The 57,671-nt window shown below is 42.1% G+C and carries 66 protein-coding genes and 1 riboswitch (1 of these 67 running past the window's edge); of the genes, 9 read left to right on the top strand and 57 right to left on the bottom strand.

Annotation, left to right across the window (positions count from 1 at the left end):
• The 8 genes from spoIVA to SLH55_RS18755 all read right to left on the bottom strand — a co-directional run.
• A protein-coding gene (gene spoIVA / locus SLH55_RS18790) for a stage IV sporulation protein A (protein ID WP_034758333.1) crosses the window boundary here: on the bottom strand, window positions 1–1,271 show its 5' portion. 208 nt of this gene lie to the left of the window's left edge; the window shows 1,271 of its 1,479 coding nt (coding positions 1–1,271); it begins with the start codon at window positions 1,269–1,271; the stop codon falls past the left edge of the window.
• A gap of 254 nt (window positions 1,272–1,525) precedes the next feature.
• Window positions 1,526–2,236 carry a hypothetical protein gene (locus tag SLH55_RS18785; RefSeq protein WP_257475078.1) on the bottom strand — a complete coding sequence of 237 codons (711 nt, stop codon included), beginning with the start codon at window positions 2,234–2,236 and terminating at the stop codon, window positions 1,526–1,528.
• Window positions 2,237–2,265: 29 nt separating this feature from the next.
• Window positions 2,266–2,454: a DUF2768 domain-containing protein gene (locus tag SLH55_RS18780; protein WP_219168616.1), complete on the bottom strand. Its 189-nt coding sequence runs from the start codon at window positions 2,452–2,454 to the stop codon at window positions 2,266–2,268.
• Window positions 2,455–2,797: 343 nt separating this feature from the next.
• Window positions 2,798–3,844: an NAD(P)H-dependent glycerol-3-phosphate dehydrogenase gene (locus tag SLH55_RS18775; RefSeq protein WP_219168348.1), complete on the bottom strand. Its 1,047-nt coding sequence runs from the start codon at window positions 3,842–3,844 to the stop codon at window positions 2,798–2,800.
• A 17-nt stretch (window positions 3,845–3,861) separates the two neighbouring features.
• Window positions 3,862–5,172, bottom strand: a complete 1,311-nt coding sequence (der, locus tag SLH55_RS18770; protein WP_219168349.1) for a ribosome biogenesis GTPase Der — start codon at window positions 5,170–5,172, stop codon at window positions 3,862–3,864.
• A 169-nt stretch (window positions 5,173–5,341) separates the two neighbouring features.
• A complete protein-coding gene (locus tag SLH55_RS18765; protein ID WP_219168350.1) occupies window positions 5,342–5,533 on the bottom strand; it encodes a capping complex subunit for YIEGIA in 192 nt (63 codons plus the stop codon).
• Window positions 5,530–6,426, bottom strand: coding sequence for a YIEGIA family protein (locus SLH55_RS18760; RefSeq protein ID WP_219168351.1), 897 nt, complete (start codon window positions 6,424–6,426; stop codon window positions 5,530–5,532). The genes SLH55_RS18765 and SLH55_RS18760 overlap by 4 nt, the downstream gene beginning before the upstream one ends.
• A complete protein-coding gene (locus tag SLH55_RS18755) occupies window positions 6,423–6,821 on the bottom strand; it encodes a hypothetical protein (RefSeq protein WP_320324232.1) in 399 nt (132 codons plus the stop codon). The genes SLH55_RS18760 and SLH55_RS18755 overlap by 4 nt, the downstream gene beginning before the upstream one ends.
• Before the next feature lie 322 nt (window positions 6,822–7,143).
• Between SLH55_RS18755 and SLH55_RS18750 the strand changes: the two genes are divergently transcribed.
• Window positions 7,144–7,275 carry a YpzI family protein gene (locus tag SLH55_RS18750; RefSeq protein WP_219168353.1) on the top strand — a complete coding sequence of 44 codons (132 nt, stop codon included), beginning with the start codon at window positions 7,144–7,146 and terminating at the stop codon, window positions 7,273–7,275.
• Window positions 7,276–7,492: 217 nt separating this feature from the next.
• Window positions 7,493–7,678 (top strand): hypothetical protein, encoded by a 186-nt coding sequence (locus SLH55_RS18745; RefSeq protein WP_320324231.1) that lies wholly within the window; start codon window positions 7,493–7,495, stop codon window positions 7,676–7,678.
• 90 nt (window positions 7,679–7,768) lie between these two features.
• Here the strand turns inward: SLH55_RS18745 and fni are convergent, their stop codons facing one another.
• The 8 genes from fni to sleB all read right to left on the bottom strand — a co-directional run bounded on the left by fni (window position 7,769) and on the right by sleB (window position 14,682).
• Window positions 7,769–8,827 (bottom strand): type 2 isopentenyl-diphosphate Delta-isomerase, encoded by a 1,059-nt coding sequence (gene fni / locus SLH55_RS18740; RefSeq protein WP_219168354.1) that lies wholly within the window; start codon window positions 8,825–8,827, stop codon window positions 7,769–7,771.
• Window positions 8,828–8,840: 13 nt separating this feature from the next.
• Complete coding sequence (rpsA, locus tag SLH55_RS18735) at window positions 8,841–9,974, bottom strand: 30S ribosomal protein S1 (RefSeq protein WP_219168617.1); 1,134 nt, start codon at window positions 9,972–9,974, stop codon at window positions 8,841–8,843.
• Window positions 9,975–10,093: 119 nt separating this feature from the next.
• Window positions 10,094–10,675: a lysophospholipid acyltransferase family protein gene (locus SLH55_RS18730; protein ID WP_219168355.1), complete on the bottom strand. Its 582-nt coding sequence runs from the start codon at window positions 10,673–10,675 to the stop codon at window positions 10,094–10,096.
• 1 nt (window position 10,676) lies between these two features.
• Complete coding sequence (gene cmk, locus SLH55_RS18725) at window positions 10,677–11,345, bottom strand: (d)CMP kinase (RefSeq protein ID WP_257475081.1); 669 nt, start codon at window positions 11,343–11,345, stop codon at window positions 10,677–10,679.
• 131 nt (window positions 11,346–11,476) lie between these two features.
• On the bottom strand, window positions 11,477–11,665 hold the full coding sequence (locus tag SLH55_RS18720) for a YpfB family protein (protein WP_219168357.1): 189 nt from the start codon (window positions 11,663–11,665) through the stop codon (window positions 11,477–11,479).
• Between the two features lie 52 nt (window positions 11,666–11,717).
• On the bottom strand, window positions 11,718–12,365 hold the full coding sequence (locus SLH55_RS18715; protein ID WP_219168358.1) for a flagellar brake protein: 648 nt from the start codon (window positions 12,363–12,365) through the stop codon (window positions 11,718–11,720).
• A 134-nt stretch (window positions 12,366–12,499) separates the two neighbouring features.
• Window positions 12,500–13,846, bottom strand: coding sequence for a germination protein YpeB (gene ypeB / locus SLH55_RS18710; protein ID WP_219168359.1), 1,347 nt, complete (start codon window positions 13,844–13,846; stop codon window positions 12,500–12,502).
• Window positions 13,847–13,860: 14 nt separating this feature from the next.
• Window positions 13,861–14,682 carry a spore cortex-lytic enzyme gene (sleB, locus tag SLH55_RS18705; protein WP_374939773.1) on the bottom strand — a complete coding sequence of 274 codons (822 nt, stop codon included), beginning with the start codon at window positions 14,680–14,682 and terminating at the stop codon, window positions 13,861–13,863.
• Window positions 14,683–14,939: 257 nt separating this feature from the next.
• Between sleB and SLH55_RS18700 the strand changes: the two genes are divergently transcribed.
• Window positions 14,940–15,284, top strand: a complete 345-nt coding sequence (locus SLH55_RS18700; protein WP_219168361.1) for a hypothetical protein — start codon at window positions 14,940–14,942, stop codon at window positions 15,282–15,284.
• Window positions 15,285–15,354: 70 nt separating this feature from the next.
• Here SLH55_RS18700 and prsW read toward each other — a convergent pair whose 3' ends face one another.
• Entirely contained in the window at window positions 15,355–16,038 is a 684-nt protein-coding gene (gene prsW / locus SLH55_RS18695; RefSeq protein WP_219168362.1) for a glutamic-type intramembrane protease PrsW, read from the bottom strand.
• Window positions 16,039–16,128: 90 nt separating this feature from the next.
• Here prsW and SLH55_RS18690 point away from each other — a divergent pair, with 90 nt between their 5' ends.
• Window positions 16,129–17,103, top strand: a complete 975-nt coding sequence (locus SLH55_RS18690) for an asparaginase (RefSeq protein ID WP_219168363.1) — start codon at window positions 16,129–16,131, stop codon at window positions 17,101–17,103.
• Between the two features lie 567 nt (window positions 17,104–17,670).
• Here the strand turns inward: SLH55_RS18690 and SLH55_RS18685 are convergent.
• From SLH55_RS18685 to SLH55_RS18655, 7 genes are all read right to left on the bottom strand, one after another.
• The gene (locus tag SLH55_RS18685; RefSeq protein WP_219168364.1) at window positions 17,671–18,639 is read right to left on the bottom strand and encodes a YpdA family putative bacillithiol disulfide reductase; all 969 of its coding nucleotides are present in this window, start codon (window positions 18,637–18,639) and stop codon (window positions 17,671–17,673) included.
• A 505-nt stretch (window positions 18,640–19,144) separates the two neighbouring features.
• Window positions 19,145–20,422: a Glu/Leu/Phe/Val family dehydrogenase gene (locus tag SLH55_RS18680; RefSeq protein WP_219168365.1), complete on the bottom strand. Its 1,278-nt coding sequence runs from the start codon at window positions 20,420–20,422 to the stop codon at window positions 19,145–19,147.
• 311 nt (window positions 20,423–20,733) lie between these two features.
• Window positions 20,734–21,318 carry an adaptor protein MecA gene (locus tag SLH55_RS18675; RefSeq protein WP_219168366.1) on the bottom strand — a complete coding sequence of 195 codons (585 nt, stop codon included), beginning with the start codon at window positions 21,316–21,318 and terminating at the stop codon, window positions 20,734–20,736.
• Window positions 21,319–21,389: 71 nt separating this feature from the next.
• Complete coding sequence (locus SLH55_RS18670; protein WP_219168367.1) at window positions 21,390–22,301, bottom strand: MerR family transcriptional regulator; 912 nt, start codon at window positions 22,299–22,301, stop codon at window positions 21,390–21,392.
• 98 nt (window positions 22,302–22,399) lie between these two features.
• Entirely contained in the window at window positions 22,400–23,161 is a 762-nt protein-coding gene (locus SLH55_RS18665; RefSeq protein ID WP_219168368.1) for a metallophosphoesterase, read from the bottom strand.
• The gene (locus tag SLH55_RS18660; RefSeq protein WP_219168369.1) at window positions 23,154–23,537 is read right to left on the bottom strand and encodes a hypothetical protein; all 384 of its coding nucleotides are present in this window, start codon (window positions 23,535–23,537) and stop codon (window positions 23,154–23,156) included. The genes SLH55_RS18665 and SLH55_RS18660 overlap by 8 nt, the downstream gene beginning before the upstream one ends.
• A gap of 62 nt (window positions 23,538–23,599) precedes the next feature.
• Window positions 23,600–24,235: an HPP family protein gene (locus SLH55_RS18655; protein ID WP_219168370.1), complete on the bottom strand. Its 636-nt coding sequence runs from the start codon at window positions 24,233–24,235 to the stop codon at window positions 23,600–23,602.
• A 151-nt stretch (window positions 24,236–24,386) separates the two neighbouring features.
• Here SLH55_RS18655 and SLH55_RS18650 point away from each other — a divergent pair, with 151 nt between their 5' ends.
• The 3 genes from SLH55_RS18650 to SLH55_RS18640 are packed head-to-tail and all read left to right on the top strand — an operon-like array spanning window position 24,387 to window position 25,468.
• Window positions 24,387–24,608 carry a spore coat associated protein CotJA gene (locus tag SLH55_RS18650; protein ID WP_219168371.1) on the top strand — a complete coding sequence of 74 codons (222 nt, stop codon included), beginning with the start codon at window positions 24,387–24,389 and terminating at the stop codon, window positions 24,606–24,608.
• Window positions 24,609–24,614: 6 nt separating this feature from the next.
• Window positions 24,615–24,875, top strand: a complete 261-nt coding sequence (locus SLH55_RS18645) for a spore coat protein CotJB (protein ID WP_219168372.1) — start codon at window positions 24,615–24,617, stop codon at window positions 24,873–24,875.
• 23 nt (window positions 24,876–24,898) lie between these two features.
• Window positions 24,899–25,468 (top strand): manganese catalase family protein, encoded by a 570-nt coding sequence (locus SLH55_RS18640; protein ID WP_219168373.1) that lies wholly within the window; start codon window positions 24,899–24,901, stop codon window positions 25,466–25,468.
• Between the two features lie 80 nt (window positions 25,469–25,548).
• On the opposite strand, the gene SLH55_RS18635 is transcribed toward SLH55_RS18640, so the two are convergent.
• The 7 genes from SLH55_RS18635 to SLH55_RS18605 form a co-directional block, all read right to left on the bottom strand.
• Window positions 25,549–26,004, bottom strand: a complete 456-nt coding sequence (locus SLH55_RS18635; protein WP_219168374.1) for a DUF2663 family protein — start codon at window positions 26,002–26,004, stop codon at window positions 25,549–25,551.
• A gap of 107 nt (window positions 26,005–26,111) precedes the next feature.
• On the bottom strand, window positions 26,112–27,257 hold the full coding sequence (locus SLH55_RS18630; RefSeq protein WP_219168375.1) for a glycosyltransferase family 4 protein: 1,146 nt from the start codon (window positions 27,255–27,257) through the stop codon (window positions 26,112–26,114).
• Between the two features lie 50 nt (window positions 27,258–27,307).
• On the bottom strand, window positions 27,308–27,823 hold the full coding sequence (locus tag SLH55_RS18625) for a phosphatase PAP2 family protein (RefSeq protein ID WP_320324244.1): 516 nt from the start codon (window positions 27,821–27,823) through the stop codon (window positions 27,308–27,310).
• A gap of 162 nt (window positions 27,824–27,985) precedes the next feature.
• On the bottom strand, window positions 27,986–28,657 hold the full coding sequence (locus tag SLH55_RS18620) for a LysM domain-containing protein (protein ID WP_320324230.1): 672 nt from the start codon (window positions 28,655–28,657) through the stop codon (window positions 27,986–27,988).
• A complete protein-coding gene (locus SLH55_RS18615; protein WP_219168378.1) occupies window positions 28,650–29,249 on the bottom strand; it encodes a CPBP family intramembrane glutamic endopeptidase in 600 nt (199 codons plus the stop codon). The genes SLH55_RS18620 and SLH55_RS18615 overlap by 8 nt, the downstream gene beginning before the upstream one ends.
• A 9-nt stretch (window positions 29,250–29,258) precedes the next feature.
• Window positions 29,259–30,731, bottom strand: a complete 1,473-nt coding sequence (locus tag SLH55_RS18610; protein WP_219168379.1) for a RecQ family ATP-dependent DNA helicase — start codon at window positions 30,729–30,731, stop codon at window positions 29,259–29,261.
• On the bottom strand, window positions 30,709–31,773 hold the full coding sequence (locus SLH55_RS18605; RefSeq protein WP_219168380.1) for a helix-turn-helix domain-containing protein: 1,065 nt from the start codon (window positions 31,771–31,773) through the stop codon (window positions 30,709–30,711). Before SLH55_RS18605 ends, SLH55_RS18610 begins: the two co-directional genes overlap by 23 nt.
• A gap of 223 nt (window positions 31,774–31,996) precedes the next feature.
• Here SLH55_RS18605 and SLH55_RS18600 point away from each other — a divergent pair, with 223 nt between their 5' ends.
• Window positions 31,997–32,245 (top strand): ferredoxin, encoded by a 249-nt coding sequence (locus tag SLH55_RS18600; RefSeq protein ID WP_138775684.1) that lies wholly within the window; start codon window positions 31,997–31,999, stop codon window positions 32,243–32,245.
• Between the two features lie 104 nt (window positions 32,246–32,349).
• Here SLH55_RS18600 and SLH55_RS18595 read toward each other — a convergent pair whose 3' ends face one another.
• The 16 genes from SLH55_RS18595 to SLH55_RS18520 all read right to left on the bottom strand — a co-directional run bounded on the left by SLH55_RS18595 (window position 32,350) and on the right by SLH55_RS18520 (window position 48,328).
• Window positions 32,350–32,919, bottom strand: a complete 570-nt coding sequence (locus SLH55_RS18595; RefSeq protein WP_320324229.1) for an ECF transporter S component — start codon at window positions 32,917–32,919, stop codon at window positions 32,350–32,352.
• A 154-nt stretch (window positions 32,920–33,073) separates the two neighbouring features.
• Window positions 33,074–33,207: riboswitch (FMN riboswitch) on the bottom strand.
• Window positions 33,208–33,319: 112 nt separating this feature from the next.
• Entirely contained in the window at window positions 33,320–34,207 is an 888-nt protein-coding gene (locus SLH55_RS18590) for a peptidoglycan DD-metalloendopeptidase family protein (protein WP_257475083.1), read from the bottom strand.
• Window positions 34,208–34,436: 229 nt separating this feature from the next.
• Window positions 34,437–35,657, bottom strand: a complete 1,221-nt coding sequence (locus SLH55_RS18585; protein WP_219168382.1) for a hypothetical protein — start codon at window positions 35,655–35,657, stop codon at window positions 34,437–34,439.
• Window positions 35,629–36,183, bottom strand: a complete 555-nt coding sequence (sigX, locus tag SLH55_RS18580) for an RNA polymerase sigma factor SigX (RefSeq protein WP_219168383.1) — start codon at window positions 36,181–36,183, stop codon at window positions 35,629–35,631. Before sigX ends, SLH55_RS18585 begins: the two co-directional genes overlap by 29 nt.
• Window positions 36,184–36,682: 499 nt before the next feature.
• Window positions 36,683–38,446 (bottom strand): ATP-binding protein, encoded by a 1,764-nt coding sequence (locus SLH55_RS18575; protein ID WP_219168384.1) that lies wholly within the window; start codon window positions 38,444–38,446, stop codon window positions 36,683–36,685.
• Window positions 38,443–39,159 (bottom strand): response regulator transcription factor, encoded by a 717-nt coding sequence (locus SLH55_RS18570; protein WP_219168385.1) that lies wholly within the window; start codon window positions 39,157–39,159, stop codon window positions 38,443–38,445. Before SLH55_RS18570 ends, SLH55_RS18575 begins: the two co-directional genes overlap by 4 nt.
• A 120-nt stretch (window positions 39,160–39,279) precedes the next feature.
• The gene (ccsB, locus tag SLH55_RS18565) at window positions 39,280–40,455 is read right to left on the bottom strand and encodes a c-type cytochrome biogenesis protein CcsB (RefSeq protein ID WP_219168619.1); all 1,176 of its coding nucleotides are present in this window, start codon (window positions 40,453–40,455) and stop codon (window positions 39,280–39,282) included.
• Complete coding sequence (locus SLH55_RS18560; RefSeq protein ID WP_219168386.1) at window positions 40,436–42,106, bottom strand: cytochrome c biogenesis protein ResB; 1,671 nt, start codon at window positions 42,104–42,106, stop codon at window positions 40,436–40,438. Before SLH55_RS18560 ends, ccsB begins: the two co-directional genes overlap by 20 nt.
• A 31-nt stretch (window positions 42,107–42,137) precedes the next feature.
• Window positions 42,138–42,668 carry a thiol-disulfide oxidoreductase ResA gene (gene resA / locus SLH55_RS18555; protein ID WP_219168387.1) on the bottom strand — a complete coding sequence of 177 codons (531 nt, stop codon included), beginning with the start codon at window positions 42,666–42,668 and terminating at the stop codon, window positions 42,138–42,140.
• A gap of 248 nt (window positions 42,669–42,916) precedes the next feature.
• Window positions 42,917–43,648 (bottom strand): pseudouridine synthase, encoded by a 732-nt coding sequence (locus tag SLH55_RS18550; protein ID WP_219168388.1) that lies wholly within the window; start codon window positions 43,646–43,648, stop codon window positions 42,917–42,919.
• Between the two features lie 261 nt (window positions 43,649–43,909).
• Complete coding sequence (locus SLH55_RS18545; protein ID WP_219168389.1) at window positions 43,910–44,437, bottom strand: spore maturation protein; 528 nt, start codon at window positions 44,435–44,437, stop codon at window positions 43,910–43,912.
• A complete protein-coding gene (locus tag SLH55_RS18540) occupies window positions 44,438–45,031 on the bottom strand; it encodes a nucleoside recognition domain-containing protein (RefSeq protein ID WP_219168390.1) in 594 nt (197 codons plus the stop codon). It abuts the gene before it with no gap.
• Complete coding sequence (locus SLH55_RS18535) at window positions 45,024–46,190, bottom strand: D-alanyl-D-alanine carboxypeptidase family protein (RefSeq protein ID WP_320324228.1); 1,167 nt, start codon at window positions 46,188–46,190, stop codon at window positions 45,024–45,026. Before SLH55_RS18535 ends, SLH55_RS18540 begins: the two co-directional genes overlap by 8 nt.
• A 155-nt stretch (window positions 46,191–46,345) precedes the next feature.
• A complete protein-coding gene (locus SLH55_RS18530) occupies window positions 46,346–46,837 on the bottom strand; it encodes a DUF3907 family protein (protein ID WP_320324227.1) in 492 nt (163 codons plus the stop codon).
• Between the two features lie 113 nt (window positions 46,838–46,950).
• On the bottom strand, window positions 46,951–47,544 hold the full coding sequence (gene scpB, locus SLH55_RS18525; protein ID WP_219168393.1) for an SMC-Scp complex subunit ScpB: 594 nt from the start codon (window positions 47,542–47,544) through the stop codon (window positions 46,951–46,953).
• A complete protein-coding gene (locus SLH55_RS18520) occupies window positions 47,531–48,328 on the bottom strand; it encodes a segregation/condensation protein A (RefSeq protein ID WP_219168394.1) in 798 nt (265 codons plus the stop codon). Before SLH55_RS18520 ends, scpB begins: the two co-directional genes overlap by 14 nt.
• Window positions 48,329–48,460: 132 nt before the next feature.
• On the opposite strand from SLH55_RS18520, the gene SLH55_RS18515 reads away from it, so the two are divergent.
• Window positions 48,461–48,991, top strand: coding sequence for a DUF309 domain-containing protein (locus SLH55_RS18515; RefSeq protein ID WP_219168395.1), 531 nt, complete (start codon window positions 48,461–48,463; stop codon window positions 48,989–48,991).
• A 16-nt stretch (window positions 48,992–49,007) separates the two neighbouring features.
• On the opposite strand, the gene SLH55_RS18510 is transcribed toward SLH55_RS18515, so the two are convergent.
• From SLH55_RS18510 to SLH55_RS18465, 10 genes are all read right to left on the bottom strand, one after another.
• The gene (locus tag SLH55_RS18510) at window positions 49,008–49,379 is read right to left on the bottom strand and encodes a GNAT family N-acetyltransferase (RefSeq protein ID WP_320324226.1); all 372 of its coding nucleotides are present in this window, start codon (window positions 49,377–49,379) and stop codon (window positions 49,008–49,010) included.
• Between the two features lie 359 nt (window positions 49,380–49,738).
• Window positions 49,739–51,037, bottom strand: coding sequence for a diaminopimelate decarboxylase (gene lysA / locus SLH55_RS18505; RefSeq protein ID WP_320324225.1), 1,299 nt, complete (start codon window positions 51,035–51,037; stop codon window positions 49,739–49,741).
• A 76-nt stretch (window positions 51,038–51,113) separates the two neighbouring features.
• Window positions 51,114–52,592, bottom strand: a complete 1,479-nt coding sequence (locus tag SLH55_RS18500; RefSeq protein ID WP_219168398.1) for a spore germination protein — start codon at window positions 52,590–52,592, stop codon at window positions 51,114–51,116.
• Complete coding sequence (locus tag SLH55_RS18495; RefSeq protein WP_219168399.1) at window positions 52,558–53,154, bottom strand: stage V sporulation protein AE; 597 nt, start codon at window positions 53,152–53,154, stop codon at window positions 52,558–52,560. Before SLH55_RS18495 ends, SLH55_RS18500 begins: the two co-directional genes overlap by 35 nt.
• Before the next feature lie 22 nt (window positions 53,155–53,176).
• Window positions 53,177–53,599: a stage V sporulation protein AB gene (locus SLH55_RS18490; RefSeq protein WP_320324224.1), complete on the bottom strand. Its 423-nt coding sequence runs from the start codon at window positions 53,597–53,599 to the stop codon at window positions 53,177–53,179.
• Window positions 53,589–54,209 (bottom strand): stage V sporulation protein AA, encoded by a 621-nt coding sequence (locus SLH55_RS18485; RefSeq protein ID WP_219168401.1) that lies wholly within the window; start codon window positions 54,207–54,209, stop codon window positions 53,589–53,591. Before SLH55_RS18485 ends, SLH55_RS18490 begins: the two co-directional genes overlap by 11 nt.
• A 233-nt stretch (window positions 54,210–54,442) precedes the next feature.
• Window positions 54,443–55,207 carry an RNA polymerase sporulation sigma factor SigF gene (sigF, locus tag SLH55_RS18480; protein WP_206849514.1) on the bottom strand — a complete coding sequence of 255 codons (765 nt, stop codon included), beginning with the start codon at window positions 55,205–55,207 and terminating at the stop codon, window positions 54,443–54,445.
• A 12-nt stretch (window positions 55,208–55,219) separates the two neighbouring features.
• On the bottom strand, window positions 55,220–55,663 hold the full coding sequence (gene spoIIAB / locus SLH55_RS18475) for an anti-sigma F factor (protein WP_226673040.1): 444 nt from the start codon (window positions 55,661–55,663) through the stop codon (window positions 55,220–55,222).
• A 1-nt stretch (window position 55,664) separates the two neighbouring features.
• Complete coding sequence (spoIIAA, locus tag SLH55_RS18470) at window positions 55,665–56,015, bottom strand: anti-sigma F factor antagonist (protein WP_044340116.1); 351 nt, start codon at window positions 56,013–56,015, stop codon at window positions 55,665–55,667.
• A gap of 116 nt (window positions 56,016–56,131) precedes the next feature.
• Window positions 56,132–57,298: a D-alanyl-D-alanine carboxypeptidase family protein gene (locus tag SLH55_RS18465; RefSeq protein ID WP_219168404.1), complete on the bottom strand. Its 1,167-nt coding sequence runs from the start codon at window positions 57,296–57,298 to the stop codon at window positions 56,132–56,134.
• Window positions 57,299–57,671: the final 373 nt, after the last annotated feature.

The raw sequence follows: 57,671 nt of genomic DNA, 5'->3' as shown, positions 1-57,671 counted from the left end.
AGTTCTTCGCTTTGTTTTTCTGTCCCGATGATTGGTTCGAACTTTGACTGAACATCCACTTTAATCATGTGTATCGATGGAGCAACGGCTTTCAAGCTGACCCCGAATCTGGCACCTTGCCTGATGATTTCCGGTTCATCGAGGCTCATGTCATTCAATGAAGGAGCTGCTATACCGTATCCTGTCTGCTTAACCATTCTTAACGCGTCGGAGATTTGATCATACTCCGCTTTCGCATGGGCGAAATCCTGCATTAATTCCAGGAGATGATCTTTCCCTCGAATTTCAACCCCTACAATTTCCTTCAGGACTTCATCATACAGTTCATCAGGAGCGTACAAGTCAATTTCAGCAATCCCCTGACCCATATCGATACCGGCAAGTCCCGCCCGCTCGATATGATCGAATTCACTGAAGTAATGGACAACACGGTCCACATCACGGAGACGCTTAATATCCTTGACTGTTTCTTTCACGGCTTCCTGATAGTTCTGTCTTAACCAATGCTCTTCTTTCAGTACCATTACCCAGCTTGGAAGGTTGACATTCACCTCAAGAACCGGGAATTCAAATAGCGCTTCTCTCAGGACATTCAGTACATCCGAGTCCCTCATACTTTCTACACTCATGGCAAGGACCGGTATGTCATATTTATCTTGAAGTTTCACTCTGAGATCTTCTGTTTCAGGAGCATGAGGTCTTGCTGAGTTGATGACCATGATAAAAGGTTTACCTACTTCTTTCAGTTCCTCTATGACCCTTTCTTCTGCCTCAATGTAGTCTCCCCTGCCAATTTCTCCGATGGAGCCGTCCGTTGTCACAACCACACCGATCGTGGAGTGTTCCTGGATGACTTTCCGCGTGCCGATCTCAGCTGCTTCATGGAATGGAATAGGCTCTTCGTACCATGGTGTATTAATCATCCTAGGTCCATTCTCATCCTCATATCCCTTGGCACCAGGGACCGTATATCCTACACAATCTACCAATCTAATATTCACTTCGAGGCCTTCATCGACGTGAACAGAGATGGCTTGATTCGGAACAAATTTAGGTTCAGTCGTCATGATGGTCCTGCCTGCTGCACTTTGAGGCAACTCATCCTGCGCTCTTGCACGCTCTGATTCACTTGCGATGTTAGGAAGGACCACAAGTTCCATGAACTTCTTGATGAATGTTGATTTTCCTGTTCTTACTGCTCCTACAACACCTAAATAGATATCTCCGCCTGTTCTTTCGGCAATGTCTTTAAATAGATCGACTCTTTCCAAGAGATTCCCTCCCATCTTATATTCCAGGGATGTTTCATCCGTGTATTCTGTGTCTCACATTCTATAGTTATGATGTTGTCCCAATGACTTATGACTATTAATATGCTTTTTTTCCCCCCTTATGATAAAAAGTAAAAAATTTATTATGTCTTAAGCATTTATGATCATTTGTTTTGATGAAAAAACCCTATAAAGGATGACATAAAAATAATAACCCTTCCCTTACAATATATTTTGCAAGAAAAGGGTTATGCCTATTTTGTCATAAAGACAGGTTCGTTATTTTCATTGACCGTGTAAGGTAATGAGTACGCAGGTACAAAAAAGGAGCCTTCCACTAGTAAATTTCTGATATCGTCCCCATTTTTGAATGGATGATCATTGTTTTTGAGTTTTGCAAATAAGTCTATGGAGTAATCCACAAAAATGTCTCCATCCCCATTAATGACAAGGGGAAGATTTTTATTTGAAAAGGGGCTGTTTACGTACACTTCACCATCATATCCAAGCTCCTTATAATTCAATGTATAGACATTGTTTGCTACTTCCTCCTTGAATGGAGGATAATCTTGAGCCTGAATCCTGATTTTCAATTCCCTGATTTGTTCTGCCATTCGAAGATCGAAAATCTTAACCTTCGGATCTTCTTCCACATCTACGAGGACATATTGAAATATCCCGCCGTTTTCAAACGCATTCCCGGGGATTTCAGGTAAGTACTGTGGTGATAATTTCCTGAAATCAATCGGATATTTCTGATAAATCGGAGTCTCCTGATCCCTGGTCTTGATCGGAAGCAAGCCGCCTTGATCTTTCTGATAGGTGTCTACTGCATCTTGTACAGCCTTTACCTGGGTTTCATAAGGAATCTGATTCTGACTCAACTCTTCGTCCGGATACAAACAACCGGAAAGCATACTCATCGTTAAAATGAGAAGAATTGCTGTTATACTTATGCGCTTCAATCTAAAACGTCCTTTCAATCGGGCGGATCCTAATTGGTGGGTCCGCTGAATACTATATAAACCATCATGAGGCCACCAGCGATCATCAATATGTATGCCATGAAAGCTGTAATAAAACGCAGGAATTTCTGCTTGATCTTATACCTGCTGAAATAGATCGTTAATATGGCAAAAAACATGAACCCCATCGATGCAAATGAAATCCACATCTTCATCATTGAATCCAAAGTACATCCCTCCTGTTATCGAATGTATTATATCATAAGATTTTTACTAAAGAATAGAAAAGAATGGTTGTTCATGAATCTGCTACAAACCTTATGGTTCAACACTATATAAAAAAAACTCCTTGAGTGTTTAAACAGGATCGTCAAAACACTCAAGGAGCTCTTAATAAGGGAGACCTACCCATCCATAGGCAAAGCTAAAGCTGTAGCTGTATATATTCAAGACAGTGTATGCAACAGCAACAGCGTTCGCATCCTCGAATGCCCATAATCCGAGGATTTATTCTACTTTTATCATAAATCCCCTGTGGATGTCTTCCCTTTCATTTCAAAATCAGTTCAATCGCTCACCAAGAATATTCACCAGATCTTCCATTTCATTGGTTTTCACCCGGCCCATTAAATGGTCAACCGCTTCTTTAGCCTCCACTTTATTGAAAAGGACATCATATAGTGCATCTGTAATCGGCATTTTCACTTCGAACTTCTTTGCCAGCTGATGTGCCGCTTTCGTCGTCCGCACACCTTCTACGACCATGCCCATGTTGTCCAGAACCTCATCAAGGTTATGTCCCTTCCCGAGCATATTCCCGGCTCTCCAGTTTCTTGAGTGGACACTTGTACACGTAACGATAAGATCGCCGATACCGGTCAGACCCGAGAATGTTAATGGATTGGCCCCCATTTTTGTTCCGAGACGCGCAATTTCTGCAAGTCCGCGAGTGATCAAAGCGGCTTTCGCATTATCTCCATACCCCAGGCCGTCAGTGATACCTGCAGCGAGGGCGATGATGTTCTTCAACGCTCCACCAATTTCGACTCCTAGAATATCAGGATTCGTATACACACGGAAATTCATGTTCATGAACAGGTCCTGAACTTCCTCAGCAGCCTTCATATCCTTTGAAGACACAGTCACAGTAGTAGGATGCCTTAAGCTCACTTCTTCTGCATGACTCGGCCCTGACAATACCACTACAGTATGTAAATTCTCAGGCGCCATCTCATCCTCGATCAATTCCGAAATCCTGAGGAGGGAATCGGGTTCGATCCCCTTACTCACATGAACAACGGTCAAGGGTGCCCGCTGCACCTCCTGGATTTGTCCCAGGACTCCGCGGATAGCTTTCGTAGGGACAGCCAGAATGATCGTATCAACGCCATCCAAAGACTCACCAAGGTCGTGATACCCTATAATGGCTTCCGGGAGCTCGATCTCTTTCAAATACTTTTGATTGGTATGCTTAGAATTGATTTCATCGATTTGTTCTTTCTTGTGGCCCCAAAGCCTGACTTCCACTCCATTATCAGCAAGCACCATCGCAAGAGCCGTACCCCAGCTGCCTGCTCCAACTACCGTTACGTTTTTTGAACTTTCCATTTTTTACACCCACCTTATTATTTTCTAGCACGGGCAATAATACGAATAGGAGTTCCTTCAAATCCAAATGCATCGCGAATTCTATTTTCCAAGAATCGTTCGTAAGAGAAGTGCATCAATTCAGGATCATTTACAAACACGACGAATGTAGGAGGCTTTACAGCTACTTGTGTCGCATAATAAATTCTGAGTCTCTTACCATTATCCGTCGGTGTCGGATTCATTGCAACCGCATCCATGACCACTTCGTTCAACACGCTTGATTGAACACGCATGGCGTGATTTTCACTTGCCGTATTAATGATCGGCAGCAGTGTATGGATACGCTTCTTTGTTTTTGCAGAAAGAAATACGATAGGAGCATAGTCAAGGAATTGAAAATGTTCACGGATATTTTTTTCCCATTTGTTCATGGTTTTCTCGTCTTTATCCACGGCATCCCACTTATTCACGACAATCACCACAGCGCGGCCGGCATCGTGGGCATATCCTGCAATCTTCTTATCCTGCTCAATGATGCCCTCTTCACCGTCAATGACGGAAAGGACGACATCTGAACGCTCAATGGCTCTGAGGGCTCTCAACACACTATATTTTTCAGTGGTTTCATACACTTTCCCTTTTTTCCTCATACCTGCCGTGTCAATGATGACATAATCCTGTCCATCATACGTATAGGTAGAATCAATCGCATCCCTTGTGGTTCCCGCAACATTACTTACAATGACACGGTCTTCCCCCAATAAGGCGTTGACTAATGAAGATTTCCCTACATTCGGACGGCCGATCAAAGAAAATTTAATCACATCTTCCGCATAGTCCTCTTCTTCTTCATGCTTGAAGTTCTTAACAACTTCGTCTAGAAGATCTCCCAATCCAAGTCCATGTGAACCTGAAATTGGATATGGCTCTCCAAATCCCAGCGAATAAAAATCATATATCATTTCTCTCATTTCCGGGTTATCGATTTTATTTATCCCCAGAACGACCGGTTTTTTGGATCGATAAAGGATCTTGGCTACAATTTCATCCGCTGCCGTTACACCTTCACGACCATTTGTTAAAAATACGATGACGTCTGCTTCATCTATCGCAATTTCAGCCTGCTGTCTGATTTGATCCAGGAAAGGTTCATTCCCCAGTTCAATCCCGCCTGTATCGATGATATTAAATTCATGCGTAAGCCACTCTGCAGAACTATATATACGGTCTCTTGTTACACCAGGTACGTCTTCAACTATTGATATTCTTTCTCCAACAATTCTATTAAAGATCGTGGACTTCCCAACGTTCGGACGCCCTACGATTGCTACTACTGGTTTTGTCACGTTATTCACCCTTTCTGTAAGAAGTTGTCCTCTCTTACATTTCCTCTTTTTAAGCCTTTTCAGGTCCAGCATTGACTATGCATAAGAAGGACTGGCCCTTAAGGTATTGTTTCCTTATGGGACAGCCCCCTAACTTTACTATTTTATCAGTAAAAGAATAAACTGGCAATCAATGTTTTACAATGATGAAAAGTCCCTGATCAATTTCATGTGCAATACCATCGAGAATGGCTTCTAAGTTTGCACAGATCTTTTGTAATTCCTCGTCTGTCTTGCAATAAAAGACACTTGTTCCACTTGGCACTTTTTCAGGTGTGGTCGTCACGGTTGCCAGTATGAACTTCTGTAAGGTCGTACTCATTTTAACTGACTCCCCTCTTGATTCGCTTTCGACTCAGACGGCATCCTGATGGCATTCTCAAGGGTCGGAACCTGACCGAGAATGGCAATCGCTTTTTCTACGTCCTTTCTCTGTGGCAGGACAAATACACCGACACGTCCATCATCTAAATCTCTCTTGGCAAGAGGTGTTAATGCAGGAGTTCCCGAGTCTTTGAAGATCCCGAGGGAGGTGGACATATCATGGAGAATGGCCTGCCGTTGACCCAGGTTGGCAAGCGTCGATCTTGCATCGAACGATTTGGGTGAAAGGATAAATCCCATTCCATATCGTAAGATCTCCTCCTGCCTGACTTTAAGACCAATATTCATGATATAAATATTATCGACATATAGGCCCGCCCCATCAAAATGAGGCTTCACATATTCAATGTCAACAATGTCTTTCAACCGTCCGCCTGCCATCAATTTATGAGCAAGCACCATACAAATGGCACTGATTATTAAGGCTGCATAAATGTTAAAAACGATATACGCGATCGTTGCCAGAAGAGAGGTGAAAATCACTAAGTAATTTCTACTTTCAAACGCGATGGCAATTCCCTCGATGTAGGTGGCACCTCTTGGGACAAGCTCATAAGCATCCAGTTCCGTCAACGTGTTCCTTTCCATATTTCTTACATCGCGAAATTGAGAGGCTGCAACGGTAAGGAACGTAATCGCAGTGAAATTCTCTTCCAATAAAGCTGGAATTGCGATGGTGCCGAGGCCAGCTGCAATGAACCCAAGGGCTATATGTATAATCTTTCCGTGCAAATACGTTGGATATTGGCGATAGTCCGTACGGAGCATATAAATTCTCGTCAAGGTCCCTACAACGACACCAAAGATCACCGGATACACATAGACATTCATAGATTCTTCATTTCCCCCTTATTTGTTTGAGTCTTGATGTGAACGAATTGATTGAACTCTCCAATTGCCTTCAATGAAAGCATCAGTCCTATGGATAAGGCAAGTATATCCAGGTAAGGATGACCACCTATCGAATATGAAAATCCAACATTGTATAACGGGATTCCAAGAAAGAATTCACCAATCACACTGCTTCCCCCTATTGCGATGAACCTAAGGAAGTAAAGGGAAGAATGACTGTAAAAAAGAATACTTACCAACACAAATGTTAAGGAAATAAGATATTCCCGATCCATAAACATGAGGACAGGGTCATAAATAGAAAGTAAGCCAATGCCCGCATATAGCATTCCCATCGTCACGACCGCGACCAGCATGTATAGCTTCTGTTTCAAGCTTAAATTTCTTATGTAAAGGATACAAATGAGTGCAAGTGCAATAATAGGAAGAGTCACTTCGATAGGTCCAATCTTCATTCCAAATGGAAAAACACAGATAAGCAATAAACATATAAATGAAAACCGAAAACGATGAGGATGAGACTTTCTTAGCAAAAACGTAGTATAAATCCACATCCCCCAAAGTAACCACAAATACAAAACCCCATCCATAAACGTTCTCCCCCTCCTATTATCTACATTATGGAAAATCTTTATGTATCTCATTCATGCATGAATAAACTTTTCAAAGAAAAAATAAAAAGGGAGGTGTTTTCAATTGGGTAAAGATCGTCAAGAAAAGAAACTGAAACAAAGCAAACGAGTCGAATCAGACCGCGATCAAGGCTTACATTACAACGGAGCAACGAGCCTGGAAGGACCGGAAGAGTCTAAAAAAAGACAGAGGTAACACTAAAGGCGGAGGCGGCTTGGGCAGAGGCGACAAGCATAAGTAAAATTGACCGGAAAGGCGCTCTTTGCCTTTTTGGTCGATTTTACTTATGACCTCGAGCCTCTAGCCGCCGGAGCTGGACAACACTAAAAGCGCAAGGGGCTTGCTCTGGGGCGTAAAGCATAAGGCGAACCAACCGGAAAGGCGCTCTTTGCCTTTTTGGTTGGTTTGACTTATGACCTCGAGCCCCAAGCCCCTGGAGCTGGACAACACTAAAGGCGGAGGCGGCTTGGGCAGAGCCCACACTTCTGGTGATGTCAATCCAGCCGAAATCCGTAATAATCCGGCCGTTTTGGTTGAGAATCTGGCGGGAATGGATGGAAATCCGGCCGATCCGAAAAAAAATCCAGCTGTTTATTAAGATAATCCAGCCATTTTACAAAAAAAACCAAAACCAAACCTGATATTCCACGAAAAAAAGAAGGCATTCTCAATCTGAGAATGCCTTCTTTTACATATTAAACGCTCTGTTGCTATAACCCCCGGGATTCAATCCTCTCGATTCTAGCCAATGATATACGTGACCCGATAATACCATTGGCACATTATGAAGATCTTCAATCCGTCTGCAACCAAGAGCACACATTAGAAACTGAATATCAGTATGAATCTGATTCACTTCATGTATGGTATCCTCAAGACCCGATTCGAGAAGCTGCTTGAGAATGACGCCGGCCATTCCTACAGCAGATGCCCCTAACCCTAGAGACTTAACGATGTCTAAGCTATTTTGGATCCCACCTGAAGCAAGGATCGGCTTATCGGATGAAGAATAGCATTCAGCTAGGGATATAGCAGTAGGGATTCCCCAATCATCAAAAAAGCCCAACATCCGTTCCCGGCGTTGATTTTCGATTTTTGAGAAGTTTGTTCCACCAAAGCCGCCTACATCGATGGCTGAGATCCTTGAACGGGACAAGGATTCTGCAGCTTCTTTACTAATGCCAAATCCAGTCTCTTTTACAATGACCGGGACAGATATACTTTCAGAAATCTCCTGTATCCTATCCAAGGCACCCCTGAAGTCACGGTCACCTTCTGGCATGGTCAATTCCTGAATCACATTTAAATGAATCTGCAATGCATCAGCCCTAATCATCTCAACGGCATCTTTGGCCTGTTGGACGGAAGCCTCACTTCCTAAATTCCCAAACACCATTCCATCAGGGTTATGCTTCCTCACAATTTCATATGTCTTTCGTTCAGCAGGATCCTTAAGTGCTGACATTTGAGATCCGACTGCGATGGCCATACCCGTTTCCCTGGATAGTATCGACAGTTCTTCATTGATTTTTGAAGTGGTCTCACCGCCGCCACCCGTCATAGCATTTATGAAAATTGGCGAACTCCAGGAAAGTTCGCCAATTTGAGTCTGCAGATGAATTTCATCTACTGCTATATTCGGTAAGCTCTGGTGGACAAAAGCCACTTCATCGTAACCGGTCCTTCGCTGCTGACCGGTCGATAAAGCATAATTGATATGATCTTGCTTTCTTTGAGCTCTCGTCACAATTCATCACCATTTACTTAAGATCTTTTAGTTTGTCTCCAATCATTTCACCCAATTGGAAGCCGGTGCTTTCTTCCGGCATTTCATAGTCCGTCACTTCTTCCTCTTTTTCTTCAAGGGCCTTGATGCTTAATGACAGGCGTTGTTCGTTTTCGTTAACGTCAAGCACCTTCACTTTTACATCCTGATTCTCACCGAGTACTTCGTGTGGAGTACCGATATGCTTGTGGGAGATTTGAGAGATATGAACAAGACCTTCAACACCAGGTAGGACTTCAACAAATGCACCGTAAGATACCAGACGCTTTACGACTCCATCCAACACGCTTCCTTTAGGCGCCTTTTCAGAGATATCACTCCATGGTCCCGGCAGTGTTTCTTTGATGGATAAAGAGATGCGTTCGTTGTCCCGATCGACGCTCAGCACCTTCACCTGCACCTTTTGTCCTTCTGTTACAACGTCGGAAGGCTTTTCAACATGTTCATGGGATAGTTGTGAAATATGAACAAGCCCATCTACTCCCCCGATATCCACAAACGCACCAAAATCGGTGATGCGTTGCACCGTTCCTTCCAGTACGGCACCTGATTCAATATCTGTTAGAAGCTGTTTCTTTTGCTGTTGCTTTTCTGCCTCAACTACAGCACGATGGGAAAGGATTAAACGGTTCTTCTCCTGATCCAATTCAACAATCTTGAAGGTTAACGTTTTATCTTTATAGTCTGAGAAATCTTCGACATAATAATCTTCCACTAAAGATGCAGGTACGAATCCCCTGACACCAAGATCAACGACAAGGCCGCCTTTTACGACATCTTTGACCTCCGCTTCGAAGACATCGCCATTTTCAAAGCGGACCTTCATTTCTTCCCATGCCTTTTCAGCGTCCACTTTACGTTTGGAAAGAACCAGTAGTTCTTCTTCCACTTTTGTCACGATTAACTCAAGTACATCCCCTTCACTGACTACATCAGAAGCTTTTTCGATATGAAGGCTTGAGAGTTCACTGATTGGAATGATGCCATCCACTTTACTATCCTGAACGTCGACTAAGACTTGTTTCTCTTCCACCTTAGTGACTGTCCCTTTTACTTTTTCACCAATTTCAAGATTCTTCACTTCAATTCCATTCATGTCTTCCATTATGTACTCCTCCTTAATCCATGACTGCAAAGATTTTGATTATTGCAAGACTTCGCAATTTAAAATATTCTTTCTACTAACTTCTAATAAATAGTACTTTTTGTCAAGCGGGAAACCTTATATTATTGATGCTCGTGTATCAGTTTTTCAATATGCTTCATAATAATCTCCGTCGTTTTCTCCGCGTTCAATCTTTCTTCACGAATACTTCCCATTTCAATCGGTGGTCCGAATACAACCTTCAATTTCCTGAACGGCTTGTATGGTCCGATGATGGCACAGGGGACCACGTAAGCTTCAGAACGAAGAGCAAAGAAACCGGCACCTGCCAATCCCTTTCCAATTTCTCCTGTCTTACTTCTAGTACCCTCTGGAAACAGTCCTAAAACATCTCCCTCTTTCAGAACCTGCAATCCTTTTCGCAGTGCTTCCCTGTCACTCATACCCCTCTTCACCGGGAATGCCCGTAGACCAGGCAATAAACTCCCTAATACTGGTACATTGAACAGTTCTTCTTTCGCCATGAACGACACAGGTCTTGGAGCTGAAATCCCGACAACGGGGGGATCCAGATTATCGATGTGATTCGCACACAGTAAGACCCCTCCATCTTTAGGAAAATGCTCAGTGCCCTTCACTTCAATTCGGTACAACGGAGAAAGAATCGATTTAACAAGACCTCTAGCAAAGGTATATAGGTTCACTTTAACCTTTCCTTTCTACTAACATCATGATTTGATCCACGACTTCTGAAATGGAAAGAGAGGTGGTATCTATTTCTGTTGCATCCGCTGCTTTCTTTAGTGGAGCGATCTCCCTTTCAGAATCAATCTTGTCGCGGCGGGCAATTTCGTCTTTTAATTGTTCGAGATCAGATGGATAACCTTTGGAGATGTTCTCTTCGTGTCGCCTTTGTGCTCTTTCATCTACACTCGCAAGTAAGAATACCTTGATTTCCGCATCAGGAATGACATGAGTACCGATATCCCTGCCGTCCATTACGACAGCGCCTTCCCGGGCAAGATCCTGCTGCCTTTTCACCATTTCTTCCCTGACGCCTGAATGAATAGCCACATGGGAAACTGAATTGGTTACAGCAGACTGACGGATTTCATCAGTCACATTTTCCCCGTCCAGAAACACAAGCTGCCCCTCATCAGACGGTTCAAGTTCAATGATGGTTTCTGACAACAATTCATTTAATTCACTTTCATTATGCAAATCTACTTTCTTCGTCAAAGCTTTATATGTTAAAGAGCGGTACATCGCCCCGGTATCAATATAAAGATAAGATAATTTCCCTGCCACTATTTTGGCAACAGTGCTTTTACCTGCAGCTGCAGGTCCATCGATCGCAATTCTTAATTTCTTCAATTCATCCACCTACTTAAGTTCCTAATAATTTTCTTACTCATTTTAACATAAATCTTCGTTTTCGTTTAACGATTCTTTCTTTCAGAGTGTGTTTCCTCTAAAGAGCATTCAAGAAAAAAATAGAGCAGGCATCATTCTCCTGCTCTATTGGTTAGGGTTTCAACTATTTCACTGTATTCCATTTTCTCCACCCCTTCATAGAATACGATCTTATGAAGTTCGGGAAGGATATTCAGTTGATGTACCATGAATTGCACTGCAATAAGTAATATAAAGTGTACGATGGCTAATTTAATTAAAATTCGTTCTACTGTTTTCAAGTGAATCACCCTTTTTCCGTTCTAAGAAAAAGTATGTGTACTTATTAGAATTTTATTCAAGCAAGCCTTTTTTTCTTAAATCGAGCTGTTTTTCAAAGCAATACCTTAGAATGAGCTGTCTTTGATTTTCAGTTAAGTGAACAAACTCAATGCTTGCGATTTCCTTATGATCCTTCTCCCAAACGCGGATCACCTTACCTTCAATCTCCACATAATGGCACTCTCCGGTTTGCATTGGCAGAACAATGATGGTAGAGAGCTTTGCTCCACTTTTCACATCCATTCCCTTCCTCACCACCACAGCGCAGCCCCCGGCGCTGAGATCTTCTGTGAGTGTCGGATAAAACCGGTCATTGATTTTCAAAGAAATATCCGTATTGGCCTCTACCCGTACGAATTGTCGACGTTGGATCTTCACCAGACCATCGTCCCCTGGATAATGCAGGTGAATCATCGGAATTTTGGATAATTTACGGCCCATCACTTCCGTTTCAAACATCATGACCGTTTGTTCATTAATGGTGAAGCTTGCTTTAAGCTGTGTACCATCAATTAAGAAAATGGCCTTCTCTGTCTTGGTATGTATGGGATAATCAATATATATCCCTTCCTCAGAAAGCTCGACGACCCTGCATCTATATCGATCAAAATTATCATTATGTATAGGTTCCAATTGTAATGTGGTACCTGCTTTTATCATAGTCCAAAATTCCCACTTTCCGTTTTTTGTATCTATATTATGGCATGTCAGCCTACTCCTTTCCACATCTTTTTGAATTTTCCAACAAGAAAGAGGGACGGACCTCCGATTACGGAAGTCCGTCCCTCTCAGTGTTATACTACTTCTTCATAAATTGGTTCTGCGTTTTTGAGTCTTTCCACCTTTTCTTCTTCGCCTGTTTTTGCATTGACGAATATTCTGTAGGTATCTTTACCCAGCATCCCTAAGAATTCATAGCATAGTACTTCTTCGTTCAAATCGTTCACGATCACAGCTTGCCGTTCTTCCATGATCTTCAGGTTTGGATTCGTCGTTTCTTTCGCTTGAGCCTTGGTTATCGTAGCTTTGGGTATTTCTCTTACGTGATTGTTCTTTAAATATTCTTCTGCTGCAAATCCTACAATTTGTCCATTATCCAGGGCTACTTTGATTTTCAAAGAATCCGGATAGATCCTTACCCCGTCCAAAGCCGTAACGAAAGTGAAAATACCGATATTATCGTATTGGGCACTTTCAAACATTTCAAGCTTCTGGAAGTTGTTTTCTTCTAAGAACGCTGTCGCTTTTTCCGCAGCCTTGTTTAAGCTGATCTTTGGTTTCTTGATTTCACGATTGTTGATGTACCAGATCGGATAGCCGCCTTTTTGGGTGACATCCATGCTTGCTTCCGTATTTCCATTACCGATGGAAACACTAAAGAACTTGTAATCGGAGCCTTTTCCGCTCTTTGAAACCTTCGCATCCTTGGATTTAGGGATACCTGAATATTTTCTCAGAATTTTGACGGCTTCTTCTTTGGAAATCTCTTTTCCTTTTAACTTTTTAAAGTTCTGGTCTTTTTTCTCTGTATTTACGAATGTTGTCGATCCAAAGTTCGCTTCATCATATCCGGATACATTTTTTTCGACGGTTTTGAAACCATCGATAATGGTATTATCTGCTTGTTCATTCCCTGAAGCCAAAGCCATTTCAACATCCATCCACCGCAAATTGTTTTCGATGATAAGATGCTGGACCTTCCGTAACTGGTTCTGAATATCAGCACTTTGTTCATAGAGATTTTCCAATGACTTATATTCTTTATCTGTTAATGGATTCTTGTCTAGGTCCCTTACAGCTACGCGATAACTGAAGTCACCGATTTTACTTAAGAATTCTTCCGTTTTATTAAATGGAAGAAGTGTCAAAGGCAGCTGTCCCACATCACTGTGAGCTTGTGAGGTTAACCTCCACACATCTGCAAGGGCAGGGGATAATGATTTTCTGGAATTCATGGCAAGTGTAGACCCGATTTGATCATGAAGCAGGTCCACTTGGTAAGTCAATTCATGAAAAGCTCTTTGATAGTTGTTTTCTGCATTGATTAGTATCGCATTTTTCTCCTGATGTTCCTGATACCCCCAGAAAGCAGTACCAGCCACACCCAATACTAGAACCGTTATTAGAATGACACGCACCATTTCGCTTCACCTCTTTAGCTACAGAATATATGTTTTCCTATTTTCTTAATTTGTGGACGCGACCATATCCATTTGCTTGTTGCCGTCGCAGGATTAAAGTAATAGAGGGCACTTGAAGATGGATCCCAGCCATTGATTGCATCCAAAACCGCTTCTTTGGCTCTTTCATTAGGAGTTAACCAGATTTGACCATCAGCTACAGCAGTGAACGCACCAGGTTCAAAGATGACCCCTGCCACTGTATTAGGAAATGCTGAACTGTCAATTCGGTTTAGAATGACTGCCGCTACAGCTACTTGACCCTCGTATGGTTCACCACGTGACTCCCCGTATACTGCGTTGGCGATTAATTGAATGTCATTTTGAGAGTATCCATTTGGTGTATTCGCTGCAGTTGGTTTAGAAGGTGCCGGTTTTGGTGCTGGTTTATTTTGTTGAGTTGATGTACCTCCACCACTCTTACCTCCTCCATCGGGAGCTTTCTGCTTATTAAGGTCCGTTCCGCCATAATGGCTGAATTTTTTCCCTTTTTCAATTTGGTTTTTCACAAATTGTTTATTATACTTTGACGCCTTCAAAAGCTTTGCTTTTGTTGTCGGTCCTGCCAGTCCATCGATTTTCAGGCCAAATTCGTACTGAAAGTTTCTCAATGCCCAGTAGGTTCCCCATCCAAAAACCCCATCAATATCACCGTTATAATAACCGATATATTGAAGCCTGGATTGAAGTTCAATTACATCCTCACCCGTTGCGCCTTGTTGAATTACCTGATTTGTAAAAGCGTCTGCCTTCTCCCCCTCTGAAGAAATCATTAAGAGAGAACACATAAGCACCATGACGACTGAAGTAGAAACCCATTTGAAACGACTATTCATAATGCTTTAACCTCCATATCTTCAATTAACATTAACTCTAGTTTTTGTAGAGACTCCCATTTTATACAAGTGGAATGATAAAAATATGAAATGATATAAGGTATCCGAATAAATGAAACACTTTGATAAGACACTGTAATGTCTCAGCAACCCCCATGTAAACAAGCAAAGATATACTGTGAAAAGGGAAGTTTCAAATATAGAATGGGAGGGTCACGATGGAAGATTACTTAGCAAAGTCTTTGGAGGAATGGAAAGAGGATATTTCAGAGGTACTCGATCAAATCAATACGGACTATGAGGATGTTAAGAAGGAACTGAAAGTTTACTCCTATAAATACGGCATTACAAAGCAGGTCATACAGTCGACGGTGAATGAGGAAATCATTGAAAATATCCGGCAAATGTATCATAAACCATTTGAAGAGAAGTATAATGAACTGAAAGAATACATACGTGATCTTGAAGAAAAAAGAAAAGTATTTCAAATGTTTGTAAATAAAATAGATGAAGTGAAGCGAAAAGAAGCTCCTAAAACCGATCTTGCCGCTGCATATAAATGAAACAGCCCCCTTGATACGGGGGCTGTTTCATTGTGGTTTACAGGTAAAGGCGCTCCCACAGGAAGCGCCTTTACATGACTTCTTTCTTCAATTCCATTTTGTACTTTTTCTCAGTAAGCTGATGGGCACTCTTCACTTTCTTTAAACCCAGCCACCATAAGAACAACATAAATGGAACCATATAATAGATCCAGTTTTTCTCAGCCAGGAAGATATAGTTATAGGTTCCATGCAGCAGGATCGGTACCGATAGGGCAAGAAGGAGCCATTTACGCCGTTCTTCACTTGAGGAGAACTTGGCTTTGCCCAGATAATACCCCATAATGACACCGAACAGAGCGTGGCTGGACACGGGTAATACAGCCCTTCCAAATGCATGTTCGACTCCATTGGCAACCAAATATAAAATATTTTCAACCGTAGCGAAACCGAGTGATACACTCGCTCCGTAGACAATCCCATCATATGGTTCATTGAAATCAACATGCTGGAAAATGGCAAACATCAAAATAAACCATTTAAAGAACTCTTCGAGGAAACCAGAGGAAATAAAAGCCGTAGACCAATTGGAAGCAATGATTCCTTCGACTTCCAGGACGTATTGCAGAAACATGATCGGAAAGGTGATAATGGCACCATACATAAAGGTTTTAAACACGAGTGTAATGGGTTCTGCCTCATATTGATCCCGTAAATAAAAGTAACTTAACAATGCTAATCCTGGTGCTATACCCGCTGATAAAATCACCAGCATACAAAAGTCCTCTTTTCTTTCGGTTTTCTTAATCGTATCATGTTAGTGTAGGATTGGAAATAGGAATTTAATTGGTTGGAGGAATGAGTGATGAAGAAAGATATTTTAGTCATACATACAGGCGGGACCATCTCGATGATGGAAGACGAGCAGACAGGAGCCGTTACTCCGGGGAAGGAAAACCCCCTTTCTGTCCAGACGTCCATCGTTTCAAACCTGGCAAATCTCACGGTCGAAGAGGCTTTCCATCTGCCTTCACCACATATTACGCCTCTGCACATGCAGAAACTAAAAGAAATCATTGAAACAAAATATCAGGAATCGCCATTCCATGGTGTTGTCATCACCCATGGTACAGATACACTGGAAGAAACCGCCTACTTCCTGGACTTGACCCTGTCCCTTCCCATCTCGATCGTAGTAACAGGGGCGATGAGGTCAAGCAATGAAATCGGAGCGGACGGCTTATACAACCTGATTTCATCCGTGCGTGTTGCAGCTAGTGACAAATCAAGAGGCAAAGGGGTCCTGGTCGTCCTTAATGATGAAATCCATTCAGCAAAAAACGTGACCAAAACCCATACAAGCAATGTATCCACCTTTCAAAGCCCTCAATATGGACCGATTGGCATCGTCACAAAAAGGGGGGTACTCTTCCATCATCAACCCACTTCAAATGAGCATTACCAGATCTGCGATATTTCAAAGAGGGTAACGCTCATTAAAGCATATGCGGGAATGGACTCCGGTCTCCTGATGGCCATCAAAGACCTTCAATACGACGGTGTGATCATTGAAGCACTTGGACAGGGAAATCTTCCCCCTGAGACGGTGAATGGCATCGAAGAACTCGTAGAAGCGAATATTCCCGTCGTATTGGTTTCTAGATGCTTCAACGGAATTGTTCAGGATATTTACGGGTACTCCGGTGGAGGGAAACAATTGAAGGAAAAAGGGGTCATTTTCTCTAATGGACTGAATGGACAAAAAGCAAGAATTAAATTAATGGTTGCCCTTTCCCAGACGAGAGACATGAATGAATTAGAAATGATCTTTAAAAACTAAGGCTCTTTTCATATACATTGTTGCTTTAGGATGTGGCGAGTGGCGGTTGCTTTCCGCGGGGCGTGAGTTGAGCCTCCTCGGGCTTTGCCCTGTGGGGTCTCGACTTTCACGCTATTCCCGCAGGAGTCGAGCACCTTCCGCTACAATCAACTATCCAGAAGAAGTGTTTTACTAACACAAAGGAAATGTGGAGATTGCTTATGCCACTGCTATCTCATTCATTGCAGTGACTTTATTATTTAATAGTCCTTTAATCTTTTTAAACGGATGGTCACAAACCATTTTGCTCTGTCAACACTTACTACTCCGGAGGTTGAAGGGAACTGAGTAGACTCCTACGGAAAACGGTCGTGCCAAGACCCCGGAAGCGGTTTTTGCTGAGGAGGCTCGGCCGAACGTCCGTGGAAAGCGGGACTGTACCCATCACTCTCCTGCACGACACCCTATAAGGCAGAGCATTCGCAAATCTTAGTCTGTATATGATAGCAACGATCTTTGTCAAAACAGCCAAAACTTAAAACAGAAGCAAAGAGAAAGAGGTCCAGAATCTGGACCTCTTTCTTACGATTAATTTTCACTTCTCAGCTTAATGGATTCAGCAATCATTCCACCGTGGTGACGGCCATTCTCAATAAATATTTCATTGGCGTTATTACCAGCTGCAATCACTCCTGCAATATAAACCCCTTCAACATTCGTTTCCATTGTTTCAGGATTAAAGGCAGGACGACCTGTCTCCCTGTCAATGTCTATCCCCATCCTTGTCAGGAAGCTGTGGTCAGGGTGATAGCCCGTCATGGCAAAAACAAAGTCATTAACCACTTCTTTCTTCTCCCCATCGACGGTATAAATAACCGAGTCATCCGTAATCTCGTCTACACATGCATTAAATTCCATAGTGACTTCTCCATTTCTCACCAGGGCATCAAAATTCGGGAGGATCCAGGGCTTAACGCTCTTGGAATATTCAGTTCCCCGGTATAACACCGTTACCCTTGCCCCCGCTTTATTTAATTCAAGCGCTGCGTCGACTGCCGAGTTTTTCCCTCCGACCACTACCACATCGGTATCAAAAAACGGATGAGCCTCTTTGAAATAATGAAACACTTTTCCCAAATTTTCTCCGGGAATCTCCATATAATTCGGATGATCATAGTAGCCCGTCGCGATGATAACAGATTTACTTTCATATATCCCCTTGGAAGTTGACACGGTAAAAAATCCGTCATTTTTCTTTACTTCATGAACGGTTTCAAACCGGTTGATCCTTAAATCTTTGCGCTTAGCGACTTCACGATAATACACCAATGCCTGGTTCCTTCTTGGTTTATGCTCTTCAATGACGAATGGCACATCACCGATTTCAAGTTTTTCACTTGATGAAAAAAACGTTTGATGAGTGGGATAGTGGTAGATTGCATTCACGATGTTTCCCTTTTCAATGATCAATGGATTGATCCCTTTTTCTTTTAAACTAATGGCAGCAGATAGCCCGCATGGACCTCCGCCTACAATGATGCATTCTTCCTTTATCAAATTCAGACACTCCTTCAATTCCTCTATCTGAATGGCCTTATCTGTCCGTTGCTTCAGATTAATTAATAAACTTTACTCAATTATTATGGAATAGTTTTTCGTTCAGGTCAAAAAGGAGCACTCGGCCCTTCCAGTCACTCATTTATAGTATGGATATTCCAACTGAATTGAATGTGACATAAATAAAGAATCAGGCTTGGACATAAATTGACTATAAAGACGAACAATCTCTAGGGATATTTGGAATCACTTGTTACACCGCTGTTGATTTCCGCGGAAGGCGAGCCTCCTCACAGCTTGCGCTCAGGCGGGGTCTCACCTATTCCACTTTTCCCGTCGGAGTCTTCGTCTTGCCCTCCAATCAACAGCTAAAACCTGCTAAATACATGAATTAACCCTTATTTATAAAAAATAAAAAACCGAACGAGTTAGATTTTCACCAAATCACTCGTTCGGTCTTTCATTTGGCTGAAATCCTTTTGTCTCAGCCCCATTCTCCAATATCTTAGATCCAACCTCTGAATCGGCAGGCTTCGGCCATTTTCCTTACCCCTACCATATAAGCGGCAAGCCTCATATCCACTCTTCTTGTTTGTGACGTTTCATAGACATTATTAAAAGAGTTTACGAGTATTTTTTCCAGCTTTTCTTCCACTTCTTCTTCGGTCCAGTAATAGCCTTGATTGTTTTGGACCCATTCGAAGTATGAAACCGTCACGCCGCCAGAAGAAGCTAATACATCAGGAACTAGAAGAATACCCCTATCAGTCAAGATTTTCGTGGCCTCCAATGTCGTTGGTCCATTAGCAGCCTCTACCACGATGCTCGCACGGATATTATGGGCATTTCTGTCCGTAATCTGATTTTCAATGGCTGCCGGTACAAGAATGTCGCAATCTAGTTCCAGGAGTTCTTCATTTGTAATCGTATTATTAAATAAATTCGTTACTGTGCCAAAGCTATCACGTCTGTCTAACAAGTAATCAATATCCAATCCTTCCTCGTCATGCAGACCACCATATGCATCTGAGATTCCAATCACCTTCGCGCCGGCGTCATGCATAAACTTGGCCAGGAAGCTTCCGGCATTCCCGAAGCCTTGCACGACCACCCTTGCACCTTCCAGTTTGATTCCCTTTTTCTTCGCAGCTTCGTGGATGCATATCGTCACTCCTTTGGCCGTTGCTGTTTCGCGGCCGTGAGATCCCCCGAGGACCAGTGGCTTACCTGTGATAAATCCAGGAGAATTGTATTCATCAATCCGACTATATTCATCCATCATCCAGGCCATGATCTGAGAGTTTGTGAAAACATCCGGTGCAGGAATGTCTTTGGATGGCCCGACAATCTGGCTGATGGCCCGTACATATCCACGGCTTAATCTTTCCAGCTCCCTGAATGACATATCCCGTGGATCACAGATGATCCCACCTTTTCCTCCCCCATAAGGAAGATCGACAATTCCGCACTTTAGGCTCATCCAGATCGAAAGCGCTTTAACTTCTTTTTCCGATACATTCGGATGAAAGCGAATCCCACCTTTAGTCGGCCCGACCGCATCATTATGCTGCGCACGGTATCCGGTAAACACTTTTACTTTTCCATCGTCCATGCGGACAGGTATTTTAACCGTTAACATGCGGACAGGTTCTTTAAGTAATTCATAAACTTCTTCTGAGTATCCTAATTTATCGAGTGCAAGATGAATAACCGTTTGTGTAGATTTCAGTACATCATGTTGATCTGATGCTTGATGATTTTCTTTCCCCTTTTCGGCTACCATGTATGTAAACCTCCCAGTATCCTTCACTGTTTAGCGGAACCTTGCCCGCTTTCATGACATAGTATACACGTTTGATTTCCTCTTGCAAAGAAGGAAAATTAAAAAAAGAGCAAAATAATGAAAACGCTGTCATTTAAGAAAAGTTCCCTCCCCTCCGCACCCCATCAGCACTCACCCAAAAGATCCCACTTAAAACTAAAAAACACCTTCAGGATCAACTGAAAGTGCTAAAAAAAATATTTCTCAAAACCATTAGGAAACGATATTAATATAGGGGGTAAAGATGCATAGCCTGGTCCTCGCGCGCAAGGCTAGAAATAAAACAATATCTTCTCAATGGAATCCCTGATAAGCACTGCACGGCCGTATTCCATCAGGATATATTTTGTAATCGTTGTTTGCCGACCATACTCGGTGCAAATCGCTTCCAGGATGAAGCTGTCTCCTTCAAGCAAATTCTCAATCAGGATATAGTACTTTTTTTCATAGAAATAAATGCTGCATTGAAAGAGGGCATTGTTCACCTTGCCCATCTGATTGATCCGTTTAAGAAGGGCAATTAGATCATCGAAATCATCGAAATACACGAGCACATCGTGATCATTCATGGATTTCATCAATTCGGTCCCTTCTTCCCAGTCAGAAAAATCATCTTCTGATTCCAATGTAAGGATCATGCAGATTTCATGGTCATCGAATGATTCGATTTCCACAGTGATCTCCATTTGTGTTTCGATGCCGAACTTCCCTTGCACTTCATCTAACATGTCTTCAAAAAGATCATGCCACATATAGGAATCTTTCCATTGGTCTTGTTCGAATAACCCTTTTTGTTCTAACTCTTCTACACTAATGGAAAATTTTATTTTATTGTCAGATATTCTTTCGAGCTTCATCTTCGTACCCCCTAGAGTGTGACGATTTATCATCATACTATGTAAGGGGCCGAAAACAGTGCATATTCGTATTATATTTTACTTTTAAGCCATTGTTCCCACTGGGCCTTGGATTGTCCCACGATATGTTCATCAAACTCTTCTTTTAAGTCTTTTGGGAGATGGTCTACAGCAAATCCGCCCATTCCAATGACCAGATTATTCCGCTCGTTCTTTAATGAAGTGACCAGAGATAGAAGGTTGTCTACATTTTCAAGGAGGGTGCAGGATAAGAATAGAAACTTTGGATTCACTTCGTCCAGCACGATGTCTATATCGTTTTCTTTTATGCTTGATCCCAGATAGATGACTTCAAATCCTTTTCTTCTTACGAAAAGGGTAAAAATCAACAATCCCAATTCATGCCATTCCCCCGGACCGCAGACCGCGACTACTTTAGGTAAGATGCCGTTATGCGGGAAAGAGTGCATGATGATACCGATTCTGGATCTGAGAATAGATGTAGCAAAATGCTCATGAGCCGTGGTGATTTCACCGTTTTCCCATAAATCACCGATTCTGACGAGGAGGCTTCCCAGAATGTCAATGACGACTTTATCTATTGTATATACAGAAAAAGACTGATTGATCAAATCGTGGGCTTTCGTTTCATCAAAACTTAATAAAGCCTTTAGTAAGTCATCCGAAATCGTTTGAGTACGATCCTTTTGTTCAGAGGAAGTGATCTCGTTTTCTTCAAGCTCCTGTTTATCCAGTAATGCTACCGCCTGGCTGATGGTAAATCCCTGATCAACCTTTTCAACAAGCCATTTCAATATATTTAAATGCTGTTCCGTGTAAAGGCGGTGACCCGATTCATTACGGACAGGGGCAATGATCTGATATCTTCTCTCCCATGCCCTTAAAGTACCTGGTTGAATCCCTAAAATGGTAGACACAGCTTTTATATTGTATTTTCCTTCTAACTTTTTTTCATTGCTCATCGATAGTCCCCCAAGTATTTCTCTTCTTATAAAAATTATAATCGAGAAACCTCTTTGTGTAAAATCTGTATAGGTAATGAATAACAAATGTTCATTTATTATTTGTCTAATATCAACAAATGCGTTTCCGCTGGTGCACCCAAGCGCAAGGGAATGGCGGTGGTCCCGTAGCCGTTGCTTACTAATAGGGTGGTCTCCGGGAGATTTTCAAGCCTCCCTTTTTTATACAATCCCCAACCGAACAATCGAATCTGACCTCCATGTGTGTGACCGCTTATCATGAGATCGATTCCATCTTCTTTACAAACCTGATTCAAAAGCCTTGGATCATGACTGACCAAAACATTGAATTCATCAGGGGATGCCTGGTCGAGTGCGAGTGGATAATTTGCCCGTTGGGTACTTGCATCATCTACCCCTATCAAGTTCATCATACCGTTATGCAGGGGAACCTTGACTGAAGTATTGACGATTTCAATGATTCCTTTTTCAATAAATATTTCCTTTAGCCTTGTGGTATTGACTTCATAATCATTATTTCCCCATACGAAGTAAACCTTACCTAATGACTGGAGTTTATCCAGATTCCCCTCAACCCTTGAAAAGGGAACCCCTTTTTCCAAAAGGTCCCCGCCGATGATGACGAAATCCGCTCTTCCCTTCACTTCTTCGATGATTTCATCCGAAATTTCACGTTTATGTATATCTGAAATAAAAAAGATCGTTACAGGCTGCATGTGGTCCGGAAAGCCTGGAAGCTTCACCTTTTCAATTTTCACTACGTTTCGACGTGCTTCATACAACATAATTAAGAGGAGAGTGACTCCCCCTGCCATTAAAATGATACATAATTCAAGCATTGTGGCCTCCTTGACGGCGAAAATCTATTGAAATAATACCATAAAAAAAGGCCGAACAGGAAAAAATCATCGTTTGCCAACCTCCATGAACGCTCAATGCAAAGATCAGTCCGATATGAAATGGGATGATCACCAATTCTTTATGTAGTCTTCCATTCCATAATTGTATCACGGAATGAATTTCAGTTTTCAAGACATTCCCCTGTACCAAGAGGCCGATCATAAAGGCGATGGAAGCAGCGAAGAACTGAATCGGGTTCAGAACCAATTCAACAATGAACTCTGGTTCAGTCAGGCGTTCTGTTACAGGAAACCATGTAATGAACAGATACCCTAAAAGAAACGTGATTATCAGTTTCACAAAAAGATTGATCAAAAAAATCCCTCCCATAAATCTTATGAGAGGGATTTTTTTTCATACTGGATTTTATTCACTACTTATTCGTCTTCATGGATATCGAGGATGCGGAATCCCGATTTCTCCAGTTTATTAAGAAATTTCTCCATATTGTCTTTCTTTTCTACTTTAAGAACAATACGTCGGAGTAATTTATCGGTTTCATCAAAGGTCACCAGGGATATGACCGATTCAGAGTGCTGCTGAATGATGTCACCAAGGCGAGCGATACGTCCTTCGGTTTCTACAGAAGAGAAGGCGATGCGTACACCTTTCTGATCCATCCCGAATGCACTTCTAAATTGATCCAGGACATCAAAACGGGTAATGAGTCCAAGGAATACATGGTTGTCCCCGACCACAGGGAGGATCGGTGAATCCTTTAATTCTATTAATGCATTTTCAAATACATCCTTATCTGTAATGTATTTGTCCGAATTTGTGATAATATCCCGGGCTTTTTTCTCCTTGAGAAAGGCTTTCTTTTCCATACCGGATTGGAAGAAGCTCTGATAAATATTGTATCGGGTCGCCACACCTTTAAACTGATCATCTGAGAGGACCGGCACCCCGTCAATTTTATGATGCTCGAGAACCGTCAGCGTTTTTTCCAGTGAATCATTTTCGTCTACCACATAGCATTTGTGTTTTGGTATCATCGCATTTTTAACAAACATTTGACCACCTCATCATTTATATCCTTCCCCTTATCTATTCAACATTTTCACCGTATTTTCCTTCAACATTATGAATTAAAATAAATTAACATGTTCCCCCACCCACGTTCATATGTTGTTACGAAGGATTTTGTTTAAAGGAGGGATAATCATGCAGGAATTTTATAAAGCGTATTATCCGTATGTAAGTCCGTTCGATCCGTGCAAACCCATTACACGAAAGGTATATTCTACACCACCTAACCTTTACCTGGGGTTCCAGCCACCGAACTTAGAACAATATTCTCCGAAGGAAGCCCTGCAAAAGGGGACCCTTTGGAAAGTGTTTTATGACCCTTACTACAGTCCCTATGAAAAAACGAAGGGAGAGTAACCGAATATGAAACAGCTTCCTCCCCATTACTATGAGGTGCTAGAAGAATTGCAGGCCGTCGATTTTGTCATCGTGGACCTCACACTTTATCTGGATACCCATCCGGAAGATTTCGAAGCGATCTCCCAATACAATATGTATATTAAGACGCGAAAACAGATAAAAAAGAAGTTCGAAAAGGAATTTGGCCCACTGACCCATTATGGGTACAGCTACTCCAATTATCCTTGGGATTGGAAGGATGCACCTTGGCCATGGCAAGTTTAATGATATAGAGGAGGTTCAGGACAATGTGGGTTTATGAAAAGAAGCTTCAATACCCTGTCAGGGTAAGTACTTGCAACCCTAAATTGGCAAAATTTCTAATTGAACAGTATGGAGGGGCAGACGGAGAGCTTGCCGCTGCTCTCAGGTATCTCAATCAACGTTATTCAATACCTGATAAGGTGATTGGATTATTAACAGATATCGGGACAGAAGAATTTGCTCATCTGGAAATGATTGCAACGATGGTTTATAAATTAATCAAAGATGCCACACCTGATCAGATGAAGGAAGCGGGACTTGATCCCCATTATGTCAATCATGATGGAGCCATTTTTTATCAGAATGCGGCAGGCGTCCCGTTTACCACAGCATATATTGCAGCTAAAGGGGATCCGATCGCAGATTTATATGAAGACATCGCCGCAGAAGAGAAAGCAAGGGCTACGTATCAATGGATCATTAATATGAGTGATGATCCGGATCTGAATGACGGCCTGCGCTTTTTAAGGGAGCGGGAGATCATCCATTCCCAGCGCTTCCGCGAAGCTGTGGAAATACTTAAGGAAGAAAGAGATAAAAAGATCTTCTTTTGATTTTTCGGGTTTTATGGCTCATGGCAAATGTGATGGGCCAGCCCCTTTACTATCCCGTTCCCCCTGGATTTAAGGTCCGCTTACTTGCTCCCATGAAACAGATTAATGTCCCATTCTTTTTTTAATTTATCATACACATGATGCCTTTTTTTCCAGGCTTCTTCTTTCCATAAATCTTTGCTTCGATCGATGACTTCACATCTTAAATCATGGAATTCCTTTTCCTTTTTTTCCTTTTTTTCAAATAATATTTTAGTCGCACCAAAAAGGACAACCAGTATAAGTGTCATGAACAGGTGCAACGAATTCGAGACAAAGACGGAGAACATTGCGGCAAACGAATAAGAATAAGGATTCAGTACAAATTTCGTCATATAATACAGGAAGAAGAATGATGCAAATAATGTTCCCCATAAGGTGTAGAGATGCATGGTTTTCGCTTTGTCAAACTTTCGCTTTTTTTCAATCAGGTTATGTAACATCTGTTCCGTCGCTTGATCCGTCCATTCCCCAAACTCCTTGCCTGAACGATCCATCCACTATCCTCCCCTTTCCTCCCTATAGTGTATGAGCTTGTCCGTAGAGATAGAATCAGCTCATAAAAAAAGGGTCCTCCTAAAGAGGAACCTCTATTCACCTGCTATCAACCAAATAGCTGCTTCTTACTGCGGGAATCGCATACTTCCCTGAATTCGTTAAGAAGTTCATCAAATATGGCATCCCAGGATTGCTTTTCTGCCATTTGTAATGCTTTTCGTTTCATGTACTGAAGACGGTCTTCATCCAACATATCGATAATATGATGGATGAAAGACTGATACCGGTGAGCTTCTGCCATTCTCCCAGTCTGGTTATGCTCCACGATATTCGTCACTCCCCCCTTATTTGCCACTACCGCCGGCAAGCCGGATGCAAAGGCCTCCAATACGACATTACCGAAAGTTTCTGAAGCAGAAGGGAAGACAAATAAATCGGATGATGCATATATCCCCGCTAATTCATCCCCTGTGGCATAGCCTGTGAAAGTGACATCTTCCCCTCTTGTCTTTTCCATGAGTTCTTTCTTCATGGGTCCATCACCAACAATAAGCCAGTGTACCTGATCCTTCACCTCTTCGGGAAGGTATTTTATCGTTTTCTCTAATGTGTCTAAATCTTTCTCAGGAGCCAACCTCCCGACATATAACAGGATATATTTCTTTTCAATTTTATATTTTTCCCTTAAGGAATCATTTCGCTTCTCCGGTGTATAGGCAGAACAATCGACCCCCCTGCCCCATATCGACAAATCAGAAAAGCCTTGACCTTCAAGATGCAGCTTCGTTTCTTCTGAAGGTACAAATATTCGATCAGCTTGTGAATAGAACCACTTCATATATTTCCAAAGCAAAGGGGAAGCCCACATCATCCTGTAATAATTCAGGTACATATCAAAGTGGGTGTGATAGGAGGCAACCAAGGGGATCTGCATTTTCTTTGCACCGCGTATCCCGTTAAGCCCCATTGTAAGAGGGGTTGTGACATGAATCAGAGAAGGGGAAAAATCTCTTAGCTGTTTTACAATGGTCTTTGGATTTGCGATTGCGGCCCTGCACTCAGGATAAAGAAAAAAGGGAAAGCTCGTGAACGAGTGTACATTGGGATACGATGATTTCTGATCGTGAAGATCCGGAACGAATACTTTGTATTCAATCCTTCTTTTCTCATAGTGATCGGTCAGTCTTTTTAATGTCCTTGCCACTCCATTTACTTGAGGATGGTACGTATCGGAAAAAAGGGCCACTCTCATATACAATTCCTCCTATATACGTCGTTGAATTTCACACATTCATATCGTCATCAGAAAAACAGCATCACCATCATAGCCGTTGCGAATGCAAGAAATGCCCCTGCTAATACATCAGAGGGGTAGTGTACTCCAAGGACGACTCTTGAATACCCTACTAGCCAGCTTAAAGGAAATAGAACGAGCATGGTGATCGGGTAATGAATCATAAATGGGATGGTGATAGAGAAAATGGCCGTTGAATGACCGGATGGAAAAGAGTGATCTTTGAATTCATATCCGTGAATGACTGCGTCGGGCAAAGTCAAATACGGCCGAATTCGTTTAACCCCCTTTTTTACAAACGTCATCAGGAAATGGCTGAGAATGAGGGAAATCATCGCAACGATGACTGTATGCTTGATTTCTGTATAATACTGACAAAGGATAAACAGGATAAGGATGGAACTTATCGTGAGCCTGGCTCCCCCCAGATGTGTCACATACCCAAATAATGATCGGTACAGTTCTTTACTAGCATTGATTCTGTAAAATAACTTATCATCAGCCTGCCGAAAGCGCGTCAACATTCTGTCCACCATATCACTCCTCTTTCCTGTAGTAATACTGTCATCTTTAGTATATTTTCATTTTGTGTTCCTTCTCTTAATGCAATGTAAATTTTATAGAAAGATGTTGCAAAGAAATGTAAATAAAAAACCCCCACCCAAAATAAATGGGGATGGGGGTTATTATTGATCTAATGGAATTTCCAACACTTGCCCTGTCTGAATATCATTATCCTGAATCTTATTCCATTCTTTGATGCGATCGACACCTGATGGTGAATTGTAGTAATTCATTGCAATTCGAAAGAGTGTTTCCTTAGGTTTCACCGTGTGGTACACAATTTTGACCTCTGGCTCTTCTTTTGGCTCTTCTTTTGGCTCTTCTTTTGGTTCCTCTTTAACGCTTTCTTTAGCTTGTGGAGGAGAAGCTGGTTGATTTTTGACGTTAGCAGTAGAATTGGACTTTTCTGCTGATTCATTCTGGTCCTTTTCTTCAACCGTACCCTCTTCTTTGGAATTCACTGCTTCTTCACTCTCTTCTTGATTGGTTTCAGATTGGTCATATCGGACTTCAACAACATCATCTGCATCTTCTGACAAGACGACCAGTGGACCATTTCTGTTATCAAAATAAGAGTATATGCTAAATACAGTCAGTGGCATTAAAATAAAAAATAAAAGGAGCATGCTGATCAACGGGTGTTTCATTTTCCAATTTTTCTTTTTTTGTTTCTCTCTATGGAGCTCACTTCTCGGGGGAAGGGGCTCCCTTTTTTTGACGGGGCGTTCGTCAGGGACTTTTTCAATTCTTTTTTTCAGTTTCGCTGCCTGATCTCTATATGGGTCTTTACTCATGAGACATCCCTTCTTTACTTCTTTGTCTTCCATTCTTACGCATATGTAATCCCAGTAAAAAATCGATGACAAAGTGCATGATGATTGTAACTAATAAATTTTCTGTGATTTCGTAAATAAAACCGATCCAAAAGCTGAGCAATACAATATTGATGACAAGAAACCAGTGAGCCCAATACCTGAAATGTATAAGCGCAAAAATGATGCTTGAAATGATCAGTCCTAAATGAAATTGGAGCACACCCCTGAATAATATTTCTTCACTCACACTAATGAAAAAAGCTAAAAGGGCAATCTCTCCCATGCTTCTATTCGTGAAGATTTGGGCGTTAACCCCACCATCATCATAGTATTTCGCAGGTAACACCTTCATTAGGAAGATATCGATCATGACAATCATTAAGCCACTTGACATCCCAATCGTGAAGATGTTCCAAGAAAGGTGAAATTGCCCCCAGAAATCTGACACTGAGTCAAATAAAAATATACCTGATCCGCATGCAATCGTTAATAGTAAAAATTGAGTGAAATATAAATGGAAGGTTAATTGCTTCTTTGTAAGTTGTTGAATGATTTCCCCTTGTTTCTGCATCGTTACCACTTATCCTAATAGTAATTTTTCTAACCTTTTTTCCCAATTGGCAGGTTCCTGATCTTGTGAATTCAACGTGATGGATTCACTCTTAAATTCTTTTGGTGAATAACCGCATACATCACAGCAGAATGGATTCTCCTCTTCATGTCTTTCATTGAAATAATGTAGGAGCTTCTGTCTTCTGCATGTCCCGTCCTGTAGCCAGTGGACCATGATGTTAAGCTTCTCCTTTTTGTATTGTAAACGATTGTTCCGTATTTGTTTCACTTTTTCTAGTAATCTATCTTGGTTATGACCCCGCCCACTGGTCAATTCTTCTGTATAATAAGTAAGAAACCGGTACTGCACATCGGTCAGCTGCAGCTGTTCGATTAAGTCTTTGCTATGTCCCTTGGTCCATCCTTCTACAAACCCATGAATTTGATCATCTTCAGGTAGTTCACTTTGGATAAGCTGCAATGGCAAAGATAGATCCTGTTCAGAGTATAGAACGACAGAAACACTATTATTGCCATCACGGCCAGCCCTCCCGATTTCTTGTAAAAACGCTTCTATGCTTGACGGGAAATGAAAATGAATCACGAACCGGATGTCCTCTTTATTTACGCCCATCCCAAAAGCAGAGGTAGCACATATCATTCTCAGCTTACCCGAAATAAATTGCTGTTGGATAAGAATCCGTTCCTCTTGTTCCATGCCCCCATGATAGTGGGCAACCCCTGACACTCCGTTCTCAGATAGCCAGATGGCAACATCTTCAGCCATTCGTTTGCTCGAGAAGTAGACAATTCCGGGACCACCCCAGGCCGACACATATTCTAAGAGGCTATTCAATTTGTCATTTTGACCGGAAACCTTCTCGACAAATAATCCTATATTTCCACGGTCGACTGAATAGACCATTTCAACTGCATGCTCCATTTGAAGGACTTCTTGAATATCCTCCCTGACTTCCTCCGTGGCGGTCGCAGTCAATGCCAGGGTGGTGGGATTCCCGATCTTCCCCTTCAGCTCTCCCAACTTAAGATAATCCGGCCTAAAATCAGGTCCCCATTGGGAAATGCAATGAGCCTCATCAATTACGAATAGTTCAATTTTCAATGTCATGAGGGAAGTTAACACACTGTTGTTCATTACCATTTCAGGAGAAATGAAAATGAACTTATACTTGTGTAACTGTTCCAATGCTGTTCTTCTTTCAGTAAATGGAAGAAACGAATTCAGTGCGATGACCCGTTTTTCCCCCATCACTTTCATCTGTTCCACTTGATCCTGCATCAAGGAGAGTAACGGAGAGATAATCAAGACATGCCCTTCCAGCAGATACCCTGGTAATTGATAACACAATGATTTTCCGGTGCCCGTCGGAAGCATAGCTAGCGTATCCCGGTGATTTAATACAGAACGGATGATATCTTCCTGCCCTTTTCTAAAAGATGAATAACCGAATCTCTTCTTAAGTTCTAGTGATAAATTCACGTGTCTCACCTGCCTTCGCAATCGCCACCCGGATTTGAAAATAAGTCAATTGAGGTAGCTTTTCTTTAATGGGCTTCAGTCTTTTTGTTTTTTCTTTTTTCATCACATCGAGGACCTTCACATAATCTTCCCGGGTAATGAATGGGTCAATGGCCAGATCTTCTTGTGTAAGGATCAATTCGATGACATGATCTTCTATGGTATTCTGCTTCAATTTTCGGATCCTCGAAATTTCTTCAAGGGAATGGCCCCTCTTATACAAGTCGTAGGTCTTACTCGTTGATATCGTTAAGTTTTGTCTAGAATCATTTTTCAAGCTGATGGAATATAATAAAGGATAGTTTGATGGTTCACTTTCTATTTCCGCCAGCATACGATGAAGCAGGTTAAGGAATTCGAAGCGAAATTCTTCTTTATCCATTTCCAGCATGTTTGCCACCTGCAATTCGGTCCAACCGTAGTCTTGATATCCCGTCAACCGGTAGATAAGTAGGGATGGATCACTTTCTTGGGTATGCAAGATGCTTGAGAGCTCCTTAAAAAGAATACTTGAAAGTTTATCATTATCAGGATTGGTTCGGATACAGTTCTTTACCCACTCCTGGATGACCCTGTTCCGTTGAACAGGGAAATAGACGGTTTCATTCCTCTTACCATTGGAGAGTACTTGAACGAGAAGGCTCAGCCTCATCCAAAACAGACGGGTTTGATCACCATAGAGGAGCCCGTTCATAGCAGAAGGAAATCGAGCATCCTGAAAATGTTCTTTTACGTCTTTTAAGCCTTTTTCTGTCACGAGGGCATTATCACTATTCCCAAGGGTAATACACCCAGCGTTCTCAAGCTCTTTTATCTTCTGATTAAAAAAGGATCGTTTCAACTTTGGTAACGAAAGAAAGAATGGCTGTAAGTGAAAGATATGTGCATCCTGAATCGATTGGGAAGACTTCTTCCCTTTTAAGATATGGTATACAGAGTAAATCGAGCGTTCCCCATTGATTGACATAAAACAATATAGAATCACATAATTAAGATAGGTCAATTCTCTACTCCTTAATATGTAGGTTATTGTCAAATATTGTACCATGAATTTGGCTTTTCACCATGTTTTGTTTTTCTTATATAGGATAAAAATAAAAAGAGAGCACCTAACTATTGAAAAGTCATTCAATCCTCTATAAAATAAACATTAAGTGATTTTTCACAAATTGACATTGTGTATAATGATGAATTATATAGAATTATTTTTTCGGGAGGTTTTTTCTTTGCCAAAATATACGATCGTTGACAAGGATACATGCATTGCATGTGGAGCATGTGGGGCTGCCGCTCCAGATATTTACGACTATGATGATGAAGGTATTGCATTTGTAACATTAGATGATAACCAGGGGACGGTCGAAGTTCCTGACGTATTGGAAGATGATATGGTCGATGCATTCGAAGGCTGTCCGACAGATTCCATTAAAATTTCTGAAGAACCGTTCGATGGAGATGCACTTAAATTTGAATAGCAGGGATGAAGGCTAAGGAGGAATATTCCCTTAGCCTTTTCTTTTGGGGTTCTACAAAATAAAAACCCTTCAACTATAGTTGAAGGGTTCATTTTATATGATCACTATGCCGCTTTGTTAAAGGCCACTTGTCTTGACAACCAGCCTTGAAGGCGGACGAACAGTAAGGTGAAAACAGTAGTTATCAAAATCCCTTTCAGGATGTTGAATGGAACGATTCCCGTAATGATGATTTCAGCAGGAAGCTCAAAATTCATGAAGTATTTATAAGCAGGAAGGAACACAAAATAATTTAATATCCCCATGCTTATACTCATTACGACTGTTCCTGTAATTAATCCAATCAACAAGCCTTTTTTTGATTGGGAACGTGAATAGATATAATAGGTCGGAAGAATAAGGAGCACTCCCGCTATAAAGTTAGCTGCATGACCAATCGGAACACCTGTATCGCTTCCAGTCATGACATAATCAATCACGTTTTTAAATAGTTCCACCAATATTCCAGCAAGCGGGCCTAATGTAACCGCCGCAATTAAAGCAGGTACATCACTGAAATCGACCATTAAGAATTTTGGAAATGGTGGTATTGGGAAGTTGAACAACATTAACACATACGAAATGGCACTTAACATACCAACTGTGACAAACATGCGTGTATTCATTTTTTTCATAAACTCTCTCTCCTTTAGGAGATTCATCTCATTTCGAAGATGGTTCCGACCAAAGGGTAGCATTAAAAAACTCCTAGATACTTCTATCTAAGAGAATGAAAGGCATACCCTAATAAACGTTCAGCTTCCCATTTCTAAACGTCCTGGCATAAACCTTCATCTTCTCCCATCCAGACTATACTGTCGGCTTTGGAATCACACCAAATCCTGCCCCTAAAGGCTCGCGGGCTTAGAAACAACTGTTTCATCACCGCCGGTAGGGAATTTCACCCTGCCCCGAAGACGAATCTTTATTTTATTGTACATTTACATTATACATAATGTGAAGGAGAATGTGAAGATAAAAAGCTCGAATTCGAACTATATCAACATATCTTTATGTAAAGGACCTATGGAATGGTCATTGCACCTTTAGAACTTGTTTAGGGTAAATGGCTGCATGCAAATCCAGATCATTCTTTTGAACCAGTTCATCAATATCGACTCCCTGAGCCAGGGAAATGGAAGATAATGTATCCCCCTTCTTTACAACGTACCGACCATTTTGGGACGCTGCCGGTATCTTCAGAATCTGGTTGATTCCTATATCGGTGTTCTTTAATGCGTTTTCTGACATGATCTCTTCTATTGACACGGCGTACGTTTGAGATATCCCCCAGAGGGTTTCTCCTTTATGAACGGTATGCACATGCACATCTTCATTCAGAATTACTTTAGGAGTACCGGCTACATCCACCGTCCGGAAGGGGTCCTTTTCTTTCGCAAAGACCAGTTGACCGACTTCACCGTTTCCAAATACACGATAGGGATCGATGGCATTTTCCTTATCGATTGTCCATTCCCCCTTATGAATTTCGAAGTGAAGATGGGCACCGGTCGATCTTCCCGTATCCCCTAAGGTGCCTAGCTGTGCTCCTTGGGCCACTTGCTGATTTTCGTCCACCAATCTGCTCTCAAGGTGAGCATAGACTGTTTCATATCCGTTTTCATGTCTGATGAACACAACATGACCATAACTTTTAGAAAGATAAGACTTACTCACTGTCCCTTTCCCTACAGAATAGACGGGGGATCCTATCTCTCCTCCGATGTCCATACCCTTATGTGTACCATCTCTTGTACCAAATGAATCTGTAATCGTCCCTTCCACTGGAAATATCCAGGATTCGGTATCCTTTGTTACCTCATCCCCTTCTGCCACAGCCTCTTTCCCGGTTAAGAACATGACGCTTACACATACTGACAAGATAAAAACGACGAAAAGCCTACTTGCATAATCGAAAATCATGCTTGTCCTCCTTAATAGTTTTGACTGGCCCACCTTCGATTTCTATGTATTACACCATTCTAACCTTTTACCACTCATAACATGCATATATCACTGCCAAATTACAAAACCATATACAATTCATTTTCCTTCGGGTAGTATGGCTATTTATGCGCTGAATATTCCCCTGCTCCGTGTCAAATTAAAACGACCAGATGCGGATGACTCTCCACTCCTGGTCGTTCTACCTTTAATTATCTATGTTCTTTTTATTTGGACTGATCGGTGTCTCTATAGGTTCACCAAAGTTGAAACCGTTCCAGCTTTCCTGTTTGACATTCTCAAACTGCACCTTCTCAAATCCTGAGCTTCTGCTCGTTAATAATATCCCTTCAATCATTTCCAGCGCGGTTTGTTCATCAAATGTATCCAAATCCAACTCGTTCAAGAAGCTGACGGTCACCCATTCCGCTCCTTCTGTTACATTAAAATTGATACCTTCTGGAATGACACTCTGAAAAAGGCCAGTTTCTTCATTTTTCATTGCTTCCATGGACGCCTTGATGCCACCCCTGTTGATATTATCTGGTACAAGGAAGCGATCCCTGCCATTTGGTGAATACGAATAGTAAGCCGTATGGACTTCCTCATTCAAATCGATCGTTGAGAATTCGCCAGTGGAACTGAATTGGGGTACTGTACCGTCGGAATCTTTCAGAATAATCTCCTCTATTCCCTTATGTTGGAATGAATACTGAAGAGAATGATAAAAAGCATATTCGACTGCACTGCTTCCACTGTAAGGATGATCAGCATTGAGAGTGAAGACAACTTTGTTGTTATCCATGGTGAACTTTCCTTCTAAAGGAAGGTAGTCTTCCAGTCCCCAATCTGTTTCAGGCAGCTTTTCCGCAAGTTGCTCATGACGGGTTAACCAGTCTTCTTCCGGAACGTCTACAATCGACACAGGTATCGGTACTGCATCAGGAGAGACCAGTCCAAAGGAATAGAATTCCTTTCCCTTAAGGTCTTCTTCATAAAGTGAAAGCCTTTTTTCAGGTTCTTTCAAGTTCTCCGACACCGTTACTTCGCTATTTTCTGTTTGCTCATCTTTCATGATGGCCACTTTCTGATCTTCGCTAGATGCAGGAGGAATATCTGATTCCTTCTTTTGTGGAGTGATTTCGATTTTTTCTTCTGAGCTTCCTGAAGAATCCGCGGTACTCGATTCGGATTTTTCCATGCTCGTTTCCGTTAGTTGGTTTAGAACGGTAGGAGCCAGCAGGACCATTATAAATATAGCTGCAAGTGCAGCGACTGCAGGTATGAACCGTTTGAATGAAGCATTTCTCTTCTTGTTTTGCCGCTCCATACGTGCGTGAATATATTGAGAGGTTCGATCATCTTTGATTTTGGGAAGTTTATTGATAAGCTCCTCAATATCACGATCTTTCCATTCTGACTTCTTCAATGTCTCTTTCCTCCTTTGGGAGTCGTTGATCCATCTCGATTCTTAACCATTTGATGGCCCTATGCTGGGTCGTCTTCACTTTGCTTTCCGACCATCCGAGCACCTCAGAGGTTTCGATGATGGAAAGTTCCTGCAAGTACCGCATGATGATCACCATTCGGAAATCTGTTGAGCAAAGCTTCAAGCACTCATAGAGAGCTTGAACTTCCTCATTGGAAACAGCGATTTCTTCCGGAAGAGCCCCATCGTCTGTCACTTCGTTTCGACTCCAGTCAAATTTATCGAGAATACGGTTTTTCCAGTTTCTCTGTTTTCTGAAATGGTCAATGGCCACATTTTTCGCAATGGAAAAAAGCCACGTTTTCTCGGAGCTTTTCCCCTCAAAATTCTTATGGGATTTAAGCACCCGAATATAGACTTCCTGTACTAAGTCTTCAGCCTGCTGTTTATTCTGTACCATGTATATGAGGAATTGAAATACATCCTGATGATAGCTTGAATATAATCTCTCGAAAACGGAGTCCACTTGATTCCCTCCCCGTCATTTTATTAGTCGTTCCCTATGTAAAAAAGTTACACACTATCAATATAGTATTTTTTGGTTGAAAAGGAAAGACCTATATTAACCGATCCTTAGATCAAAAGAGGTAGGGACATAACCTAAATCCATACACTCTAAAGGACGAACAATGCCTATGAAGTTTTTTTAGATCGCGTGTTACACCGCTGCCCGATTCCGTGCAAGACTACGCTTTCCTCGCGCGGAAGTCTTCGTCTTGCACTCCAATCAACAGCTAGAACCTGCTAAATACATGCCTTAAATTTCAGCACTAAAATTTAAAAATCCGAACGAGTTAGATTTTCATCAAATCACTCGTTCGGATTTTCCTTCGACTGAATCCCTCTTATCCCAGCCTCTTTAACCTTATTTCAACAACCTTCCCTATCGATGGGTAAAAAATAAAGAATGTTTCCCATGTAACAAGAAAAATCGCCATGTTTCTATGGACATCATCGATTCTTGGCTAAACAGGGAGAAAGAAGGTGAAAGCTGTCCCCTGATCCACTTTGCTTTGAACCTGAATATGACCTTTATGGGCTTCTATGATATTCTTTGCAATCGCAAGGCCGAGACCCGTCCCGGACTTACCTCTTGTTCTTGCCTTGTCGGCCTTATAGAAACGTTCGAATACAAAAGGAAGATCCTCTTCAGGTATACCGGAACCGGTGTCTCTAACATGAAACAGGTATCCACCTTTCTTTTCCGTCAGGGAAACCGTCACTTCCCCTCCTGTCGGTGTGTGCCTCAACGCATTATCGATGAGATTTGTTAATACTTGTTCGATTCGATCCGGATCCATATGGATTTCTTTGTTGATTTCCACATCACTTTCAAAGTAGATGGATACCTTCTTTTCTTTAGCCAACCCGATAAACTTGTTTGTCACCCTCTCTGTGAAAGGCATGACCGCTATTACGTCTTTATTTAATGTAATATGTCCCGCTTCCATGCGGGCAAGATCGAGGAGATCATTCACCAACCTCCCCATGCGGAGAGATTCATCATAGATGATACGTGCAATTTCCTTTTTTTCTTCTTCCGATCCTGCAATATCATCCACAATCGCTTCACTATACCCTTGCAGCATGGAGATAGGGGTGCGAAGCTCATGGGAAACGTTTGCGATAAAGTCCTTACGGAGCTTATCCAATCGCCGTTCCTCTGTCATATCACGAACCACAGCAACTGCGCCCCTGATAGTATTGTTATTGTATAGGGGACTTACAATCACCACATAAGAACGACCCTGAAGACTTAGTTCGCCGGTTTGTTCCATTTCCGTTACGACCACACTCTGCAATAATTCTCTTACTGTCGTAGGAATCGCCTCTTCGCTCTCTTCACTTTGTTCATAATACCAGTGTTGCAGAAATCGGTCTGCAGGAGGATTCGTGATCAGGATGGTGCCGTCCCGATTAAAGGTGATGACCCCATCAGCCATACTGCTTAGAATGGATGAGAGCTGCTCTTTTTCCTGACTGAGCGCATTGATGTGAAACTTCAATTGCCTTCCCATCTGATTGAAGCCTGTGGCAAGTTCACCGATTTCATCCTTCGTCAAAATCGGGACCTTGGTATCGAATTTCCCTTTAGCTACCTCAAATGCCGCTTCTCTCATTTTTCTCAGCGGCGCAGTGATACGGGTAGAGAGGAAGAATGCAAAGATGGTGGTAAGGATGATGGCAATGCCTGCTGCAAGGAGGATCAGCTTGGTGGTCTGTCTAGTCGTATCTTTAATTACCCCCAGTGACTGATAGAGATAAACAGCTCCATCTTTCCCGTTAATATGGAGAGGAGTCCCGACAATGATGACATTCTCGTACCGATTGGAGGACTCCTTGGACAGTTCAACCTCTTTTTTTAAAGTGATTTCCTTTGTTTTTACAGATTGAAGTTCGCTATCCTTCGATATATAATTATGAATTTTCTTTTGAAAAGCAGTCGAATCCTGTGAATAGAGAGATTCATTTCGATCCAATGATATGATGATATTCACGGGTTCATCGATGATTTCTTTTCCCAATTCCATTCCAAGCGTCAGATCATTATGATTCTCAATGACCCTTGCCACTTTTTCTGCTGTATGGGTTAGCTCTTTCTCTACCACATCCACATGATAATTCTGAAAGAATTCCAGTAATAAGATGGTTAGTATGAAGAGTACAAATGAAACCAACAACAGGATGGTGAGCCAAAGTTTCCCTACAACGCTACGCCAGAGCCTCATTCATTTGTTACCTCGAATTTATAGCCCACTCCCCATACGGTCACGATCATTTTCGCTGCCATTTCAGAGACTTTGTTCAACTTTTCCCTTAATCGTTTTACATGGGTATCGACCGTTCTCAGATCACCGAAGAACTCGTAGTGCCAAACTTCCTTCAAAAGATGCTCACGATCGAATACTTTATCCGGTGCTTTCGCAAGAAAATATAGAAGCTCATATTCTTTAGGAGTCAAGTTAACATCCATCCCATCCGCCGTTACACGGTGGGCGTCATTGTCAATCGTCAGATGGGGATATACGATAAGGTCCTTAGCCTTTGTATCACTTTGGATGAAGCTGGATTTCGCAGACCTTCGCAATAAGGCTTTCACCCTCAGCACCACTTCGCGTGGAGAAAAAGGTTTCACGATATAATCGTCCGTCCCAACTTCGAACCCTTGTACTCTATTCACTTCCTCCCCCTTGGCCGTAAGCATGATGACAGGGGTTGCCTTACTTTCACGAAGGTGCTGACACACTTCGATCCCGTCCATGCCAGGCATCATGATATCCAAAAGGATGCAATCGTAATTTTGCTCAAGAGCCATTTCCAACGCGATTTCTCCATTTTCTGCTTCATCGATTTCATAGTTTTCTCTTTCCAGATACATTTTTAATAGTCTTCGGATACGATCTTCGTCATCCACAACTAAGATGCGAATGTTTTCCTCCATGGGTTTCATCCCCCTTTGTATAATTAACCATATTATCCTATATTTTATATGAAAAAAGAAGCTGACTCAAAGAGAATACAATTCTCGTGATCATCAGCTCCTTCCAGTCGTTACGATTGATCAGGCATATGAATGTAATCCCGCAATGATAAGATTAACGGCTATAAGGTTGAATAGAATGATCGCAACCCCCACTACGGCAAGCCATGCTGACTTTTCACCATGCCACCCTTTTGAAAGGCGCAGGTGAAGGAAAGCTGCATAGAATAAAAATGTAATCAAAGCCCATACCTCTTTGGGATCCCATCCCCAGAAACGGGTCCAGGCAATCTGTGCCCAGATCATGGCAAAGATGAGTCCACCTAGTGTGAAAACAGGAAACCCGATCAATACGGAACGGTAACCAATTTCGTCCATTAAATCAAGGTTCACATTCTTCACAAGAGGCTGCATCTTAGCAGCAATCCGCTTTCTGAAGATCAAACGCAGAATTAGATACAGTGCTGTTCCGATCATAAATGACCAAATGACCGTATTTAACTTCTTGGCATTAATAAGAGCGGGCATTTCGACTAGCGGCTTCATTACACCGTCTGTCATCGATTGCCCTTCATTCGGACCAACAAGGGCCGGAAGGGTATATTCAGCAACAGCTTCTTCTCCCTGTTGATTTACATATTGAAAGTCAGCTTCGTAATTGGAAAGCGTGAAAGTCGTTGAAGCGACAACAAACCCCAATACGACAACCAATGAATACATCACGGTTTCAAGCCAGAATGATTGCTTGCTTCCCTTTGTATGTTGAACGGATTTCAATAAATAGATGAGTCCGGCAACGAAGCTGATGGAAAGAATCGCTTCACCGGCTGAAACGGTGGTTACATGGATCTTCAGCCAATCACTTTGAAGCGCAGGGATTAGTGGGCTGATATCTTTAGGAAACATACTGGCATAAGCGATCACCAACAGGGCGAACGGAAGTGCAATGACACCAAGTATCGTCGTCTTATACATAAAGTAAAGAATGATGAATGCCCCGACAAGCATCATTCCGAAAAAGGTAGTAAATTCAAATAAATTACTGACAGGGGCGTGTCCAGATGCTCCCCATCTCAGAAAGAAGTACCCTAACTGAGAAGCAAATCCCACAAGGGTTAAGACAATCCCGATAAAGCCCCATTTCTTCTGGTTTGTTTCCGTTGTATTTTTCTGACGGATGCTTCCCCCAAAAAACAACGTAGCAATTAAATACATTATGAAGGATACGTAGAGTAAATTACTGCTCCACTCCGCCATTGCTGTCGTTGACATCCTCATTCCTCCTTACTTCATCCTTTTGTTGTTGGTCTTCAGGCTCCTTGATCCCTGTACCTTCCAACACAAATCTGATTTCATTTTTTAAACCGTGCCAGTTTTTATTCGTATGACCGGCTATGATGACTCCATCCCCGTCGCGCCTGATCCAGATTCTTCTATGGTGCCAATAGGCTCCTTGAATAACCCCAATCATGAAGATCGCTCCTCCGAGAGCCAAAATCCAAAGTGTAAGATCTTTATGCACAGTTAAAGCGGATACATCTCTCGTCTCAACACCGGCAAATGACAGCTTATAATCATTTTCCCCCAGGGGCTCGAGATTTTTTCGGATCCCTACAAAACTGATTTCACCGTCAGGCTTTTCAGGTGAGAATAATTTAAAGAGGAAAGCCGGATTATTTGGGAGCGGGGACTTTGTTTGCGGTTCCCCCTGCTCATTAAATCCTGAGAAATCCGGATAATATCCCATGAGTTCTGCTTTATAACCATCCTCGAATGTGTACGCATCCTTAGGATCAAATAAATCGACGGTGAATTCCCCGAAGCTTTCTCCCGACTTTTTATTATCCAAAGTGAAAGACATGGATTTGAACTCATCTAATTTATAGCTTGTCTGATACACGGCAAAATTCCCGAATTTCAGAGGATGGTTTACCTTAATGGAATCCTCCTGCTCTTTCGTTCGTTCAGCCTTTTGGCCAGGCAGACGATCACCCGACTCTTTATACAGGACGACATCGGACTGGAAATTCTTAGCGATGGTCCCATTCTTGTCTATCGCTTCCCCGAACACTTCTTTATCTTTATCTTTGTCATACGTTTCTAGTGTAAAACCCTTGTTTTCTAAGTAATATTCCTGATCCGTACCAGGGACGGCCCTCGTTTCACCTTCTCGGATCCATACCGTTTCATCGATATACATCCCCGGAACGAATCGAAGCATACCTCCAAAAAGGAAAATGATAAGACCTATGTGGTTCACATATGGGCCCCATCTAGAGAAACGATTCTTCTCTGCAAGGATATTGCCATCCTCTTCCCGGATCTTATATTTCTTCTGGGTCAACTTTTCTTTTATTTGGTTGACAGGATCACTGAATTCTACTCTATCGGTTTTTCCGTATATTCTTTGGCGTTTCAAGAAACCGACATGTCTTGCTACTCGTTGGTTCTTCAAGGCCCGATACAGTGGAATCACACGGTCCAAACTACAAATGACCAGGGACACCCCGATTGATGCAATCAGTAGCAGATACCACCATGAACTATACAAATCATGGAAACCGAGAGTATAGTATAAATCCCCGAAGAATCCATATACATCCCCATAATATTCATCTGCAGGCTGACCATTTGGAATATACTGTTCCTGTGGTAATATGGTTCCCACAGCAGAAGCGATAAGTGTGACAACAATTAACCACACTCCTACTTTTACAGAAGAAAAAAAGTTCCAAATCTTATCTATAATCGATTTATTATACGTTTGGGAACGTCTTGCACTCCCCTCATAACGCATGTCATGGAGCTTTTCATTCTTTGCTTCTTCCGTTAGAGCCCGTCCACAGGATTCACAAAGAACCGTGCCGTTTGGATTCACATGACCGCATACACACTTAATCTCTTTCATGTAAAAACTCCTTATTTCAAGTTAAACTGCCTTACGGCTTGATGCTCTCTAAATCTTCGATGATATCTTCTTCGGTCATCGTACCGGTGATGATCTTTACAATTTCCCCCTGCGGGTTAATCAGGAACGTCGTGGGAAGTGGATCGATTCCGTATGTATTCTGCACTTCCTCTTCTTTGTCTACTAAAATAGGGAATTCCAGTCCGTGTTTTGAAACGAAACGGTTTATGAGAAAATCGGATTCCCCCACATTTACAGCTAGTATCTGTACACCCTGCTTCTGATATTTCTTATACTGATTATTCATATAAGGCATTTCTCTTTCACACGGTTTGCACCATGTTCCCCAGAAATTCAAGAAGACTCCCTGCCCCTTGTAATCGGAAAGTCGGTGTGTATTCCCATCCATATCCGTAAGGACAAAATCAGGTGCCTTGTCGCCAGCTTTTAACATTCCTCTTTCGTCCTTCGTGAAGTTTGCATAAAGAGTATATGCAACTGCAGAAGTCAGCACAATGAGAATAATGGTCCGAATGAGTAATCTGCGCTTTTTCTTATTCATTTACGTGTGCCTCCCATAGTGAAATCGTTCTCAAGAAAGGAGAAATTTTTCTCTCTTTACAGTAGCAAAGGGCCTGAAATCATAAGATTCCCTTATGAGATCAGTCCCTGCCAAAATGTACTGTTTCATATCCTCATAATAAGCAGAGAAATATCCCCATGACTTTATGGGTAAAATTCCTTTCTCATTATATCATTTATCACTATAACGGTAGAGTTAATTATATGAAGGATATGTGACACTTTCCTTTATCGAATGCTTCCCGTCTCTGCCAATGTTCTTAATTGCTTCACTTCATGCGGTGTCAATTCTCTGCCTTCTCCAGCATTTAATCCATGAAGCGTCAGGAATGCGTATCTTTCCCTTTTCAATTTTTGGACAGGGTATCCCAGGGCTTCGAACATCCGGCGTACCTGACGGTTTCTCCCTTCATGGATAGTGATTTCAACTATCGATTTCTCTTGCTTTTTATCGATACTCAGTACCTTCACTTTTGCAGGGGCGGTCATTCCATCCTCCAGTTTGATCCCTTTTTCCAGTTCACGGATCTTGAATTTGGGCGGGATTCCTTTTAATCTTGCGACATAGGTCTTTTCTATCTCATTGCTGGGGTGCATAAGGGCATTGGCAAAGTCACCATCATTGGTTAACAGCAGAATTCCGGAGGTTTCATAATCCAGTCTGCCTACCGGATAGATCCTTTCCTCTATTTCCGGGAAGAAGTCCGTTACAACCTGACGATCTTTATCATCTGTCACGGCGGAGATGACCCCCCTTGGCTTATAAAGCATATAATATACTTTGTTCTCTCTCTCGATCTGGATTCCTGTTACTTCCACTCGGTCAGAGTTTGATACCTTTGTGCCAAGTTCTTTCACTACTTTTCCGTTGACTTTCACTTTGCCTTCTATTATTAATTGCTCTGCTTTACGTCGGGATGCCACTCCACTGTGAGCAATAACCTTTTGTAATCGTTCCACGGTCTTTCACCTCATTATCATTTTCAATACATTTGTACTCATGAATTATTACACAATCCAGGCAAAATAGAAAGGCATAAAGGAAAATCGACCTTTTTAGTCGATTCCTTTATGCCTTGATACTTCTACTTTACTTTTTCAGATGGCTGTTTTCGTAAACATTGTTGCTTTTGGATGTAGCGAGTGGCGGTTGATTTCCCGTCCAGGTGCTTGCATTCCTCTGGCCAGGCATTCTTTTCTGATAGAACCTTTCCAAATCCCTTAGAACATAATGGTGACGATGAAGATGGCGGCAGCGATTCCTACTAGGTCAGCTAAGAGACCCACTTTTAGGGCATCGCCCATTTTTCTGATTCCGACCGCCCCGAAATATACGGTCAATACGTATAGTGTTGTATCTGTACTGCCTTGTAAGGTTGAAGCGAGTCTTCCGATGAAGGAATCCGGACCGTATGTTGCAATCATATCACTCATCATGCCAAGAGCAGCTGTTCCGGAAATTGGTCTGATGATGGCAAGTGGAACGATCTCCGGCGGAATTCCCAGTGCAAGCAATGCCGGGCGCATGAGGCCCACGAAAAATTCAAGGGCTCCCGACTCACGAAAGATCGTAATGGCCACAAGCATTCCGATCAGAAAGGGAATGATGGATACCGCTATTTTTATTCCTTCTTTCCCACCATCAACGAACACTTCATACGTAGGTACCTTTTTGATTGTCCCGTAGATTAATATAAAGCCAATCATAATAGGGATCAGCCATAATGAGATTGTCGTGATCCATTGCATCTATTTCACCTCTCGACGGGTACGCCTATAGTGGAAATAACGGTCGATCAGTATTGCACCAAGCGTGGATAAAATTGTAGCAATAAGGGTCGGACCCACAATTTCAGTAGGTGACACAGAATCATATTTCATTCGGATTGCAATCACCGTGGTCGGAATGATGGTAATGCTTGATGTATTGATTGCGAGAAACGTAATCATCGACCTGCTTGCAAAGTCCCTGCCTCCATTCAATTCTTTCAGTTGCTCCATGGCCTTGATTCCGAGTGGGGTTGCTGCATTTCCCAGGCCAAACATATTTGCCATCATATTCGATAGGATATAGCCCATGGCGGGGTGGTTTTCAGGTACCTCTGGAAAAAGTCTTGTTACGAGTGGCCTGAACATTTTGGCCAGTTTATCAAGTAAACCGGCTTCCTGAGCGATTCTCATTATGCCCAACCAGAACACTAAAACACTTACCAAGCCAATACAAAGGGTGACCGCTTCATTTGCCGACGAGAAAATGGCCTCGTTCACTTCAGACATTTTCCCATTTATCACCGCGAAAACCAATCCAATAATGGTCATGCCTACCCATATGATGTTAACCATTGTCCCGGACCCCTGTGATGGCTTCAAATGAATACGCCCAGAATTTCCACCAGCTCTTTTTATCATTTTCTTTTACTGATGTTTGATAGAAAATGGGAAGAGTATCCACTTCCTTGTCCCCTAGATATACCACGGCCTTTCCGACTACATCTGGCACATGTTGATTCTTAAGCCATTCCTGCTTCGGCTTCAACATCTTGTATTCAACTTTTACGTCATCCACTTCCTCATCCGCCAATGACAGCACAGATTCCCGTTTCAGGTAAGCATGGCCTTTATATACTTCATCATCCATTTTTTCAATTTTTCCTTTTTCCAAGACAATCTTGTAATCGTATTGCTTAAATCCGTATTCGAACATTGAGATGTGATCATTCCAGTCATCCGGCCCATTCAATGTCACGGCAATTAAATCCTCCCCATCTTTGGTGGCTGTTGACACGAGTGTCCTTTTTGCGAGTTTCGTATAACCCGTTTTCCCCCCTGTGCTAAACTTATATAATTCCGTCAGTAATCTATTTTTGTTCTTCCACTTCCGGTCCCACTTCTCGTCTGGGTTGGGTGCTGTATGGACTTTCGTTCCTGCAATTTCCTTATACACATCGTTCTTCATTGAATATCTTGTCAGGACTGCCATATCATACGCAGTGGAATAGTGATCCTCATGATCGTCAAGACCATGGGGGTTCGAGAAATGAGTATTCTCCATACCGATTTCAGTCGCCTTTTCATTCATCATATACACGAACCCGTCCAGACTCCCTCCCACAAATTCAGCGATGGCAACGGCTGCATCATTCCCCGACCTTAGCATAAGCCCGTACACTAGGTCTTCAAGTTTGATTTTCTCCCCTGCTTTCAAGTAAAGGGATGAGCCTTCGGTACCTGCTGCATTCTGGGAGACGGTCACTACCTGATCCATCTTTCCGGACTCGACAGCAAGGACGGCTGTCATGATCTTGGTGATGCTTGCAATTCGGCTTTTCGTATGAGCATCCTTTTCATACAGGATCCTTCCTGTTTCCTGATCCATTAAGATCGCCCTTTGTGAACTCACAGAAGGTGCAGCCTGAATCCTACTCGAAACAGTAACGAAAAGAATTGTGAATATCAGGAAATGATATATGTAAAATTTCGCTCTTTTTCGATTCACAGCCATCTACTCCTTTAAATCTAACGTGTTTGTACAAGTTTATGAGAGGACAAGGGGTAATATGAGTGAAATCTTGAAAGCAATGGGGCCATTTCATATGTAGTCGTTACTTAAGTCTTCAGGAAAGTTGAGCAAAACAAAAAACACAGCAACGCTGTGTTTTAGCCTTTCGAAGATAATCGGCGATGTCGGTATTCTGTCTCAAATTCGGCCAGATCCTCCCTCGCTCCATGAAAGTCTCCTTCAACATTTCGCAGCAATTCAGCAAAGCAGTCTGGAGGCTCCTGCCTGAACCGAATGACACTCTCTTCCGGATAAGAGGTACGAAGATCCTCGAACCACAGATTATAACGCGGGGAGTAATATTCGATAATACATTTATGATAGATTTTATAGAGGACCTTCTCAGCAAGGTCCATCTTAAATGAATCATGTTGTAATACAGACGCAGAGGCATCCAGCCCCTCTTCACAATACACGACCAGTCTTCTCAGATTCGAAAAAAGCCCTTCGTAATATACTCTGTCCCCCGGTTTCTCTTTAAGCAGCGTGTGAATGGTAACGGAATTTAAATACTCCTCTAATTGAATGATCACTTCTTCAAGAAAGCTGTGTATTCTCTGAACCTGGGTTCCCATCATAAACTCGTTCATCCATTCTCCTCCATCTAACACCAGGGATTTTTTAGAAAGTTCAGAATTCACTATTCAAAATAATAGGCAGGACTTTATCCTTCTTTAAAGAGTCCTGCCTTTTCATACTGTGCTTATTCGTTTGATTCCAGTGTCTCCTGAAATTTCTCAAAGAAGAGATCGGCTTCGTCCTGAGCGAATTCGTCTTGAATATTCTCAGGGAGGGGGGGAAGCTCCTCAATGCTTTTCAGACCGAAATAGTCGAGGAATTCCTTGGTAGTTCCAAATAGGTATGCCCGGCCGGTTCCTTCCGCTCTTCCCACTTCCTTGACAAGTCCTTTTGATGTAAGGGTCTGAATGGGCCGCTCTGTCTTCACACCTCTTATTTGTTCGATTTCCATCCTTGTGATCGGTTGTTTATACGCAATGATCGCCAGGGTTTCAAGAGCTGCCTGGGAAAGGAAGCTTACATGAGGTGACTCCACCAATTTCTTTAAGTAATCAGCATTGCTCTTCTTTGTCACCAGTTGAAATGTCCCTGCTATTTCTATGATATAAATGCCTCTGTCGGCATCGTTCTCATAATCTTGCTTCAAGTCTTCAAGGATGCCCATCGCTCTTTGTTCTTCAATCTCAAGCACTGAACAGACCTGCTTCAGTGATAGACCTTCATCCCCTGCTGCAAAGAGCAGGCTTTCCAGGATCCCTTTCCAATTAATACTGTTCAACAAGTCCTGCCTCCTCTCCTGCTTCCACAAATATTTCCGTGAAGTTTTTTTCCTGATTGACGATGATTTGCTTCCGCTTCATCAATTCCAACACAGCAAGGAATGTAACGACGAGATGCTCTTTGTTATCAGTAGGGAAAAGACTGGTAAAGGATGTACGTTGTTTAAGGTTCCGCAAATTCTCCAGAATGTCATTCATCCTCTTCTCAATGGATATTTCCTGTCTGGTAATTCTTGTTTGCACGGGCCGTTGAAGCTTTTTCCTTCTTAATAATTTATGAAAAGCCCCAAGCATATCGTATAAGGATACCTGAACTTCTGTGTTCTTTAAATCCACCGCCTCGCTGAATTCAGAAAGGTCACTCGGAGGCTTCGTATACACCTGACCGCGTTCTTCTTCACGGTGCTTCAGTTCATTGGCTGCTTCCTTAAATTTACGATACTCGATCAAACGTTCCACCAGTTCATCACGTGGATCTTCCTCTTCAAATTCAATCTCATCGTTCAACATGCCTTCATCATGTTTTGGTAGTAGCATTTTACTCTTGATAGCAAGCAATGTAGCCGCCATTACTAAGTATTCACTAGCCACATCCAGTTGCAGGTTTTTCATCGTATGTACATATAACATATATTGCTCGGTAATCTGAGCCATAGGAATATCATATATATCAATTTCCAACGAATTAATCAGATGCAAAAGAAGATCCAGTGGACCTTCAAAAGCGTCAATCTTCACATTGTATTCCACTTTATCACCAAATTTCTCATTACAATCTTTCATGATAGCTACTTAATAGTATAGTAGAAAGACCCCTATTCTCCAATAGAAAGTTTTGCAATTATGGGCCTCCCTGTCGTTTTGACGATGGTTTATGCTACAATTTAACTACCTTACACCTAATGGAGGGATCTTATGGTTTATCCAAAAGCCTTTATCGATTTCCTGATGTATTTCCATGGAAATCGTGATTATTTTGAGTGCCATGAAATATTGGAAGAACATTGGAAGGATGCAGATCCTAAGAACAGGACTTCACATTGGGTGGGATTGATCCAAGTCGCAGTCGGTTTCTATCATTACAGAAGGGGGAATCTGACAGGAGCGGAGCGAACATTCAAGAAAGCAGCCCAGAATATACAATGGAACCAAGAAGAACTGAATAAGCTCGGGATTCATTCCCATCATCTTCACGATATGCTTGTTGATACCATTCACCAAATCAAACTGGATCAACCTTATCAAAGCATTGTCATCCCATTAACCGATGATTCACTGGTAGATCAGGTTCAAGCCAGATGCATGGATAACGGATACACCTGGTGCTCACCGAGTGACCTGTCCAATACCGGTCTCGTTCACCGTCATTCCCTCAGAGACCGTTCTGAAGTCATCTTGGAACGGGAAAATGCCTTGAGAAAAAAAAGTGGCAGACCACCCTTATAGGCGGTCTGCCACTAGATCAATCCTCGTGATTCACTTCAAAAGGATCCATCTCTTCACATTTCTCAAAAAATGAAGCGGTTTCTGAATTTGGTTTCACTTCGAGCTCGGAATGCATCTCCCTCAGATGTTTCACCATCGACTTCCCGATGCCTTCGTGACGGTGTGATGGATTGACTGATATATGTTGAATTTCTAATGTACTTTCTGTTTTGTAAACTCCGATCAATCCTACTATGTCCTCTTCTTTCCATAAAAAGAGCTGCCAATTATCTTCAGTTTCGTATTGCTTCATCGTTTGTTGAAGCTTCTTCAAATCCTTTTCATTTGGCATAAAAGATAATAATCCCATAGCAATCTTTTCAAACGCCTTTTTATACCGAATTAACATATTAACCCCTCGTTATGTTTTATGTCTAATCTATTTATTTCCTATTTTAGACAAAAACTAGAAATTTAATTGATATGAATGTTTATTTATCTTACTAAATTTACTTTTATTAAGCAAATCAAACCAATCAGTTCCCGGCAATGAACATCCAGTAGATGACGCCCCACCCGAGACCGGCAATGATTAATAGCAAGAATAATCCTCTATTACTGATCTTCATGACTGACTCCTTTGTTGACCCTATTCACTAATGTCATTGTTATTGTATAGTAAAAACGATAATTGTTAAAGTATGTAATCCAGGAAGCAAAAAAAGTAGTCTTTAAGTATGATATACTTAAAGACTAGACCCCTTTTCTTCAAAACGTTACATCAAGCCTGATTAAGTCATCATATGTTTCCCTCTGAACCGCTAATCTTGCTCCCCCGTCCTCGACAAATATAACGGCGGGACGCGGGATCCTATTGTAATTATTCGCCATGGAATACCCATAGGCACCTGTACAGAAAACCGCAAGAATATCGCCGGGTTCTGACATTGGCAATGGTAAATCCCATATCAACATATCCCCGGACTCACAACATTTCCCTGCAATGGAAACCGTTTCTTCCTCAACCAGGCCAGCTTTATTTGCTATGACCGCTTCATACTTCGCCTTATAAAGGGCAGGTCTGATATTATCATTCATTCCCCCATCGATTGCTACATACTTACGGATTCCTGGTACGTCTTTCCGTGATCCCATTGTATAAAGGCTGGTCCCTGCATCCCCGACAAGAGAACGTCCGGGTTCAATCCAAATCTCAGGCATCATTAAATTGTATTTTTCTGCTTCTTCTTTAACAGCAGCAATCATTTCCTTCACATATTGAGCAGGAGGAATCGGGTCATCTTCTTTCGTATAACGGATTCCAAACCCTCCACCCAGATTAATGACCTTCGGATGAAAGTTATACTGTGAACTCCACTGAGCAACCTTTTCAATGATCTTCCTGGCGGCAAGAATGAAACCGGTCGTTTCAAAGATCTGTGACCCGATATGGCAGTGCAGACCCAGCAATTCAATCGCTGCAGAGTCCATCGCCATTTTCATTGCCTTTTCTGCCTGACCATTGGCTAAATCGAAGCCGAATTTCGAATCTTCCTGCCCCGTAAGGATGTAATCATGAGTATGGGCTTCAATTCCCGGCGTCACTCTTAACAATACTTTTGTTGACCGTTCCAGGGAGCTTGATAATTTGCTTACAAGCTTCAACTCATGAAAATTATCGACGACGATACAGCCGATTCCTTGCTCGATGGCGAGCATCAGTTCTTCTCTTGACTTATTATTTCCATTAAAATGAATTCGCTCTGGTGGAAATCCTGCCTTCAGTGCAGTAAACAGCTCTCCTCCTGAAACGACGTCCAGGGATAATCCTTCTTCCTTCATTACTTGAAAGATCGCAATACAGGAAAATGCTTTACTCGCGTAGGCGACTTCCGCTTTCACTCCAAGTGATTCAAATGTTTCTTTAAAGCCCCTAGCACGCTCTCTTATAAGTTTAGTGTCATAGACATAAAGGGGTGTACCATATTGAGCTGCCAGCTCTATAGTACTCACCCCTCCTATCTCTAAGTTCCCATTTTTGATTTCTGCTGATCCATGAAGATACACGAAACTCCTCATTCCCCTCTGTCATGCTCTACTATTACAACGTAATTTACCACAGAATGAGAATTGTTGCAATATTCTAAGATTTAGCCGGTTGTTTGTATTTGTTTCTCGGTTGGACGATGCTTGGACGAATTTTTGATCCCGGTACCGATTTCCTGACAAGGATCTGCATAAATGCCTTCGGGCTGAAAGGTAAGAGCGGCCAAAGATATGGTGTATTAAGTGACTTAATATTTGATACAAACAGAATAAAGAGGGTGCTACCTATCATCAACCCAGGTATATGGAAGAAAGCAACTGCCACCAGAAGGAGAAGCCTTGCCATCTTATTCGCTACACTTAATTCATAACTTGGGGTTGCAAACGTACCGATTGAAGCTACCGCTACATATAAGATGACTTCAGGCTGGAAAAGCCCGACGTCGATGGCGATTTGCCCGATTAAAACAGCTGCAATCAAACCCATGGCCGTCGAGAGCGGCGTCGGCGTATGAATGGCTGCAATCCTGAACATTTCAACCCCCATGTCAGCAATGAATAATTGCACGATGACAGGAATGTTGGTCTGTTCCTGAGGACCGACATACTTAATCACTTCCGGAAGCAACGACGGATCTAGAACAAATAAATACCATAAGGGCAGAAGGAATAATGAAGCAAGCACCCCAACAAAGCGTGTCCATCTTACAAATGTACCGACTGCCGGTGACTGCCTGTATTCCTCAGCATGCTGGAGGTGATGAAAAAATGTGGTCGGAGTGATGATGACACTTGGGGACGTATCGACAAAGATCAGTACATGCCCTTCTAATAAATGAGTAGCGGCAACGTCCGCTCTTTCTGTGTATCTGACCAGAGGGTATGGGTTATACCCCTGCTTTACAAGAAATTCTTCCACCGTTTTGTCCGCCATAGTCAATCCATCAATTTTAATGCTTTTTAATTCTTTCTTGATGACTTCAATCAGGCTTGGATTTGCCACATCGTCGATATACGCAATGGAAATATCCGTCTTAGAGCGTTCCCCTATGCGAAATATTTCAAACCTCAGTCTGGGGTCCCTGATTCTCCGTCTGGTTAATGCGGTATTCACAATGATATTCTCTACATATCCGTCACGGGAACCGCGTACCACTTTCTCTGTATCAGGTTCCGATGGCTGCCTTCCAGGATAGCTACGGACATCCACAATCAATGCTTCTTCGTAGCCTTCAACAAAGACCGCAATTAACCCGGAGAGCACTTCGTCCACTGCTTCTTCGATCGTTTTGACCGGCTCCACGGATTGATGGACGAGACGATTATGTACGATATCATACAATCGGCTTGTCGCCCGCTCATGGTCGTTGATTTCTACGAGTTCTTCTACTATTTCAATGATATAGGATGCATCTGTCAGACCATTTATATAGTAAAAATGAACCCCTTTTTTCAATATCATCAACTTGCGCACACCTATATCGAAACTGGTGTTCAGTCCAACGTGATTTTTCATGTAATCTTCAATGACTGTTAAATCTTTAGGAATCGGTGTTTCCTTCTTCTTTTGAGGCATGATATCCGCTCCTTTCTAAGATGATTTCCACTGCTTTTCTCGTGATGGGGGCTCCTTGTGAGTAATGATCCCGTTTGGCCATTTTACCTATGTCACCAATCCCTACTATAACCGGGACAACGAGTTCATCCAGGCAATAGACGGTATCACCAGTCAATCTGCCTACGTCCATTTCAGGTACGCCGAATTTATCTACACCATATGGCGTCAACTCTCCAAACTTATCAATGCACACATCCACACGGGTCCATTCTGCCTGTCGTGTTTTACTGGCAACGGCGATGATTCCAAGGACTTCAACATCTGGGTGATTCGCAACATATTTTAAGGAACGCTCACCGGCACCTTCCCCAATGAATCCACTATCATCAAACATGACAAAGACAGGGTCGTTTTTGGCTCTTTTGATCAGTTTTACGACTTCTGGTCCTGACAGTACAGATGGATTTCCTTTAGAGCTTGAGATGCACCTGCCCCCATACTCTTTCGCAACGCACTCAATGGCACGCTTCGCATATTCGTCTCCATCTGTTATCAGGATCACTTTCCGTTTATTGTCCATATGAACCCCTGCCCCTTGCTGATTATTGATGTACCAAATAGAGCCAATGAAATAGTGAACCGAAAATCTTCCCAAATACGATGGCCATGATCAGAATCACAATCTGACCATCGATCCCTATTCGTTTGGCGAGGATTGGAAACACATTTAATACTTCCGTCAACGCGGCAGCCAAAAGTCCGATGAATACTCCACTCATGAGTCCGATTGGGATAAGGACTAATGGGGAAAAATGGAGAGTGTAATCATTCAGGCTGATGAACCCTCCTGTGAGGGCGCCGGTAATGACAGCCATTTCATAGTAATGAATCATCTTCATTGTTTTCGTTAATTGGGTTAATCGCGGAATGATTCCCAATACAGTTAAAAAAGCGACAAACCCTGAGCCCACTGCCAGTCCACCAGCGAATCCGATGAATATGGTGATCAATACATTAATGGTCATCTAGTTTCTTCTGACTTTCTTTATTTTCGTGCATGATGACATATTGATCTAAGTCCTGCTGGTAGTTAAACATTTCGACCTCGAGAGGGCTGGGCTCTTCATTGAGTCTTTTTCGAAACACATGATTGAAAAACAAGACCATTCCAAGACCTAAACCAAATGAATAGGGAACCTGGAACAATAAAGGATGAGGATCCACTCCTCCTGTCACAAAATGATACAGCCTTTGATGAACTTCTCTCATACTTACATCCTCATGGAAATTCATAATCGCCAGGGCCGCACCGATGAATAATAGTAACCACACGCCAATGAATAACGGGAGAGAGACTTTCTTTTTCTCATAGATCACTTCAATGATGCTCTGTGTGGGCCCGATCGTCTGTATATCCAGGCCCGAATGCTCTTTGCATACTTCCCTTATGACTCTCATGATATCCACTACGATAATGTTTTTATCTGAGGGGGTCACCTGGTGAATCGGGATATCCTTTATATCCTCCACGACCTCATCAGGTGCTATGATTTGAGCCAACTGAGAAAGCTTGACCATGCTCTCTTCCCTTACCTGCACTCGATGGCGTAAGCGTATATACAAGATACCTTCCATGCAGTTCACTTCCTGAAAACATGATTTTCCCTTCGTACCAATAGTATGGATTAACGTAATTTATTTATGTAATGACCATTTGGTGGAAGGGATGAATCAATCGCTCGAGTGAGAGGAATGGTACCGAACCAGAAGGACTGACGCTATTCGCATTGGAGAAAATTTCAAATGATTGTCAATAAAAAAACACCCTTGTTGGTTCAAAGGTAATTGAACCAACAAGGGTATTTCATTTATGACTCTGTGTGCATATGATCTTTCATCGTTTGTAATATCTTCTTCTCCAGCCTCGATACCTGTACCTGTGATATACCCAGCCGGTCTGCTACTTCTGATTGGGTCTGATCTTTATAGTACCTTAAATAGACTATCAGACGCTCCCGGTCATCAAGTTCTCGGATGGCTTCCTTTAAAGCAATCTTGTCAAACCATTTGTTATCCGTATTATCAGCGATTTGATCTAAAAGCGTGATGGGATCTCCATCATTTTCATACACGGTTTCATGGATCGAGGAAGGGGCACGGCTCGCTTCCTGGGCCATGATGACCTCTTCAACGGAATATTCAAGATGCTCCGCAAGCTCACTGACGGTCGGAACCCTGCCGAATTTCTTCGAGAGCTCATCCTTCGCTTTCCTGATTTTGTTTCCCATTTCCTTCAGTGAGCGACTCACCTTGACCGTCCCGTCATCCCGGATGAATCGCTGGATTTCCCCGATGATCATCGGGACAGCGTAAGTCGAAAACTTGACATCGTAGGTTAAATCAAACTTATCCACTGATTTCAGCAGCCCGATACTGCCTATTTGGAAGAGATCATCCGGCTCATATCCCCGATTTAGAAAGCGTTGGACGACGGACCATACGAGGCGCATGTTCTTCTGGACGATTATGTCCCTTGCGCTTTGGTCGCCATCCTGGCTTTTCTTAATCAGCTCTTTCACCTCGTGATCCTTCAAAAAAGGCTGTTCCTTTTCATTTTTCACTTCGACATCCATGGGCACGACTCCTTAATTGCATAGCGCTTTACTATTGGTCAAGTGCTTCTTCAATCTAACCGTGGTGCCTGTACCTGGGTGTGATGACACTTCTATTTCATCCATGAAATTCTCCATAATGGTAAAGCCCATTCCAGAACGTTCAAGCTCAGGTTTGGACGTGAATAGAGGTTGACGGGCTTCCTCAACGTCTCCGATCCCGATTCCTTCATCGCGAATGGTCATATCAATAAATCCATTTTCTTCCATGATTACAGAAATATACACTGTCCCATTCGGCCTGTTATCGTATCCATGAATGATTGCATTGGTAACGGCTTCCGAGACGACGGTCTTGATTTCGGTCAATTCATCCATGGTCGGATCCAGCTGGGCTATAAATGATGCAACAGTCACCCGGGCAAAAGACTCATTTTGGCTTAAAGAACTGAATTGAATGTTCATTTCATTTCTCATGTTATGCGACCCCCAATCTTTGTAATGCATTTTCTTCAGATGGTTCAAGACGAATGATCTTAAACAGCCCTGACATTTCAAATAATCGGTTTACAGAAGGGGAAATCGCACATACCACCATTTCTCCATGCTTTTGCTTGATCTGCTTGTATCTTCCCAAAATGACACCTAAACCTGAACTATCCATAAAGCTTAATTCCTCTAAATTCAAAATGATATGCTTCACATTCTCACTTTCAATCAGATTCGAAGCTTTTTCCCTGAGCTCATCGGCAGTATGATGATCCAACTCACCACTTAAACGGACACATAGTACATCTTTTTTGACTTCTAAGTTAATAGCAAGACTCACTATCAGAAAGCCTCCTTCTCTGTCGTATAGTGAGTCATTTCGCTATTCTTTTAGTAAATTCCTTCTCCATGACAAAACTAGAAGGAATTCGTCATAATTAGAGGTTATTTTCGGGTTTATTTCCCGACCTTTGTGAAAAGCCCGAAGGATTTTTTGTATAGTTCCCACCAGCTGGCTTCGTTTACATCTTTCTTGGCAACGAGGGTACTTTCCACTACTTTTTTCCCTTTATTCGTCACCACGAGTGTACCGACTTTATCCCCTTTATGAATGGGAGCTTTTAAATCTTTGGATAGAGTGACCTTTTGTTTGATTCCATCCAATTTTTCTCCTTTTTGGGCCAGGAGCGAAATCGGCTCATCCGTCACTGCTTCGACTTTGTTATCTTTCCCTTTGGACACCTTCACCTTGGCCAGGCTGTCACCTTTTTTGAATAGAGGCTTGGTTGAATACTGATTGAAGGCATAATCAAGCATTTTACTGACCTCATTGTTCCGTTCTTTCGGCGTTGGAGCACCGAAAACGACGGCGATCACTCTCATATTGTCTTTCTTAGCCGTTGCTGTAAGACAATATTTCGCTTCATTCGTGAAACCTGTTTTCAATCCGTCTACACCGTCATAGAAGCGGACCAATTTATTCGTATTCACAAGCCAGAATTTTTTATCCGAACCTTCACGTAAATAGGATTCATAACTGCCCGTGAATTTTGTGATCCCTTCATATTTTAAAAGCTCCTTCGCCATCATGGACATATCATGTGCCGAACTGTAATGATCTTTGGAAGGTAAACCTGTCGGATTTTTAAAATGAGTTTCATTTAATCCGAGCTCCTTCGCCTTTTTGTTCATCTTCTCAACGAAGGCTTCTTCACTGCCTGCGATATGCTCAGCCATGGCTACAGAGGCGTCATTGGCAGATCCAATGGCAATCCCCTTCAACATTTCTTCGACAGACATGCTTTCACCCGGCTCCAGGAATATCTGGGATCCTCCCATTGAAGCAGCGTATTCACTTGCTCGAACTTTGTCTTCCCACTTTATTTGACCTTTTTCAAGGGCTTCCATGATCAAAGTCATGGTCATGATCTTTGTCATGGACGCAGGTGCCAGCTTTTCATGACTGTTCTTTTCGTATAGTACCGCTCCTGTGTCACGCTCGATTAGTATTGCTGATTTCGCTACATCTGCCAATTCGGATTTCTTTTCCTGTGCAAACCCCATCGAAGGAAAAAGAAAAGCTGTCAAAACAAATGTCACCATTATATACGCTAAACGTTTCATCCAACTGTCCTCCAATCAAAATCTCGTTATAATTTCAATACTCATAGATCCATTTTTTCCATCCTCATCATTTTTATACAAACATTGGTAAAAAAGTAGAGGCGGGGGAGGAGCTAGGTGTAAAATGGTGGTTTGTTGAAGAAAAAGGGTATCGGTTATTTGAAAAAAATGTGAATTCGGAATATGAGAAATGATTATTTTGCTTGAGGATTTGGTATTATAGACTGCTTCAGTTGGGGTTTGCATGCTTAAAAAAGCTACCGTTCAGTCAAGTCCTTAATATTGTGTAAATTCCTTGCTTGTCTTTTTCAACTATTAATCAGCTATAGCTATTCAATTCAACATTTTTTTGCGAAACTTCCATGAAGTAATT

Source organism: Rossellomorea sp. YZS02 (genome assembly GCF_033963925.1).
In the GTDB taxonomy this organism is placed as follows: Bacteria; Bacillota; Bacilli; order Bacillales; family Bacillaceae_B; genus Rossellomorea.
The sequence above is the reverse complement of the archived record's forward strand: the minus strand, read 5'-3'. Positions and strand labels throughout refer to the sequence as shown.

Bases quoted from the DNA above. Each gene is read 5' to 3' on its own strand.
- SLH55_RS18780 (WP_219168616.1), bottom strand. From the start codon at position 2,454: ATGATGAAGATGTGGATTTCATTTGCATCGATGGGGTTCATGTTTTTT.
- SLH55_RS18775 (WP_219168348.1), bottom strand. From the start codon at position 3,844: ATGGAAAGTTCAAAAAACGTAACGGTAGTTGGAGCAGGCAGCTGGGGT.
- SLH55_RS18765 (WP_219168350.1), bottom strand. From the start codon at position 5,533: ATGAGTACGACCTTACAGAAGTTCATACTGGCAACCGTGACGACCACA.
- SLH55_RS18760 (WP_219168351.1), bottom strand. From the start codon at position 6,426: ATGAATGTCTATGTGTATCCGGTGATCTTTGGTGTCGTTGTAGGGACC.
- SLH55_RS18745 (WP_320324231.1), top strand. From the start codon at position 7,493: ATGACCTCGAGCCCCAAGCCCCTGGAGCTGGACAACACTAAAGGCGGA.
- SLH55_RS18715 (WP_219168358.1), bottom strand. From the start codon at position 12,365: ATGATAAAAGCAGGTACCACATTACAATTGGAACCTATACATAATGAT.
- ypeB (WP_219168359.1), bottom strand. From the start codon at position 13,846: ATGGTGCGTGTCATTCTAATAACGGTTCTAGTATTGGGTGTGGCTGGT.
- sleB (WP_374939773.1), bottom strand. From the start codon at position 14,682: ATGGTGCTTATGTGTTCTCTCTTAATGATTTCTTCAGAGGGGGAGAAG.
- SLH55_RS18700 (WP_219168361.1), top strand. From the start codon at position 14,940: ATGGAAGATTACTTAGCAAAGTCTTTGGAGGAATGGAAAGAGGATATT.
- prsW (WP_219168362.1), bottom strand. From the start codon at position 16,038: ATGCTGGTGATTTTATCAGCGGGTATAGCACCAGGATTAGCATTGTTA.
- SLH55_RS18690 (WP_219168363.1), top strand. From the start codon at position 16,129: ATGAAGAAAGATATTTTAGTCATACATACAGGCGGGACCATCTCGATG.
- SLH55_RS18680 (WP_219168365.1), bottom strand. From the start codon at position 20,422: ATGGTAGCCGAAAAGGGGAAAGAAAATCATCAAGCATCAGATCAACAT.
- SLH55_RS18675 (WP_219168366.1), bottom strand. From the start codon at position 21,318: ATGAAGCTCGAAAGAATATCTGACAATAAAATAAAATTTTCCATTAGT.
- SLH55_RS18670 (WP_219168367.1), bottom strand. From the start codon at position 22,301: ATGAGCAATGAAAAAAAGTTAGAAGGAAAATACAATATAAAAGCTGTG.
- SLH55_RS18665 (WP_219168368.1), bottom strand. From the start codon at position 23,161: ATGCTTGAATTATGTATCATTTTAATGGCAGGGGGAGTCACTCTCCTC.
- SLH55_RS18655 (WP_219168370.1), bottom strand. From the start codon at position 24,235: ATGTTTGTTAAAAATGCGATGATACCAAAACACAAATGCTATGTGGTA.
- SLH55_RS18650 (WP_219168371.1), top strand. From the start codon at position 24,387: ATGCAGGAATTTTATAAAGCGTATTATCCGTATGTAAGTCCGTTCGAT.
- SLH55_RS18645 (WP_219168372.1), top strand. From the start codon at position 24,615: ATGAAACAGCTTCCTCCCCATTACTATGAGGTGCTAGAAGAATTGCAG.
- SLH55_RS18640 (WP_219168373.1), top strand. From the start codon at position 24,899: ATGTGGGTTTATGAAAAGAAGCTTCAATACCCTGTCAGGGTAAGTACT.
- SLH55_RS18635 (WP_219168374.1), bottom strand. From the start codon at position 26,004: ATGGATCGTTCAGGCAAGGAGTTTGGGGAATGGACGGATCAAGCGACG.
- SLH55_RS18630 (WP_219168375.1), bottom strand. From the start codon at position 27,257: ATGAGAGTGGCCCTTTTTTCCGATACGTACCATCCTCAAGTAAATGGA.
- SLH55_RS18625 (WP_320324244.1), bottom strand. From the start codon at position 27,823: ATGTTGACGCGCTTTCGGCAGGCTGATGATAAGTTATTTTACAGAATC.
- SLH55_RS18620 (WP_320324230.1), bottom strand. From the start codon at position 28,657: ATGAGTAAAGACCCATATAGAGATCAGGCAGCGAAACTGAAAAAAAGA.
- SLH55_RS18615 (WP_219168378.1), bottom strand. From the start codon at position 29,249: ATGCAGAAACAAGGGGAAATCATTCAACAACTTACAAAGAAGCAATTA.
- SLH55_RS18595 (WP_320324229.1), bottom strand. From the start codon at position 32,919: ATGAAAAAAATGAATACACGCATGTTTGTCACAGTTGGTATGTTAAGT.
- SLH55_RS18590 (WP_257475083.1), bottom strand. From the start codon at position 34,207: ATGATTTTCGATTATGCAAGTAGGCTTTTCGTCGTTTTTATCTTGTCA.
- SLH55_RS18575 (WP_219168384.1), bottom strand. From the start codon at position 38,446: ATGAGGCTCTGGCGTAGCGTTGTAGGGAAACTTTGGCTCACCATCCTG.
- SLH55_RS18570 (WP_219168385.1), bottom strand. From the start codon at position 39,159: ATGGAGGAAAACATTCGCATCTTAGTTGTGGATGACGAAGATCGTATC.
- ccsB (WP_219168619.1), bottom strand. From the start codon at position 40,455: ATGGCGGAGTGGAGCAGTAATTTACTCTACGTATCCTTCATAATGTAT.
- SLH55_RS18560 (WP_219168386.1), bottom strand. From the start codon at position 42,106: ATGAAAGAGATTAAGTGTGTATGCGGTCATGTGAATCCAAACGGCACG.
- resA (WP_219168387.1), bottom strand. From the start codon at position 42,668: ATGAATAAGAAAAAGCGCAGATTACTCATTCGGACCATTATTCTCATT.
- SLH55_RS18545 (WP_219168389.1), bottom strand. From the start codon at position 44,437: ATGCAATGGATCACGACAATCTCATTATGGCTGATCCCTATTATGATT.
- SLH55_RS18540 (WP_219168390.1), bottom strand. From the start codon at position 45,031: ATGGTTAACATCATATGGGTAGGCATGACCATTATTGGATTGGTTTTC.
- SLH55_RS18535 (WP_320324228.1), bottom strand. From the start codon at position 46,190: ATGGCTGTGAATCGAAAAAGAGCGAAATTTTACATATATCATTTCCTG.
- SLH55_RS18530 (WP_320324227.1), bottom strand. From the start codon at position 46,837: ATGAACGAGTTTATGATGGGAACCCAGGTTCAGAGAATACACAGCTTT.
- SLH55_RS18520 (WP_219168394.1), bottom strand. From the start codon at position 48,328: ATGAAAGATTGTAATGAGAAATTTGGTGATAAAGTGGAATACAATGTG.
- SLH55_RS18515 (WP_219168395.1), top strand. From the start codon at position 48,461: ATGGTTTATCCAAAAGCCTTTATCGATTTCCTGATGTATTTCCATGGA.
- SLH55_RS18510 (WP_320324226.1), bottom strand. From the start codon at position 49,379: ATGTTAATTCGGTATAAAAAGGCGTTTGAAAAGATTGCTATGGGATTA.
- SLH55_RS18500 (WP_219168398.1), bottom strand. From the start codon at position 52,592: ATGCCTCAAAAGAAGAAGGAAACACCGATTCCTAAAGATTTAACAGTC.
- SLH55_RS18495 (WP_219168399.1), bottom strand. From the start codon at position 53,154: ATGGACAATAAACGGAAAGTGATCCTGATAACAGATGGAGACGAATAT.
- SLH55_RS18490 (WP_320324224.1), bottom strand. From the start codon at position 53,599: ATGACCATTAATGTATTGATCACCATATTCATCGGATTCGCTGGTGGA.
- SLH55_RS18485 (WP_219168401.1), bottom strand. From the start codon at position 54,209: ATGGAAGGTATCTTGTATATACGCTTACGCCATCGAGTGCAGGTAAGG.
- sigF (WP_206849514.1), bottom strand. From the start codon at position 55,207: ATGGATGTCGAAGTGAAAAATGAAAAGGAACAGCCTTTTTTGAAGGAT.
- spoIIAB (WP_226673040.1), bottom strand. From the start codon at position 55,663: ATGAGAAATGAAATGAACATTCAATTCAGTTCTTTAAGCCAAAATGAG.
- SLH55_RS18465 (WP_219168404.1), bottom strand. From the start codon at position 57,298: ATGAAACGTTTAGCGTATATAATGGTGACATTTGTTTTGACAGCTTTT.